Below are 57,207 nucleotides of genomic sequence, written 5' to 3'. Positions count from 1 at the left end.
TTGGTGGTGTCAATGGACACCAGGCGGGCGTGCGCTACCGGGGCCCGCAGAATGGCGCCGTGCAGCATCCCGGGCAGGACGATGTCGTCGAGGTAGTGGCCCTTGCCCCGGACGAAGCGCGGGTCTTCCTTCCGCTGGATGCGGCCGAAGCCGATCGGGCGGTCCTCGTCGCCGGCCCCCGGATTGCTCGGCCGCTCGTGGATGACGGTCATGCCTTCACCTCTGTGTCCTGTGTTTCTGCGCCGACAGTGGCTGTGTCTGCTGTGTCTGTGCTGTCGGTGACGCCAGCCGGGTGGGCGGCTGCCCACTGCACCGAGCGGACGATTGTTGCGTAGCCCGTGCACCGGCAGATTTGTCCGGAGATGGCCTGCCGGATCTCGGTATCGTTCGGATGCGGGTTTTTATCCAGCAGGGCGCGGGCCGTCAGCATCATTCCGGGGGTGCAGAATCCGCACTGCAGTCCGTGTTCCTCCATGAACCCTTGCTGGACGGGATCGAGTGTCCCTCCCGTGGCCAGTCCCTCGACGGTGCGGATGTCGTGCCCGGCGGCCATGGCCGCGAGGACGGTGCAGGATTTCACCGGCTGCCCGTCCATCAAGACCACGCATGTCCCGCAGTTGCTCGTGTCGCAGCCCCAGTGGGTGCCGGTCAGGCCCAAGACCTCGCGAATGTAGTGGACCAGGAGAACACGGGGTTCAATCTCGCTCGTGACTTCGTTTCCGTTCACGGTCATGCTGATCTGCATCTGCTTCAGCCTTCCTGTGTCTGGGCGGCGCGGGAGCAGGCAAGCCGCAAAACCCGCCGGGTGAGCTCGTCGGCCAGATGTCGTTTGTAGTCGATCGGCCCGCGTTGGTCCTGCACCGGATCGCAGGCAGCGGCGGCCAGCCGTCCGGCCTCAACGAACAGCTCCTCCTGGGGGAGCTGCCCCCGCAGCAGGGCCGCGGCCTCGGCAACGGTGTGGTCGAGGCCGAGCGCGGTGAGTCCGACGGAGGCGTCGTCGATGGTGCCGTCCTCGGCGAGAGAGACGGCCGCTCCGGCCGCGCCGACAGCCCAGTCGCCCACGCGGCGTTCAACCTTTTCATAGGCGCTGCCCGAGCGGGTACGGATGGGGAATCGGACTTCGCAGAGCAGCTCGTCCGGACCCACCGCGGTCTCGTAAGGGCCACGGTGGAAGTCGACCATGGAGAGGATGCGCTCGCCGCCGGGTCCGCGGATGACCGCTTCCGCACCCAGGACTTTGCAGACCGTGGACAGGTCCTCGGCCGGGTCGGCCTGGCAGAGCGAACCGCCGATGGTTCCGCGGTTGCGCACAATCGGGTCGGCGATCACAGATTCGGCGTCCCGGACAATGGGGAAATGTCCGGCGACCTCGGCGGACTCCAGGAGCGTCGTGTGGCGGGTCATGGCACCGATACGCAGCCGGTCACCGTCGCGGAGGATGAAATCGAGCTCGTAGAGGTCGTTGATGTCGATCAGCCACTCCGGCCGGGCCAGCCGCAGCTTCATCATTGGCAGGAGGCTGTGCCCCCCGGCAATTACCCGGGAATCGGGCCCATGGCGTGCGAGAAGTTCCAGGGCGTTGTCCACCGTCGTGGCCCGGACATAGTCAAATGGAGCCGGAATCTGCATAGTCCCTACCTCACTCCGAAGTGGCCGGGCGGCGTTGGGCAGCACCGGATTGAGGCAAGTGTTGCCCCGGCGGAAACGGGGTGTCAATATCGTCATAAGCGAAAGGTTATGAAGCCGTGTCGATGACGTTGAGCCAATTGCGGACCTTTGCGCTCGTGGCAAAGCTTGGCTCGCTTCATGCCGCCGCGGCTGCCCTCGGCGTCAGCGAGCCCGCCGTGTCCACGGCCATCGCTGCGCTTCGGCAGGACCTTGGCGACCCGCTCTTTGTGCGTGCCCATGGCGGCATCGCTCTGACGGCCGGCGGCCGGGCGCTTGCAAACTATGCCCAGGAAATCATCGGCCTGGCAGACCGGGCCCGGTGGGAGGTTTCCCACGCCTCGACGGACACGGGGCGGCTGAGGATCGTAGCGACGGCTCCTTTCGCGGAACATGCTGCGGGGAGGCTGCTGGACCTGTTCACAAAACGGGTTCCCGGGGTTTCGGTTGATGTGGTCGTGGAGTCTGCGGCCGATATTGCCTCTCTGCTGTTGGAGCGCGCCTACGACATCGCCCTTGGAGCCCGGCCAGCGGAGACCGTCGCCACTGTAGCCGGCCGGGAGCTGGAGATGATCCCCTTCCTCCGCTACCAGCGGGTCTTCGTAGTGGCGGCAACGAATCCCCTCGCGGGGCTGCACGGCCCGGTGGCGCTCGCGCAGTTGCTGGACCGTCCGTGGTTCGCCGGGCCCTCAGGGATCCAGGAGCACTCGGATGAAGGCCGGTGGCTTGCCTCGACGGGCGTGGCGCCGGAGATCATCCGGCTCAGCAGTGAAACCGACGCCCTCGCCGCCGTCAGGGCGGGCGAAGGCACCATGCTCGCAATCGGGCACATTGTCCGGGCGGAATTACAGAGCGGGGCCTTGGTCCGTGTGCCCGTCGTGGGAACTCCGGTGTCCGGTCTCTGGTGGGTGACTACCCTGGACCGCCGCCGGACAACCACCACGGCACGGACGCTACAGCGCTTCGTCACCACAGCGGATGCCACCGCCGCGATGATCGCCCCGGGCGGCTCACGTGGACTTGAGCGTCGTGGATCGAAGATCCACGTGGCCCTCTGGAGCTGATGCTGCCCCCGCGCTGCTGCTCAACGCGGGGCGAACGGCTCTACGCCTGGGCAAGGATCCGCATCAACGGCCCCGCCGAGACCGGTGAGCACTGGCTGCTGGCCCGCCGCTCCCTGAAAGACCCCACGGACCTTGCCTACTTCATCTGCCACACGCCGGAAAACGTCACCCTGATCGAACTGGCCCGGGTTGCCGGAGCCCGCTGGGCCATCGAGGAAACTTTCCAAACCTCCAAGGGCGAAACCGGGCTTGACCACTACCAGGTACGGCAGTACACCGGCTGGTACAGGCACATCACCCTGTCCATGTTCGCCCACGCCTTCCTCAGTGTCATCCGCTCAAAAAAGGGGGCCCAGATCCAAGCGCCGAGCACTTGGTAAGGCTCTCACTGCCCGAAATCAGGCACCTCATCACACGGATTGCCTGGCGCCGGGAACCAGACCACCGACACGTCATCCGCTGCTCACTCTGGCGACGAAAACACCAACACAGAGCCCAGCAATGCCACTACAAATCCCGCGGCCACACCCCACAAACGCGACTGTAGTACTAGGACCTCAGGTCCGTGACCGTGACGATTCCTACCTCCAACGAGGCGAGCACTTCCGGCCGTTCACGGTATCTGGTCTGAGAATCCTCAAGGGTTCGGCTGCGTTGGTCAGAGCCACTCATCACGGGAGCACCCGACGGCCGGAGCACCGTGATTCCGCAGGACACATCCCCGGAAAAACGCGATAGCTCGTCCGCGCAGAAGACCGCCAGGTTCTCTAGAAAGCCGGGCAGGGCCGTGGAATTCAACACGAGGTCCTGGATGTGCCGCGTGATGTCGGCGGTTTCATAGTTGAGGGGGCTCGCGCAGCCATTTGAACACCTCCGGGATGCTGGGGTGGTTCCACGCCCAGCTGGACGGGCACCGCACACCGCCTAACGGTCATCCCAGCGTACCCGTCCACCCAAACGGGACGAATGACCAGCTGGGTGGGGTCTGTAGCCTTGAGGCGTGGGACATTCAGCGGTCATCATCGGCGCGGGCATCAGCGGCCTGAGCACGGCACGGGCCCTGAAGCGTCACGGCTGGTCAGTGACAGTCTTGGAGCAGGCTGCGGCCCTGCCGACGTCGGGCACCATGCTGGGCATGTGGCCGGCCGCCATGAAGGCCCTCGATGGTATTGGTGTTGACGCCTCGCGCCGCACTGTCGGCTGGGCGCATATTGCTGCTGGCGCAGGAACCCGACTGTGGACGCCGGCGGGGCGGACCTTGCTGACAGCCCCCGGGGGCGCCGACGTGAACCTGGTCTCCCGGCCCGCGTTGCTCGCCGCGCTTGCCCGGGACATCGACGTCAGCTTCAACACGCATGTCATCGAGGCCGAACAGCTGGACGATGCGGAGCTGGTGGTCGGTGCAGACGGCACGTTCAGCCGCACCCGGCAGCGGATGTTCGGTGACCGGTTCCGCGCCCGTTCCCTTGGAGCCGTCGCATGGCGGGGCACCGTCAAGGGCGCCGTGGCCGAATACGGCGAGACCTGGGCCCCCGGGGCACTGTTCGGCATCACGCCGGCAGGTCCTGATGCGACGAACTGGTATGCATGCATCCGCGCCGATCGGACGTTTGATGGACCACATCTGCCCCACGTAGTGAACCATTTCGGCACCTGGCACCGCGGCGTGGGGGAGCTGATCGGCACGATCGAAGAAAACGCCATCCTGCATCATGGGCTCTTCGAGGCACCGAAGTTGCATTCGTTCGTCGCCGGAAAGACAGCGTTGGTGGGCGACGCCGCCCACGCAATGGCGCCTTTCCTTGGACGCGGGGCCTGCGAGGCCATCGTTGATGGGGCCACGCTGGGGCGGTCCGTGGCGCAGGCATCCTCTGTCGAGGCGGGTCTTGCCGTGTTCGACAAGGAGCGACGGGCGCGGACTCAGCGGCTCGTGTTGGCCTCGCGCCTGATGGGCAAATTCGCCATGTTGGATGCCGGCTCAGGAATCCGCAACGCCGCGGTTGGTGCCGTCGACCGGCTGGTGAAACCCAGGCCACGGCGGGATCCCACGCTCCCCCGCCACTAGGGGGCGTCAGTCACGCGGGCGCATGAGCGGTGGATTCAGCACGGCATGCGTGGGCTGGCCTGCTGTCGGGCGGGCCGTTTCGGCGAGCCTGAAGAGAGCCGCGGGGCGGCCGGCGTCGCCCGCCGTCATCCGTCCGGTGCTCTCCAGAAAACCAGGTGTTCCCGTGGCTTTCCGGTGGAAGTTCCTGGGGTCGAGGCGTGTACCCCAGACGGCCTCATAAACAGCACGGAGCTGTGCCACGGTAAATTCCTCACCGCAAAAGGCCGCCGCCAACGGCGAGTATTCGAGCTTTGATTTCGCCCGCTCCAGGGCATCGGCGAGGATCCGCTCATGGTCGAAGGCGAGCTGCACTTCGCCTCTCAGGACCTGGCTGACCGGATACCAGCCAGCATGCTCGGCGTCGCTCCCGGCGGACAGCACCGGGAAGTTGGGCGCGAGCAGCAAGTGAGCCACGGTAAGCACATCGCCGCGCGGATCGCGCCCCTTCGGGCCATAGCTCCCCAGCTGCTCCAGGTACCCGGGGACGTGCTCGACGCCGGTCTCTTCAGCAAGTTCGCGGGCCGCAGCAGACGGCAGGTCCTCGCCAGCCAGGACAAAACCGCCCGGGAGGGCGAGTGTGCCGCGAAAGGGCTCAATGAGCCGGGTGATGAGCAGGACGTTCAGGGTGTCGTCGGCCACGGTGAGGGCGACGACGTCGACCGTCACCGGGAAGCGCGCGGGTTCCGGGTGGGATTCAGGCATATCCCCATCCTAGGAACTTATCGTCATCTTGACAATAAGTTCCGGCGGCGCCTATCGTTCGATTATCGTCAAAGTGACGACATGAACCGTTGAGGAGAATCCCATGGCCAGCATCAAGAACTACCCCTGGATCAGCCACTTCCTGGGCAGCCCCACCGGCTACGTCGTCCACCTCCAGAAGGGTTCGGTCCGCCACGAAGGAGTAGGCCAGGCGTTCTGGTACCGCCCCGCGGTCTCCGTGCTCAGCGAGGTTCCCGTCGATGACCAGGAACTGCCTACCCTCTTCCACGCCATCACCCGGGACCACCAGGACGTAAGCATCCAGGCGAACGTGACCTACCGCTTCGTCGACCCCGTGGCCGTCTCCAGCCGGCTCGACTTCGGCCTCCAACCGGCCGGTGCGGGTCCCGCGACCGGCAGGGACCAGGTGGCCACTATCATCGGCCAGCTGTGCCAAAGCCACGCCATCGACCAGATCGCCACCACCACGCTGGCCGAGGCCCTGGAGCGCGCTGTCAGCCAGCTCCGCACGGTCCTTACCGACGCGCTGCGCTCGGACGCCCGGCTCCTGTCCACAGGCATCGAGATCCTTGGCGTGCAGGTCCTGGCCGTCCGGCCGGAGTCGGACGTCGAGAGAGCCCTCCAGACGCCGGTCCGCGAACAGCTCCACGCCGAAGCAGACCGCGCCGTCTACGAACGCCGGGCCGTCGCCGTCGAACGTGAACGGACCATTTCCGAGAACGAAATGGCGAGCCAGATCGAACTGGCCACCCGCCGCGAACACTTGGTGGCCCAGGAAGGCGCCAACGCACGGCGTGCGGCCGAGGAAAAAGCGGCCGCGGGACTGATCGACGCGCACGCTTCGGCCGAACGGCAAGGCATCAGCGCCGACGCCGAAGCGAACCAGATCCGGCTGCTGGGCGAGGCTTCTGCCGCACGCGAGGCCGCCACCATGGAGGTCTACCAGGACGTGGACCACGCCACCCTTCTGGGCTTGGCCCTCCGCGAGGCAGCCGGGTCGCTGCCGAACATCGGGAACCTCACCATCACCCCGGACCTGCTGAGCGGGGCGCTGGCCGGGCTGCTCCGGGAGCCGGTGGGCGGCACGGCCTTGGCTGATGCAGGCCGCGTAGCTGCAGGCACCACCGGCAACGCCGGGAAGTAGGATCCCGGCATGGCAAATCCACGCCTTGTCATCGTCCACCGACGGACCGAGCTCCAGGAACTGCTGGACCGGCACGCCACGCGCGGACAGGCCGAATTCTTCCTCCGCACGCGGGGACGCAACATCCAGGATGTCCAGGGGCGACATGACAGGATCACCGTCGCGCTGGAGACGGTCCGGGCCGCAGTTCCGGCCGAATGGCGTCACGCCGAGGTGGAGCGCACGGACCTCAGCCGCTTCCTGCTCACAGCGGAGGACATCGTGGCCGTGGTGGGCCAGGACGGGCTGGTGGCCAACGCGGCCAAGTACCTCAACGGCCAGCCGGTCATCGGGATCGATCCGGAGCCCGGAGCGAATCCCGGCGTCCTGGTCCGGCACACGCCCAACGGGGCAGCAGAGCTGCTCCGGGAGGCTGCCCTGGCCGGGCCGGAACGGCTGAACAGCCAGGAGCTCGCCACCGTGACAGCACGCCTCGACGACGGGCAGGAACTCTCGGCGCTCAACGAAATCTTCGTCGGGCATGCCTCGCACCAGTCGGCCCGGTACCAGCTCACCACCCCGGACGGCCGGACCGAACGGCAGTCCTCGTCCGGACTGATCATCTCCACCGGCACCGGGGCCACGGGCTGGTGCGCTTCCATCGCCCTCGAGCGCGGAGGACGCGCCCTGCCGGCGCCGGCCGACCCCCAGCTCGCGTGGTTCGTCCGCGAGGCCTGGCCCTCCCCCATCACCGGAGCCTCCCTGACGGAGGGGGTGCTGGAGGCGGTCGAGACACTCCGGATCACCGTGGCGTCCGACCAGCTGGTGGTGTTCGGCGACGGCATGGAATCAGACCGCCTGACCGCATCCTGGGGCCAGGAAATCACGGTGCGGTTGGGCGAAAGGCCGCTGCGGCTGGTGGTGTAAGCAAGTTGTCTGGTCAATCCGGCTCGCGTGTGTTGTGATTTTGACTAGTCGAGGAATAGCGCCGGAATTCCCCGGCTCGGCGGCCTCATCGTTACACCAAGATGGCAACGCGTCAGGAGGCGAGGCGATGGCATCCATGGACGGAACCGTGGCACTGGTGACAGGCGCGGCTGGCGGCTTGGGAGGCGCTGTGGCATCGGGGCTTGCACGTGAGGGTGCCTTGGTGGTCGTGGCGGGGCGATCAACAACCCGGGCGAGCGAGGCGATGGCGGGCATCCGCCGGCTGGTTCCGGGCGCCAAACTTGAACCACTGGTCTGTGACCTCTCAGACCAGTCCTCGATCCATGCGGCGGCGGCCGACTTCCTGTCCCGCCACGACCGGCTCGACGTGCTGGTCAACGCAGCGGGCGTGTTCCGCAAGGAGCGTCAGGTAACCCGCGATGGAATAGAACTGACCTTCGCCACTAATGTGATGGCGTACTTCCTCCTGACCAACCTGCTGCTGGACGCGCTCACGCACCGCGCTGCCGCACCACCCAGCAATTCCCGCATCGTCAACATCGCGTCCCGGTATGGCAATGTCAGGCTGAACTTCGACGACCTCCAGACTGCAGGCGGCAAGTACAGCTACCTTCGCTCGACGCCGCCCACAATGCTGGCCCGGGTTCTGCTCACGCAGGAGTTCGCTGAGCGTCTGCGCGGTTCAGGCGTGGTCGCCAATGCCGCCCATCCGGGACTGGTCAAGAACACGACGCTGCTGCAGGACGTCGGGGGCCCATTCCGCTGGATCACGAACACGTTCGGAGCACCGGCAGAAAAGGCGGCAGATACACCGCTCTGGCTCGCCACATCACGCGAAACAACGGGAGTCTCAGGAAAGCTATGGGCCAAGCGCAAGGAGCTCCCGACTCCCGGAATGGGATCGGACCCCGAAGCCCGGAAGCGCTTGTGGGACGCGTGCGCGCACCTGGCCGGGATGCCCTGACGTTGAGCCTGTTGGAGCAGGCTTCAGGATCAGACATACCGCCAGAGTCAATCAAGTAGCGAGTGCAACACCATCGAACGAGGGCAATGTGAAAGATGAAGACCTGCGGGCCAGGCTGCTGCGCCAGCCAGTACGTCCATCGGGATAGGCCCAGGTACGACCGCTCCTGGTACAACCGCTCCGGCGGGACCGCCGTCGGATAACTGGTGAAAGTGCCGCTTTCACAAGTGGCACCGATCCACGCAAGCCGGCCTCAATACAAGAAGATCGGCAGCCAGTCGCGGTTGTGCGCGTGCACGAGTGCGAGGAACAGCACAAAGTCGAAGACTAAGTGCACCGTCACAACATAGGTGAACGACTTGGTCAGCTTGAAGGTGTATCCCTGCAGCAGCGCGAACGGGAACGTAAGAAGCGGTCCCCAGGCCATGTATCCGATCTCCCAGAGAAAGGACGAGAAGACCACGGCCTGCAGGATGTTGGCGAGCCAGTCCGGGAAGTGCCGCCGCAGCAGCGTGAACGTGGTGCAGATGAAGAACAGCTCGTCCCAAATACCAACCGCATTCACGCCGAGAAAGAGGCGCCAGAAGATGGTGGGGTCGGAGGCGTCCGGCCAGTTCTGATACACCCCGGTGCGGATCAGGTAGACCGGCAGGATGAGGTAGCCGAGGGCCACAACAGCGATCAGGTACAGCTTTGCGCTCAACGGCCATTTGCGGCCCGTGTTCACCGGAAACTTGATGATCCTCTCGCGGTAGGCGAAACGGGACACCAGCCACGGCACCAGCACGGCCAACGCAAGGGCTCCACCCATCAAAGCAATGTGCGGGATGCTCAAATCAGCGTTCAGCGGAACCAGGCTGATGATCACCATTCCCGCCGCAATCAGCGCGAGGTGCCGTAGGAGTTCGCGGTCGATGACTGCGGCCGTGACGAGGCTCAAGGCAAGCACGCCGTAGCCCATGAGGTCATTCTCGACGCCGTATAGCAGCACTCCGGACACCGAGAGCAGGACCGCTGGCACCAGTTTCCAGGTGAGCGCGGTACGGGGTGGTTCGGTCAAGATCGAAGTCACCTTACCAGCATGTCAGCGACGGCGCCGTCTGGGAAAGATGGCCGCGGCGGTCAACGCCTGGGCGAGGCCCCCGAAGCACTGTTACCCCTGCCCACACGCGGTTTTCAGGAGTACGATGTGGGCGTCGGCAGGATTCCTGCGACTCCTTGCCGCAAGGCCGGCTCTCCACCTGAAGAGCCGGCAACCAGCGTGAAAGGGAGACAAAATGACTACCGCGTCACACCCTGCCCAACACCACATGATGGGGTTGACACTTCACAACACCGCCATCGGTATCGGTGCAGTTTTCCTGCTGGTTGGAGTCCTCGGGTTCATCCCGGGAATCACCACCAATTACGGCGCCATGACCTTCGCCGGACCCGAGTCCGGGGCCATGCTGCTTGGAGTCTTCCAAGTGTCCATCCTGCACAACATCGTGCATCTGCTGTTTGGCGCGGCCGGCATTGCAATGGCCCGGACAAACTCGATGGCCCGCTGGTTCCTCCTGGGCGGCGGCGCTGTGTACCTGCTGCTGTGGATCTACGGCCTGGTCATCGACATGAACGCGGCCGCCAACTTCGTCCCGTTCAACACTGCCGACAACTGGCTGCACCTGGTTCTGGGCGTCGGCATGGTGGGCCTGGGCCTCTGGCTCGGCCGGGATGCCATGGAGAAGAGGAAGGGAAGCCCTATGTAGCGCCTCGGTTCGTGGGAAACCGACGACGGCGGCCGTCCCCTGGAGTAGAAAATCCTCGGGACGGTCGCCGTCAGTCCCTCGGCGTCGGCTGCTGCTGACGCAGCCTTAATACAGCCGAGCAGTACCGGGTGATCCTGAGGTGACGCAGTGAATGACGCATCGAACAGTGGACGGCCGGAAGGTGAACCCCGCTCCCTCTGGGTCGCTACCGCCGGAGCCACCGATTATCCGGTCCTGCGCGGGGATCTGGAGGTGGACGTCGCGGTTATCGGGGCCGGCGTCGCGGGGCTGACCGCGGCGTTGGCACTCAAACGCACCGGCCGGACCGTCGCGGTCATCGAGACCGCCCGCGTCGGAACAGGCGTCACCGGCCACACCACCGGCAAGGTCACCTCCCTTCACCGCCTTGCCTACACGGAACTTGCGCGCCGACACGGCAACGACACCGCGCGTATCTACGGGGAGGCCAACCAGGCCGCAGTCGAACACGTCGCGCAACTCGTGGCCGCCGAAGCCATCGACTGTGACTTCCGCCGCGTGGCCAACTACACCTACGCCGAATCCGACGACGCGCTCAGCCTCGTGCGCGCCGAAGCCAACCTTGCCGCCCGCCTCGGCCTGCCCGCCGCTTTCACCACCGACGTGCCGCTGCCCTTCCCGGTCAGGGGTGCGGTCCGATTCGACGGACAGGCGCAAATACATGCCGTGAAATACCTCCGGGGTCTCGCCCGCGCGGTCAACGGTGAGGGCAGCTTCGTCTATGAGCAGACCCGGGCGCAGCAGGTCCACGATGGTTCCCCGGCCGTCGTCGATACCGAACACGGCACCGTCCGGGCCCGCGGCATCATCGTCGCTACAAATGTGCCGTGGGGCGGCCAGGGATTGTTCTACCTGCGGTCTCATCCGCACCGCTCCTACCTCGTCGCCGGACGCGTGGACACGCCACCGCTGGACGCCACGTTCATCAGCGCCGACGAACCGATGCGATCCATTCTGACCACCAGCGTCAACGGCACAAGCTACGTGCTCACCGGCGGTGAGGGCCACCGCGTATCCGAGCCCGGCGACACAGCCGCGCGGTACCGCAGACTCGCAGCCTTCGCCCACGACCGCCTCGGCGTGGACAAGGTCGCCTACCGCTGGTCAACTCAGGACGGCATGCCGCTCGACGGGCTGCCCTACGCCGGACTTATGTCCCCCACCGCCAAGCACGTGTTCGTCATCACTGGTCTGCGCAAATGGGGCCTGTCCAACGGAACCGCAGCCGCGCTCATTCTCGCTGACACCCTCAACGGCCGGGAGAACCCCTGGGCTTCGGTGTTCAACAGCAACCGCATTACCCCGGCAGCCAGCGCGAGACGGTTCATGAAGGAGAACGTCAAGACCGTGGCAGCTGTCCTTGGCGGCAAACTCCGCGGCCGGCCCGGCCACACGGAACTGTCGCCGGGTGAGGGGAAAGTCATGACCGTCAACGGCGAGAGCACCGCCGTGTACAAGGACGCAGACGGGCAGGCCCACGCCGTCTCCGCCACCTGCACCCACCTGGGCTGCACCGTCGGCTTCAACACCGCCGACGCCACCTGGGACTGCCCCTGCCACGGCTCCCGATTCACTACCGAAGGCACCGTCATCCAAGGGCCCGCCGCCAAGAACCTCCCACCGGCGCAGATGCCCTGATCGCCCACTATTTGCTGGCGGACGACCTCGGATCGGCGGCCCGCCGCTTGGGGGCGGTACGCACCAAGCCCACAGCGGCCAGGAGTGCCCCGGCTCCTTCAGCCACGGCGCTGAGCGACTTCTCAAAAAACCACACCGGCTCATACATGGCAGGGAAGGGTCCGAGGGCCGGGATATCCACATACCGGTACAACACCACGGCCACGAATGCGCTCAGGGCCACCACAAGGGCCAGGGCAAAGGAGGCTCTGCTTCCTCGGAACAGAACCCACAGCGCCGCCAGCACCGCCGCGGCCGATTCGAGATAGAACAAATTGCCTTGTCCGATTCCGCCAGGCGAAGCCGCCTGGTAGCCGGGGGCCAGATAAATATGTACCCCGGCATCGATGAACAATGCCAGTGCCGTCAGTACCCTCAGTGCCATGTTCATTTGACTATCAGCGTCCCGCGCATATTGGGGTGATAGGTGCAGTAGTAGGGGTAGGAGCCGGGTGCCGACGGCGCCGTGAACGTGGCCGTCCCGCCGCTTCCCCGGACATCCACGTCAAATGCCTGGCCCTGGTCCGCGGTGACGGTATGGCCGGCTGAATCCATGTTGGTGACCGAAACAATTGCGCCCGGCGCAACGGTCAGCGGCGCGCCGTACTCGAAGTCCTTGATGGTGATAAGTGGCGCTCCAGGGCTGACCGCTCCCGTCGTCGCTGTCCCCGGCCCGGGGGACGCCGCGGGACTTCCGGCGCCGGAGCCGCAACCGCCCAAAAGGAGCACCGCCACGAGCAACACTGTGGCCTTGGCCTGAATCGCTCTCACGGTGACCGTCCTCGACTCCGGAAACCAGGGCCCGCCAGGCCCTGCCTGTCCCTATTATTGTGCGCGCATCAGACGGAAATGGCGCCTGCGGTTCGGTGAAGGGCGGCCGACGGCGGTGAATGTCAGTGCCCGCAGATAGGTTCAGGGCAATGATGGCCACGAAAGGTACCGCTCCACATGTCGACACCAGCATCGTTTGAAACAACACCCACGGCGTCCACTTTGCCGGATTGGTACCCGGACTTGTTGGCGTCCGTCACGGGCAAAGTCAGTTCTGGCAGGTCCAAGGCGATCGCCGCTGCGAACCAGGAAATGCTGCGCAGTTATCTGGCGATCGGGCGGGATATTTTGGAACGCCAAAGTCTCGAAGGTTGGGGAGCCCGAATCGTCGACCGGCTCTCGGTGGATCTCAAACGGCAGTTTCCCGAAGCAACCGGATTCTCGCCGCGAAACCTGAAGTATATGCGGGCCTTCGCTGAAACCTGGCCAAGCGAGGCAATTGTGCAAGCGCCGCTTGCACAATTGCCCTGGTACCACCACCTCGCCCTGAGACAAAGGCTGAACGACCCCGAAACACGGCTCTGGTACGCAGCTGCCGCCGTCGAGAATGGCTGGTCTCGTAACGTAATGGCACACCATATCGAGACGAAACTCCACGAACGCTCCGGCAAGGCGATCACGAACTTCAAAACGACGTTGCCGCCGTCGGATTCGGATCTTGCCCAGCAATCATTCAAGGACCCGTACGTCTTCGACTTTGTGTCCATGACTGGCCAGCGGAATGAGCGTGAGCTCGAGGGACAGCTCGTGGTGCACGTCGAAAAGTTCCTGCTGGAACTCGGTCAAGGGTTTGCCTTCGTCGGCCGGCAAGTCCGGTTGACTATCGGCGACGACGAGTTTTTTGCCGATCTGCTCTTCTATAACTTCAAGCTCCGTTGCTTCGTCGTGGTGGAGTTGAAAGCCACCGCCTTCAGGCCGGAGTACCTCGGCCAAATCAACATGTACATGTCCGCTGTTGACGACCTCCTGGGTCATGCTGACGACGAGCCGACCATCGGACTGCTCCTGTGTAAAACGAAGAACAACGTCGTGGCTGAGTATTCCCTGCGGGGCTTCTCGAAACCGATCGGTATCGCCGAATGGGAATCCGCCGTTGTGGCGTCCTTGCCAGAGGAATTCGCCGCCACGCTACCCAGCATCAGCGAAATCGAAGCCGAGCTTTCGCAAGACTTTTCACCAGGAGATCCGGTGAATTAGCCGGAATCATCATGAAAGGCTCCATGTCAGCCCGGGGTGAGGACGCAGAACTCGTTGCCCTCCGGGTCGGCGAGGCACACCCACGGCACATCGCCCTGGCCGACGTCGGCGTCAGTGGCGCCCAGACCCCGCAGCCTGGCCACTTCTGCCGCTTGGTCATCACCCGGGTACGGCATCAGGTCGAGATGGACACGGTTCCACACCGTCTCCTCGCCAGAGGTGCGAAGTAATTCCAGATACGGCCCGACGCCCGTGGCCGAACGCAGCCTCGCATGATCGTCATTCACCTCGTGCAGGGTCCAGTCCGTAGCCTCGCCCCAGAACCGGGCCATGGCCCGCGGATCCGCGCAGTTGACCACCACCGTGGCAATCGGCCCGGTGTCCCGGTAGATCGGTCGCGGCTCCAGCACACAGAACACATTGCCCTCCGGGTCGGCTAGGACTGTCCACGGCACATCACCCTGGCCCACATCCGCGGGCGTCGCACCGAGCTCCAACAGGCGCGCGACCAGCTCCGCGTGATGGGCCGCAGAGGTGGTGGCTAGATCGAGGTGCGCGCGGTACCTCACCGTCTCGGGGTCCGGGACGGTGACGACATCGATGCAGACGGCCACGGGGTCCGGCCAGACGAAGTCCACAGGTTCAACATTCGTCACACCGGGTCCCTCGCTGGAAACACCCCAGCCGAGCGCCTCCGCCCAAAACCGGCCCAGCGTTGAGTCATCCCGAGCCTTGAAATTCACCTGAACAAGTCGCAGCGCCATACCGCCCGACCCTATACCCAGGTAATACCCAATATGGGAGGCACGCCCTAATTCGGGCCATTATCGCGGAGTCTTTACTCCAATGCGTCGTCGAGTCAACAATGGCTCTTACTACGGCCTCCGCTGGCTTGGCAGCGCGCCGCCCATCCGACTGCCGCCCCACCGGGCTGCCCTACACAGGAGCGTTGACATGAACGATCCGACAGCCACATCCCAGACAACCTCGGCGGTATCTGATCGCGCTGCACGGCTGGCGTCGATCCCCTCCTTTCAGCGGGTTAACGCCTACATCCGGGAGTACAGTGCCCGCGGGCACGGGCAGGTGCCGGGCTGCGACTTCACCTTCGGCAATCCGCACCAGATGCCGGCCGACCGCTACGTGAATACGCTGCGGGACGCGCTGGCTCCTCAGAATGATCAGTGGTTCGCCTACCAGACCAACGGCGAGGCCGGCCGGGAAGCAGCCGCTCAATCCCTTCACAGGCTTCTGAATGTGCCCTTCCGGACGGAGGATATTTACCTCACCACCGGTGGCTTCGCCGCCATTGCCCTTGCGCTGAAGACCGTCGCCGATCCCGGCGACGAGATCATTTACAGCCTGCCGCCCTGGTTCCTATACGAGCCGCTGATCCTTGAAGCCGGGCTCGTACCGATAAAGGTGAAAATCAACACAACCACGTTCGACCTGGACCTCGACGCGATCGAGGCCGCCATCACGGAACGCACCCGGGTAGTGATCGTCAACTCGCCCAACAATCCCACGGGGCGGATTTATCCCCCCGAATTGCTGGTCCGGCTGGCCGAATTGATGGAGGCGGCCTCGGCGAGGATTGGACGGCGGATTTACCTCATCTCGGACGAAGCCTACAACCGGATCGTTTTCGACGGCTTGCGATTCCACAGCCCTGTGGAGTTCTACCCGCACACGCTCCTGGCCTACTCCTACGGCAAGACCCATCTCTCCCCAGGCGAGCGCGTCGGCTACCTGGCGTTGCCGCCCACCATGCCGCAGCGGGATGAGATGGAGCCGGCTATCACCGGCCTGCAGGTGGCGATGGGCTGGGTGTATCCGAACGCCCTGCTGCAGCACGCGCTTCCCGAACTGGAGAAGTTCACCATCGACGTCGGCCAGTTGCAGCGGCGCCGGGACCGTCTCGTCGATGTGCTCGGCGGCATGGGGTACCTCGTCCGGCGGCCGGAGGGCACGTTCTACCTGTACGTCACGTCCCCCATTTCGGACGACGAGGCGTTCGCCACCTCACTTGCCCGCCGGGATGTCTTCGTGTTGCCGGGCGGGCTGTTCGAGACGCCTGGCTTCTTCCGGATCTCCCTGACAGCCAACGAGGACATGATCGAACGCAGCTTGCCGGCATTCGAAGCGGCGATGAAGGAAAGCCGCCCGTGATTCATGCTGAAGGAGTCCTGCCGGCTGTAGCCGACAGGACTCCCTCCGCGTCCCGCTGAAGTTCCGGTTACCCCGGGATCTGGATCCGCGCCGCTTCCTGCATCAGCGGATCGGTGATCATCACGGTTGCTGCGCCCGGCGCCATATCGAACGCGATGAAGCCGCGGGACTTATCACCCGGCAGGACGTCACCGGAACCCAGCTGGTTATCGGCAAACATGCTGAGGTCAGCCTTCCGGCCGCTTTCATCCTTGGCTGAGAAGTAGAAGGGGTTCGAGCTCGTCTTCCCCGCTTCGGTCTCCCACAGCACGTCCAGGAGCAGGTAGGTTCCGTTCTTCGGCGGCGACGCAAACGCCGTGGTGGTCACCGTGTCGGTCCGCACAGCGGAAACGATCGTGATCCTGGCGACGTCGCCGTTGCGCATTTTCACGGTGAAGGGTGTCCCTACCGCCGGTCCCGTGGGAGCCGCAGGTGCAGGGGCGGCCGACGGCGGTGCTGCCGCGGGCTGCGCCGCGGCCTCCGCCGGAGCCGAGGAGGCATCGGCAGACGCGATGGGACTGGAATCCGCCACAGGCTTGCTGCCGTTGGAGCAGGAGCCCATGACGAGACCGAGCAGCAAGACGCCAGCCGGAATCACAAAGCGCTTCTTCTTGTAAAACGGGCGCTTGGCCGGGGCCGCAGCAACCGGCACGGACGGGAGTGAATCAAAGTTCTGGTGAGACATGGTGGTGCCTTTCGAGAGTGCGTTTGGTGATGCTGCGGGTTTGTTACTGCTTTTCCCATTTGCCGCAGCGGGTGGAGTTGAAGTCCTGACCCGGAGAGAGGGTGACCACGGGTCGACCACCGCCGGGGATGTCGTTTTCGATGATGTCGCCGCCGTTGCTGCCGCTGCGGTAAATCCCCCAGAGGTGGATCCCACCGCCGCGACGGCCCGGTAGGTTCCGGGCTCAATGTCGGACCCCACAGTCCAGGTGCCGTCGCTGACGGTGTTGGCGGCCTTCGCCTTCTCGGCTCCGGTCACTGCCTCTTCCCTGGCCTTGACGGCGGCTTCGGCCGTCTTGACTGCAGCGTCGGCCTTGCCCACTTCGGTCTCTCGTGTGGAAACCTTGGATTCCCGGGCTGTGATGCCGCCCTGGAGGCTGTCGTACTTGCCCTTCACGGACGAGTAACTCGACAGTGCGGCGTCGCGCTCAATTTCGACCGTTGCCTTCTCGTCAGCCAGCGCCGTGTAGGCATCGCTGGTCTTCGGGTCAGGAAGCACGGTGCCGAAGGCCACGCCCCCGGCAAGAAGTACGACGGCGGCTGTCGCCACTAGGGTGCGCTTCTTGCGACTGGACTTCGCAGCCGGAGCGGGTTGCTCCTCGGCTGCCTCAGGAGCAGTCTGGCCGTCAGGCATTTGCGCCTGGCCGGCGTCAGTGTTCAACATGTTCTCTTCCTTTGTTTGTGGATGACCGCTAAACGGCGGCGGGATACTGATCCCCCAATACGCGGTTCCCCGCCGCCGTCGCAGCTCCGGAAGATTGCTTCGTGGCTGCAGAATGAACCTACGATCGAATCAGTGAACGCTCGCATGATCGGACTGATAACCCGGGTTATCACTTGAAAACTTAGAATGTCTGCCGCCGCTACTAAGCTGATGGGACGATCACGACTGAAGGGGGCAGCCATGGAGACATTCACGGAAACATTGCGTATGACGCTCTCCGATGTCGCCGCGCTCGCCCAGGTTAAGCGTCCGGTGGTTTCCATGTGGCGCAAGCGCAGCAGCGGAGGCCCGCTGCCGTTCCCGACGGCAGCCGCCCACATGAACGGCGTGGAGCTGTTCGACGCAGACCACATCACCGCCTGGCTGCAGGCCACCGGCCGGGGGAACAACCCGGAGGCTCGGAACGACGTCGCGGTTTTCGCGAGGCTGGCCGGCCCACCTGGCGAACTGCCGCGTGACAGTCGGCAGACCTTCGAAGGCCTGACCGCGCTCCTCGCGCTCAAGGTCATTACGGGACAAGCCGTGGGTGGAAGTACCGCAACTGATTTGTTGGACGCAGCAGACGAAGCGGACCCTGACGATCTGTTCCTCTACTCCGAGCTGGAGGCCCTCGGTTCCGCACTCTCGGGATTGGCCAGCTTCGCGGACAGGCTCGCGGACAGTGCGTTCAGCGCGCCGGCGGCCTTTGAAAAACTACTGGCTCACCGGTTCAAGGAGGGGCTGCGCGAGCAATCGGACACCGCGCTGACAGACGAGGCGCTGAAGCTCGTGGGCGCAACGGCCATGGAGCTGGCATCCACCCTGGACAGCAGGCTCCTCTTCGTCGACTCGACGCCCGGCGGGAGCGACGTGATGCTGAGCATCGTCGAGCAATTCGGAGAGTCGCGGCCCATCACTCTCCTGGCAGCCGACCACCATGGCAGCGCGTCGCGAGTGGCCCGCCGTCGTCTGGCAGTGCATGGCACGGACAGCAGCCCCGTGAAGATCGATGCCAAGGGAGCCTTTGCGGTCAGCGGCCCTGCGGTGCACGTGGCGCAATACCCCGCTCCGGGCAATCCAGCTTTGGACACGACTGGCATCCTGAACAGCATCGAGAACATCGTCCTGCAAATGGACGACAGTCAGCGAGCCGTTGTCATCGCGCCTGCCCGGGTATTGTGCGACGCTCTCGCTGGAGAAGCCGGCAACCTGCGCTCAGATCTGTTGCGCTCGGGCAGAGTTCGTGCCATCGTCCGGCTCCAGCCAGGACTTCTCCGTGCCAAGCCCCGGGAGCCGCAGGCCCTCTGGGTGCTGGGACCGTCCTTCGCTGATGTGCCGATTGCGGAACGCTGGACGAGCGTGGCAGACCTGAGCACCACCCCGCTCACCCTGGATGTCAGCCAGGACCTGATCAGCGACGTCGTCGCCTCGATGGGCAATCGTGCCACCATCCGCGCGCACTCCTTCAGGTTCACCCGGCTGGTCCAGGCCCGCGTCCTTCTCGCCGGTAAGGGTTCCCTCGTGAACGTTCCTCCTGCTGGAAGTTCGACGACGGCTGGCGGCGCCGAGTCTGCGCTTCGGGTCGAAGAACTCGTGCGCCTCCTGTCGTTCCGAACCTCCGCGCCGTCGGGGCTGCCCGGAGTTCAGCCGGCCGTGCCCGGCACGGGGCCTCGGCCCACATCAACTCAGGAACTGCTGACGGCCGGAAACCTCAAGTACGTCAAAGGCATCAGGATTGAAGAGACTGACCTCAACCGAAAGGCCGGAAGCAGGATACTGGGCCGCGAGGAACTGATGGATCCCCACAACACCGAACCGCGATTCATCACGCTCCTCGACTTCGCGGCCAAATACCCGGCCGGGCGCCTCACCGAACCTGGTGACGTCGTCTTCTGCACCAGCCCGCGGCCCGCAGCGATGGTCGATGCGGAGGGCGGCGCCGTCGTCGTCTTCCCTGCCCGGATCCTGCGGATCGACCGCGGCGATCCCGGCGGCCTGGTGCCGGACGTTGTTGCCACTGACATCAGCAGCCGACCGCCAGCGGATAAGACATGGCGGAACTGGCGGTTCCGCCGCGCACCGGAAGTTCAACGCCAGCCGCTATCCAACGCGTTAGCCAGGCTGCAACACGAGCAGGCAGAAGCCCGTCAACGCCTCAACCGACTGGAAGAACTCGCTACCCTGATTACGGACGGCGTAGCGGGCGGAAGCCTTACCCTGACAGACCCCATCTCCATCGCCGCACCAGCAGAAGGAACCTCATAATGCCTCCGAAATTGAAGGTGGACCTCGCCCCGTCCACCATGAAGGAACTTAAGGACACCCTCTGGAAGGCGGCTGACAAGCTCCGCGGCTCGATGGATGCCTCGCAGTACAAGGACGTGATTTTGGGGCTGGTCTTCCTGAAGTACGTTTCGGACGCGTTCGAGGAGCGGCGCGGGCAGATCCAGGCTGAGCTGGAGGCCGACGGGCTCAATGAAGAGCAGATCGCCCAGCTCATCGATGACGTGGACGAGTACACCGGCCGTGGCGTGTTCTGGGTGTCGCCCCGGGCCCGCTGGACCTACCTGGCAGAGAATGCCAAGGGCCTGGACGCCATCGACGGCGCCGAGCCCAAGTCCATCGGGCTGCTCATCGATGAAGCCATGGAACTCATCATGCAGGACAACAAGTCCTTGGCAGCCACCCTCCCCCGCATCTACAACCGGGACAACGTGGACCAGCGCCGGCTGGGCGAGCTGCTGGACCTGTTCAACTCCGCTCGCTTCACCGGCCAAGGCGCCAGCAAGGCACGCGACCTGCTGGGTGAGGTGTACGAGTACTTCCTGGAGAAGTTCGCGAAGGCTGAAGGCAAGCGCGGCGGCGAGTTCTACACCCCTGCAGGCGTGGTCCGTGTACTCGTTGAGGTGCTGGAACCCCACAGCGGCCGGGTCTACGATCCGTGCTGCGGCTCCGGCGGCATGTTCGTCCAGGCCGAAAAGTTCCTGGCCGCACACAACATGGAAGGTTCGGACATCTCCGTCTATGGCCAGGAGCTCAACGAGCGCACTTGGCGGATGGCCAAGATGAACCTGGCGATCCACGGCCTGAACGCCAACCTTGCCTCGCGCTGGGGCGACACGTTCGCCCGCGATCAGCACCCGGAACTGAGCGGCACCAACGGCGCGGATTTCATTATGGCCAACCCGCCCTTCAACATCAAGGACTGGGCCCGTTCCGAATCGGATCCGCGCTGGAGATACGGCGTCCCGCCAGCCGGCAACGCCAACTACGCCTGGATCCAGCACATCATTTCGAAGCTGGCACCGGGTGGCAGCGCCGGCGTGGTCATGGCCAACGGCTCCATGTCCTCCAACTCTGGCGGCGAAGGCGAGATCCGCGCCCAGCTGGTGGAGGCCGATCTCGTCTCCTGCATGGTTGCGCTGCCTACCCAACTGTTCCGCAGCACCGGCATCCCGGTGTGCACGTGGTTCTTCGCCAAGGATAAGACCGCCGGTGCGCACGGCTCTGTGGACCGTACCGGCCAGGTGTTGTTCATCGATGCCCGGAACCTCGGCGACATGGTGGACCGCGCCGAGCGCGCACTGTCGGACGAGGACATCGCCAAGATCGCCAATGCCTACCATGCCTGGCGCGGCTCGGCTTCCGCTGTTGAGGCAGGGCTGGCGTACGACGACGAAGCGGGCTTCTGCTATTCGGCCACCCTCGCGGAAATCAAGGCAGCCGACTACGCGCTGACCCCGGGACGCTACGTCGGGGCTGCCGAGGTGGCGGACGACGGCGAGCCGATCGAAGAGAAGATCGCACGGCTATCGAAGGAGCTTTTCGCGCAGTTCGAAGAGTCCGAGCGGCTGGCCGCTGTGGTTCATGAGCAGTTGGGGAGGGTCGATGTCTGAATTGACTGTTAGTGACCTCGGCACACTCTACGACGGGCCGCACGCGACGCCCACACGTATCGAAGCTGGCCCCTACTTCCTAAACATTTCCAGCCTGAACGAGGGCCGTCTGGACCTGCAGCAGTCCGACCATGTATCCGAGACCGATTTTGTGAAATGGACCAAACGAGTCGAACCAGCCGAGAGCGACCTCCTCTTTTCCTATGAGACACGACTCGGTGAAGCCGCCCTGATGCCTGCGGGAATCCGGGCCTGCCTAGGCAGACGCATGGCGCTGATCCGGCCCGACCGTGCCGTGATTGACCCGAATTTCCTTCTATATTTCTATCTCAGCCCCGATTTCCAGCGGATCATTGAACAACACACGATTCACGGAGCTACCGTGAACCGAATTAGTCTCTCCACGATGGGATCCTGGCCCGTTCGGATACCGGGGCTGCCTGAGCAACGGGCAATCGCGGAAATCCTAGGCGCTCTCGACGACAAGATCGCCGCCAACACCAAGCTCGCTGCCACAGCGAGTGAGTTAGCGGGTCTAGTTTTCGATCAAACAACGACTAGTCTCGACATGCGGCCAATGAGTGAAGTTCTCAGTCCCCTTCTGGGCGGGACACCACAACGGTCACGAGCAGAATATTGGGACGGAAATCAACTCTGGGCCTCGGCCAAAGACATCACCGGAGCGGAATTCGGTGTCATCACAGACACGGATGAAAAGATCACGCAGCTGGCAGTCTCGAGTACTAAGGCGAAACCGCTACCGTCAGGGAGCGTCATTCTCACAGCTCGGGGAACCGTAGGCGCAGTTGCCAGGCTGGCAGCACCTTCCTCGTTTAACCAGTCCTGTTACGGGTTTGTCCCCGGCAAGGTTCCACCCGGGGTCCTTTACTTCGCTGTGCTGCGTGCTACGCAGCGGGCCAAGGAAATAGCCCATGGCTCTGTTTTTGACACCATAACGATGAAGACATTCGACCACCTCCCATTTCCGAAATTCGACGACGCTGCACTTTCTTCTGTAGAGAGCCGTATTGGCCCGCTGCTGCAGGCAGTCGCAGGGTCCGTCATTGAGAACGCCAAGCTCGCCACCACCCGCGATGCCCTCCTCCCCCAGCTCATGTCCGGCAAGCTCCGGGTCAAGGACGCGGAAACAGTCATGGAGAAGGCCGGGGTATGACCGTTCAATGCGTTGCACTATTGCCAAGGATGGAGGATTCAATTGGGCAAGCGCCGCTTGCCCAATTGGCACCCTGCCGCCCGGCAATGATGGCAACGCGTTGCACAATTGGGACTGGAACCGTTCGAAATCTTGCAAGCGCCATTTGCAAAATTGAACAGGGCCGAGACCGTCCAGTGTTGCAACGGTTGTTGCAACACTTCACGATGATCCGCGATCTCTGCACGTCCGGGAGCGGGCACAAGATTGCACGGGATAGGGCAACCAAACGCTGGCGGCCAAAACAAATTTGTGCAGCAGCCGGCTGCAGAAACGCCAATGACTCGAGTGCCAAGGTTGCAGATACCGTCTGCAACATCAATTTCAAGCCATATACCCCAGCGTGTGAAGGCATACGGGCAGCCATGGCGAATAAAGCTGGCCGGCCCGGCGTCTGAGTAAGCTGAACAACAAAAGACTTTGGGGGAAATCACCGTGACAGCACCAGCAGTAGCCTTTTCCGAAGCCGACTGGGAGGGCGCCGCGAAGGAGCGGCTCGGCGAGCTCGATTGGAAGCCCGTAGAGGGGCAAGCCATCGCTCCCGGCACAGGTGAACGCGATTCCTGGGCCGAACTGTTTATCCGGCCGCGGCTCCTCGCGGCGCTCCAGCGATTCAACCCGACGGTCCCGGCTCAATACCTGCAGCAGGCACTGTCGGAAATCGCGGCACCCAAGTCGAACGACGCGTTGGCTGAGAACCACCGCATCCATAGCTATTTGGTTGACGGATACCGGCACTCGTACATCGACTCCGATGGCAACGAGGCCAACCCCACCATCAGGCTCATCAGCCAAGAGCCGGACCAGAACGACTGGCTGGCCGTCAACCAGGTCACACTCGTGGAGGGCGACTACAAGCGTCGCTTCGACGTCGTGCTCTATTGCAACGGCATGCCCGTGGGCATCATCGAGCTAAAAAAGGCGGGCAGCGCGCACGCAGACCTCCCGGGCGCCCACGCACAGCTACAAACCTATCTCCGCGAATTCCCCATGGCTTTCCGCTTCTGCGTGTTTACGCTCGCCACGGATGGGATCCAGGCCAAGTACGGAACACCGTTCACCCCCTTTAACCACTTCTCACCCTGGAACGTGGACGATGACGGCGTGCCCGTTCCCCAGGGCTTCATGCTCGACGGGGACGCCGTCACCGCACTGGATACCGCACTGGATGGCCTCTACAACCAGGAGCGATTCCTCCAGCTGACCCGCAACTTCACAGCCTTTGACCAGGGCTCGGGCGGGCTGGCCAAACGCATCGCCAAGCCGCACCAGTACTACGCCGTGACCAAGGCAGTGGCCAGCACTATCCAGGCTGTGGAAAGCAACGGCAAGGCCGGCGTTGTCTGGCACACCCAGGGTTCGGGCAAGTCCATGGAGATGGAACTGTACGCGAACATGGTGGCCCGTCAGCCAAAGTTGAAGAACCCGACCGTCGTTGTCATCACCGACCGGAACGAACTGGACGGTCAGCTGTTCGAAGGCTTTGACCGCAGCCTGCTTCTGGCAGAGTCTCCCAAAAAGATCAAACGGCGCTCGGAACTGCGGGACGAGCTGAGCAACAGGACTACCGGCGGCATTTACTTCACTACGCTGCAGAAGTTCGGCCGCAGCAAGTCCGAAAAGGACGCCGGCGCCGACCACCCGCTCCTGTCCGACCGGCGCAACATCATTGTCGTGGTCGACGAGGCCCACCGCTCTCACTACGACGACCTGGACGGCTATGCCCGTCACCTCCGCGATGCGCTCCCCCATGCCACTTTGATCGCCTTCACCGGTACGCCAATCTCCTTTGATGACCGCAACACCCAGGATGTCTTCGGCGACTACATCGACGTCTACGATCTGTCACGGGCGGTGGAAGACGGAGCCACGGTTCCCGTCTACTTTGAGCCGCGGCTGATCAAAGTGGGGCTGTCTTCGGATGTCACCGAGGATGACTTGGACAAGTCCGCCGATGAAGTGACACTCGGCCTGGACGATACCGAGCGGGCACGCATCGAGGCGAGCGTCGCCGTCGTCAACGCTGTTTATGGTGCGCCGCAGCGCATTGCGGCGCTGGCCGCTGACCTGGTGGCGCACTGGGAGAACCGGCGTAACCGGATGGGCAAGTTCATTGAGGCGCCGGGCAAAGCGATGATCGTGGGCGGGACGCGCGAGATCTGCGCGAAGCTGTACTCAGCGATTGTGGAGCTGCGGCCGGACTGGCATTCGGACGACCTCTCCAAGGGCAAGATCAAGGTGGTGTACTCGGGCGACGCGACTGATGTGCCGCCCGTTTCCGACCACGTGCGGCGGGACTCGTTGAATGCTCAGGTGAAAGAGCGGCTCAAAAACGCGGACGACGAGCTGGAGCTGGTGATCGTCAAGGACATGATGCTCACCGGCTACGATTCCCCGCCTCTGCACACGCTTTACCTGGACCGTCCGCTCAAGGGCGCGTTGCTGATGCAGACGCTGGCACGCGTGAACCGCACGTTCCGCGGCAAGGAGGACGGGCTGCTGGTGGCGTACGCGCCCCTGGCCGAGAACCTGGCCAAGGCGCTGGGCGAGTACACGCAGTCGGACCGGGCGAATAAGCCGGTGGGCAAAAACATTGATGAGGCTGTTGGCCTGACGTTGTCCTTGGTGGAGTCGCTGCGTTCCTTGCTGGCGGGCTACGACTGGAAGTCCGTGCTGATGAAAGGTGGGCCCAAGGCATTCCTGAACGCCGTCACCGGTGCGGTCAGTTACTTGCGCAGCCCGGGTTCGCCCGGTAACCAGCCGGCTGAGGGGGAAGAGTCGCTTGCCGCGAAGTACCGCAAGTTCTCCAGCCAGCTATCCCGTGCGTGGGCGCTGTGCTCGGGCTCCGAGACACTGGCTGAGCTGCGTCCCGAGATCCAGGTGTACGAGGAGATCCGCGTCTGGATGGCGAAGTACGACGCCGCCGACCGGCAGGCCAGCGGCGAGCCAGTTCCTGAAGAAATTCAGCGCCTGCTGGGGAACCTGATCGCTTCGGCGACGTCCTCGGGCGAGGTGCTCGACATCTACGAGGCAGCCGGCATGCCCAAGCCGTCGCTGGACGACCTGACTCCGGAATTCATCGCCAAGACGCAGAAGGCACGGAACCCGCAGCTGGCCATCGAAGCGCTGCGGAAGCTCATTGCCGACGAGTCGGCAGCGTCTACGCGGAACAACGTGATCCGGCAACGGGCATTTTCGGAGCGGATCACGGAACTGATGAAAAAGTACACGAACCAGCAGCTGACGTCAGCTGAGGTCATCGCCGAGCTGGTGGAGTTGGCGCGTGAGGTGGCCGCGGAAGGTAAACGCGGTCAGCAGTTCACTCCCCCGCTGAATTCCGATGAGCTGGCGTTCTACGACGCCGTGGCTCAAAACGAGTCGGCGGTGGAGGTACAAGGCGAAGGTGTCCTGGCTGATATCGCACGCGAGCTCGTGTCTGTGATGCGCCGCGACGTGCGGACGGACTGGACCGTCCGCGATGACGTGCGGGCAAAGCTGCGGTCGTCGATCAAGCGGCTACTGGTGCGGTTTGGATACCCGCCGGACAAGCAGCCGGAGGCAATCAAGCTGGTCATGGAACAGATGGAATCGATGGCGCCGCGGTTTGCCGAGGCACGGGCGTAGCTCAAGAGATTTCCGCCAACAGGCGGTTGCAATAACACTATGAAAATGGGGAAATGACTACTTTCGAAACTACCAGTGGAAACGCGTTGCCGGAGGTACCGCCGACACCGGACCACGCACCGCCGCTGAAAGCCAAGCGGCTGAAGCTAACGAAGCTCCGTTCGGCCAACGGCGCCCGGATCATTCTGGGCTCGGTGCTGGGCCTGCTGCTGATCATCACATGGATCGTCAACAACCCCGCCTTTCAGAGCGGCAGCAGCCCTTCCGATTGGAAGTCGGAGCTCAGCGCGGCTGACTTAAAGAACACCATGAACAACGGCGAGACCAAGGGCGCCCCGCAGCAAACAGTTGTCAACGGCTGGTACGCCAATGACATCGCCGCTGTCACTGCTGCCCAGAACACGTACATTGCCGCGAGTTCTGCCCGGAACGGGAATTTTTTGATGCTGCTAGGCCTTGGGGTCGCCGGCGAATTGATTATCCGTGGGGCGGAGCGCGCACGTATCAACCGCCGAGCTATCGCCTAATGCTTTGCACACCGGGCCGACCTCACTTCTGGTAAACATCCCGCCGATGCCCCAGGTTGAGGACCAGAACCAGGAGAACATCGTCCTGGATCGTGTAGATGATCCGATAGTCACCAATACGGACCCGATAACCGGGACGGCCGCTCAAGGCGATTGCCTTGGGCGGCCGCGGGTCTTGACCTAGGAGCGCGATCGCACCCTGAATCCGTTCGCGGTCCTCGGGATGGACCTTTCTTAAGGCACGGACGGCCGCAGGTCTCAGCTCGATCCGGTATTGGCTCATGTCCAGCCGAGGTCCGCCTTCACTTGAGCCCAAGGGATGTTCTCGCCTTCTTCCGCCATTGCCGCGTCGAACGCTGCAATGTCTTCGATTTCCTCCAATGCATCAAGCATCTTCTCGTAGCGCTCTGGCGATACTAATACGGCTGCCCGATGTCCGCGGCGCTCAATAAATACCGGCTCAGATTCAGCCCTCTCGATGAGCTCCGGCAAGTGTGATCGCGCGTCCGTGATGTTGATGGTCGACATGCAGTAAATGTACATCTCTGATGTTTCAGATGTACATATACCCCAAGAGAAACCGGAAGTTCCAGTTCTCAATCTCCTACTTGCGCCCCTCAGACAGGCCTTCGAAGCCCTTCTGGAACTTTAAGCCGATGTAATGGCCGTGGACGGCCTGACCGACTGGGCGGTACGCGACGATGTACGACGAAGCTGCACTCCTCGATTTATGTCCTGAAAATGATTGGCTCGTCATCGGGCCCAGCAGCGAGATTACACTCACGCAAAAATGTCAGACCCCCTTTCCATAATGAGTACATGGCAAGCGAAGCGGTGGCAAAGGCGTTTGAGGCGATAGACGCCGCCGTTGCCATGCTTCGCCACGAGGTGGCTGAATCCGGTTGCGGGTCGCCCTCGGACTCCGACCCTCTGGCTGTCGTTGCTGACGGATGCTTGGACATCCTTGCGGGGATCGCACGGGCCGAGGCTCGGATTGCGGCGTTGAAGGCGGAGGCAGCCGCTACATATGCGGACTCGGCGCGGTCGGCGGCACCTCTGTACATTCCGGTCCAGGCGCAGGAAATGGCAATAGCGGCCGAGGTAGGCTGCGTACTGGCCATCGGCGACCGGGCCGCAGGTGCGCTGCTGGAGCAGTCCTACGCTCTGTCAACGTCTCTGCCACGCACCCTTGCAGCCCTTCAGGCGGGAACGGTTTCGTGGCAGCACGCCAGGGTGATGGTGAACGAGACCGCCACCCTTGACCGCGACGCAGCAAAGGCACTGGAAGCCCACTTCCTCGATGCTGACGCGCCCAATCCTGCCTGCGGTTGCCCGGCCGGCGAGATGCCCGCCTACAGGTTCCGGCGGAAAGCCCGGACCTGGCGGGAACGCCACCACCCGGACAGCATCGAAAAACGCCACGCTAAGGGCGTCGAGGACAGGTGCCTGGAATTTACCCCGGAGCAGGACGGCATGGCGCGGATGTCCGCCTACCTGCCTGCGGACCAGGCGGCCGCGATCTGGAACCGCATTACCGCCATCGCGCGGGGCCTGCAGGATCCCCAGGAGGACCGGACGCTCACGCAGTTGAGGGCAGACGTCTTCGCCGCGGCAGCCCTTCGAAGCGACAGCGGCTGCACGCGCTGCCGCAACAGCATCGGAAGCAGCGGGACTGGGGCTAGGGCGGGGGCACCCGGTCTTGCCGATATCCCCACGCCCCGGGCGGAGGTCCTGATCACCGTTCCCATCTTCTCCCTGCTCGGGGTGACCGAGGAGCCGGCGATGCTCGACGGGTACGGACCCATCCCAGCCTCCATGGCACGGGATCTGGTGGCCAACGGAGCTGACTCGTTCCACAGGGTGCTCGTCGATCCGCGGGATGGGGCACCCTTGGAAATCGGCCGCACGAGTTACCGGCTCACGAAGGCCATGCGGAACTGGCTACGGATGCGCGACGGCAAATGCCCGTTCCCCGGCTGCAGCAACCATTCCCTGGACAACGAGGCAGACCACCTCTTGGCCTGGCATCACGGCGGAACCACCGGGATCAGCAACCTGGGACAGCCATGTCGCCGGCACCACAGCCTCAAACACGCCAGCGGCTGGAAACCGACGCCGGCAACAAAGAATGAGCCGCCCGGCTGGGTCTCACCATCAGGGCGCAAATACAAAAGCGAACACCAGGACTGGGAACCACCCCACTGGCCGCCTTCACTGGGGCCGCGAGCCGGCGAGGGGCACCGTCCTGGACCCTATCCACCTACGTCCACCGGCTCGCGCGGGACCGTGGACTATGTTCAGATGCCGCCATCGGCGGGAGAAGACTGCCTTCGCGCGTACCTCGGTGCAAGATGAGCTGCCGGATGAACGTGCCGGGCCTCGACCGTCCCGTGGGCTCCGCTGCGCCATCGCCTGTCCCGGGCGCCGGATCCACATGACCTGCCCCCAACGCACAAGGGACACCGCACAAAGCGTGCGGAGTCCCTTGTTGACAGGTCCTGGAAGTTGTCGGGTCTGTAGATGGACAGGCTACTTGGTCCTGAGGACCATTCCCCTTTCCATTATTTCCCCGGCGGCATTGGCCTGGTCCCGGATCCTCAAGGACAGGCAAGATGGTCCTTTTCTACACCCGCAGGAAAGACCGGAAGGTCAGTCCAAGTGGGGCTCGACAAGTCTTCACCTTCACCTGCCGCCGGCAATTCGGTGCCGCGCGAACAAAGGCCACTGAGCAGGCTTCGGCGCCTGGAAAACCGCATGTTTCTAGGCGATGTCCAAGATCAGCGGCATGTGGTCGCTATGCGCCAACCAGTCTACGGAACCCCCTACTCGGAGGTCGGCCGGGATGCCGTCGCTCAGGAATGCGTAGTCAATGTGATGCCCGAATCGGAGGTTCCGGGTGTGAAAGTACGTTTTCGTCGGCTCCGCCCCTTGTTCGTTCACCGCGTCGCGGTGGTACACGCTGCTGAGTCCAAGCCCAGCAAGCTTTTCGACGAGCATGCTGTGGTTCCTCTTGGGATGCGCCCTGTCCCAGACCGTGTTGCTGTTGAAGTCCCCCATCAGCAACGCCCCGCCGCCAGCGAGGAAGCCAGCGTGGCGGTCGACTATCTCATGGGTCACGCGAACATACCTTAGCTCGCGATTCAACTGATGCGCCCATAGGGCAACGACGTTGAGGCCGTCGATCGAAAAGGGAAGATGCCAGGGCAAATTGGGATCCGCGTGTTCTGACATTTTGTAGCGAGCGTTGGCGAATCCAATAACTCCGAGACCTTTGTTCAGATTGCTGCCGGTCCATGCCGCGAAGGGTTGCTCTGCCGCGAAAATGTCTTTCTTGGCGACCTCTTGGAGGATGACGACGTCGGGCTGCAGCGCCTCGATCAGGTGGCGTTTCTTGTAGTACGCCATGGAACAGTTCCACGAGACGATTCGCACTGGGTTCCTTTGTTCTCGGCTAAAGTGCTCTTGGCATTTTACTGCCTCCGCTTACAACAGGCCCAGGTCCACCGAACAACGACGGGCCACGGCTGCTGGTTGATAGCCCAACCTTCAGCGGGAAACGCCGCTTCATGTGTCCGCGGCCAAAGGGACGCTCTTTACGGAACAGAAGATTCTCTCGCTCCGTACGAATGAGGCTTTGCTCGCGCCACCGCCTTAAACGAACGAGCCTGAACGCCAGCAACGTGTTTAACTGATGCTCCCTACTGGGCGCGGTCTATTGTTCGGTCTGCGCCGGTTTCGCGCTGCGACTGCCCTTGTAGCCGAGTTCGCGGCCGTGGCACCAAAGGATGGCGTCCATGATGCGGAGTTCGGAGAGGCCTTGGGTGACCTCGGATTGCTCGTGGATGCTGCGGAGGCGGTCGGGAAGGGGTGTGCCGGGTTGGAGGAGGTCATGCCAGTTGAGCCATTCGTTGCGGGGAGCGCGTATGGCGATGACCTGGCCGATGATGTCGTCCCAGATCGGGATGAGGTTTGGGTGTTTGCGGGCCTTGATTTTGCTGGCGATTGTTGGGCCCAGGGAGGCAGGCGCATCCCTGATCGAAGGCTGCGGGTGAACCGCGACCGCTGACTGCCTAGTCGCGCCACGACTTTTCCATTACTTCTCACTAGCTGTGAGCTTGGCGGCCAAGGAAAATTGGATAGGTGTTGCCTAGCAGGCTACTGAATCCAAACGTATGGCTCCGAGAAGGCCTCGGACGGAAGGGACAGCGTCAATTTGCTATGCGGGCCCTCCACCAAAGTCAGCTCGTCCCCCTTCCGAACGACTGCAAAATCAAATCCTGCGGGCGCACTCGGGTGAGAGTACACGTGCTGAATCGGTGTAATAAGCCGATACTCATCTTGTCCTAAGGTGAACGCCGTCGGGAGCCCGGCGATAACCAAATGACCGCGTCCCGTGAAGCGCTGGAACTCCTCTGGCTTATCCCTTTCGGCCGTAAGCGTCAGGTTGGACCACGGCACTTCTTGCGGCTCCCCGCGGACGACAGCCGCAAGATGTGCGATATATGTTCTCTGGTCTGGGTGGATCTCTCGAAGCGTGGGGAAGACAATCTCCTTTTCCAGGACGAACGCTTGGAGAGTTGCGAGATCCTGCGCGAGCGAGTGCAGAGCACGCATCCATTCGACGTCGTCCAGGGATACAACAGACAGGACCTGCCCCTCGGCGCGAAACACGTATCGGGTGGGCATCTCACCACCGACAAGCAAACGAAGCTGCGGTTCCACCTCGGTCGGTAGTTTGCCTGCTATCCCGGTCAGGTCAATACTCTGAGTTGATCCTGCTCCGCTGGAACTGAGCCGAAGCTCAATTTGCAGGATCTTGGAGGCGCTTTCTGCTACGACCCGGATTCCCTCCCCCACGATCCCTCGCGTCACGGTCGTGACGTCGAAGTCGATGTGATCGTCGCGCACGCCGTCGCGTTCCAGATTCATGGGAGGCCAGCTCTGGTCAGAACGAGCCTCCGGAATCATCTGCAGAGTCCCAGTCATCGGTGTCTCATCGCTGAGCGGTCCCCCTGATTGAAACGTCTCTGCTGTCACGCTCTGGAACGGCACCCCCCAAGTCCGCCATTCGAACAGCTCGGTTTCTTCCGACGTTCCTGGTACAGGCTGAAAATTGATGTGGATCGTAATTGGGTCGATCTCCGTGGCCTGCGAGTGTTTCGGCACTATGCTAATGACGCGGTAGCGACGGTCGTCAATAGCCTCGAACCGATGCACAACACCTGGTTCCCCAGTTGGGAACGGAATCCCACCGTCAGCGTTCGCCATCCGAATGGACGGATTCACAAAGTAATGGGGGCTCGTGACATCCAGTAGGTCCTGCAATACCGCATGCCGATCAGTAACGGAATCAACGAAACTCATGGATTCGGCTTCTGAAGGTGGCACGCTTGCCAGCATGGCCTTCTGGGTGACGAGTCGCTCTAACGGATTGGGGCCATCAAAGAAGTGAGCGAACGTACCAGGAAAGTCACCCGCTAGACCGTTGAGAAACGCGGTCCCTTCCCACTGACGTTCGAAGAGCGCCGCGGATGTCACGTCTCCGATGAACCACTCCCGAGCCTTGTCAGTGGGGGTCCAGGCTGTCACAAGATGGTATCGAGCAATTTTCTTACCTTTGTCGACGTATTTCTTGTTGAACCGTGCCCATGAGTTCTTCACCTGTGTCTCCTGGGACGTGGTGAGGGGACCAGCGAACTTCTTGACTTGGTAGATGACGTACCCATTCGGGGTGGGGTGCAAGAAGTCAACGCCTCCGTCTCCTCTTCCCGGCTTCGTATGCCATCCCTTTGGGAATCGCTGAAGGAGACAGGCCGCCACGAAGTCTTCGAAGTACTCCCCGCCATAAGCCGCTAGATGGGCCCAATCAGTTGCCACAACAAACCTTCTCCTCCGACTCGGGATGATCCTGACCAGAGTATGCCGAACTGCTCGTCCTTGGCGTCATACCAGCGCGTCTGTCAAACGTGTTCAACGCGGCAGCCCTACCAAGCGCACGGGTGACCGAAACGTGGCGGGAACTCCACTCCCTCGAAGACCTGGACCTGGACTTCGACCTCGACGACTGACGAGATGTCGGCAGCCCTTGCCCAGTCACGGGATGGCTCATGAAGAACAGCGGCGAGCTCTACGCCCGGTGGCTGCAACGCCGCTGATCAATCTGGCGGCTCAGTCGCGGACGTTTTCCTCAAGGTAGCCGGCGACCCATTCATGGAGCCGGTCGGTGCTCCAGTCCGTTGTGGCGACGAGGAGCACTTCATGGTCCTCGCGGATGACGCGGGTAATGCCGTCCTCTTGCTTGAGGGCCTTGATCATGCGGCCCACCACCCGGTTGTGCTCGTGGACGATGTCCTCTCGCAAGGACACTTCAAGCTCGCGGCCGCGGAGCTCGTCATCGGCCAGGTCTTCAACCTCAACGATCGGTTCGTCCTCGGCGACCATGTCCTCATTGCCGCCGTTCAGTGCCTCGATCAGCGCCGCGGCCGTGCGAGCCAGCTTGTCATCAGCGGAGGGCACACTCCCGCTGACCTGACCGCGCGCAGTCCCGGGAACCATCTGGGCCAGCGCTACTTCCTCACCGTCACTGGCTAGCACCGGGTGGTTCTGCCACATATACGACTTGATGCGATGGTGCCCTACACGCCAGCGGGCCCGCGGGGCGCCCCGCTCCACAACGCGACAGAGGTATGAAATCACTGCGTCGACAATAGCCACTGACTCCGGGGACAGCGTCGGCTCCGTGCCGATACCATAGCGGAGCCACGACGGTGCATCAGACTCCGGCAGAGTGGCGCCTGCCTCTTGCTCAGTGAGCACTGACTTTACCCAGCGCCAGAGCGGTACGAGGCTGTCCACTGACTCATCGAGGGTAACGGCCTCCCCGCCGCGCTCAGACAGGAACTCCGTGAGTGCTTCCAGCGCCCGCGGCCGCTCGTCAAGAAACTCTTGCAGCGCTGCAGCCGCCTCGCGCTTGCCCATCTTCTCGTAACGCGTCATGGCATCCCCCCTGTTTTTAGGCCCCAGCAGGCCTAGCTGATGACTCGCCTGATAAGTGCAGCTGCATCCTGAACGGCATCGTGGGCCATGGTCAGTGGCTCAGGATCGCCGGCTACCGTGAGGCCGGTAATGTCCCACAGTCCGAAGCTGGCCCAGCGGGGCTCGTAATAGGACCACCAGGAGAGGCCGGCGTAGTCTCCGGTTTCATACATGGACCGTGCCCACTGCTGGGTGGAGGTCCGGTCGCGGGAGACAACGTTGCTGGGGCGCAGCGACCATTCCTGCAGCGCCTCCGGGTCGTCCAGGTCCAGGATCGGCGGATCCCCCTCGTACTTCACGAGCGCCTTCCGGGTGCCGTATGGTGTCCCCGGCGGCGGGGCCAGGATGTCGGAGGTCCACACCGGGTACCGGCCGAACGCTTCCGCCGACGCGCCTTCAGCCGAGTCACCCACGTAGAGCACTGTGTATTCCCGGTCCGGGTCGTCCACCCTGCCGGCTCCCTGCCGCGGCCAGATGAAGAGCGGGTGCCCGTTCTCCGCCGGGTTTGAAGCGTCGGGGTGCCAGTTGAGGACGCGCCAGAACTCCACCTAGGCGAACGCTCCCTGTTCGAAGGCCCGGATCGCCTCGATCACCGGGGCGGCGCCTTCGAGCCGGTACACATCGATGGGGCGGGCACCCAGATGCGGGTCCTGGCCTTCGAGCCACAGCCTGGCCTGGGCCGGGGTGAACGCACTGTGCAGGTGGCCCACCAGGGCATCCAGGTCCGCGAGCTGTGCACGGTTTTCTTCGTTCGGTGCATCCTGACCGGATACCCACCGGCCGGGCCTGTCCTTGTTGACACCGAGCAGGGCCGCCACGGCGTTGTTGCCGAGCGCATTTACCAGGCGCTGCGTGATAGCCCGCGGGCCGTAGTCCGGGGCGTCCTTCAGGCCGGCCAGGTTGACCGTGACCGTTTTGGCGGGGGCCTTGCCCCGGCGAACGGCACGGCGGGGCGTCACTTTGAACCCCTTCGGGAGAAGGATGACACCGTTCCGCATTTTGACCGTGGTCTCCCGGCCATCGCCCTTCAGGATCACGGTCTGCTCTATGGCCTTCCGCTGCTTTTCCATAACCCAACAGTATCTGTTGGGCGGTTCGCACGGAAGGCTCGGCTTACGCCACCGCGCACAGCGCCCTCTGCCTGCTAGCCCCTGAGTCTGAAGAAGGCCTTTGGATCGTCGGCGCCCAGCAGGTCGTGGTGGAACACCATGGCATCCACCGGCCGGGTTTCCACGAACAGGACCGCGACCGCCGGGAGTGGACCACCGTGTACCGCGTGAGGTCTTCCACCCAGGAATGGATTTCGGTGTACTCCTGAACTTCCAGCCCGTCACCGAGCAGGCCCCGCTCCTCGAGCAGGTCGTACGTGCTCAACCCCAAGCAACTTAGGCTCTTCCTTACCCGTCCGACTTTCGGGGACCAGTTCACTGAAACCCGGGAAGGGTCTCTTTTTTGGGGGGCTGCTTACACCGCCGCCAGCGCAGTGTCCGGCGGCCGGATATTTCCTAGTAGTTGCTGTAGGTCAGCTTCACTTTGCCGCCCTCCAGAGTGACACCGGCGCTCATGGAAACCGAGATTGTATCCGTTGTGGGCTTCCAGCCAGCTATTCCAAACCCATATGAGTTATCCCTTTCGTAGCTGACTGTGGCTTTCCCGGGAGTCTGCGTACGAAGACGCCAGGGGGAAGAGCCATAGGGATCCTTGCTCAGGCTGAATTTGGGCTTCGTCGTGAGTGCCCAGTGAAAGTTTCGTGAATAGCGCGATGAACTGTAGTTATTGAGCGGGCAATTGGCTGGCTGTGCCTCGGTCGACTTAACGCAGTCGGCAAGATGGGCGTCGACCTGTGCCATGACTTCAGACTTGAGGGCCTCAGAGGCCTCCACCTTGAGGCTGGCGGCGGGTGGGGCCTGCGCGCCCCCAATGACCACTAACGTGGTTGACTTCGGTGCCGTCAGATACTTTTCCGAGGACGGCAATTCCACCGTGTACTCTCCAGGTAAAGCTGGGAAACTCACGCTGGTAGCACCAGTAATGCTGCCTGAAAGGCCGACGTTAAGTTCCTGGCCGTTGACCAGTACGGTCTGCACCGGGGTGTCCGAGGTGACGGTCAGGCTCCCCAGCGGTGAGGACTCCATCTTCCAGTGATCGTCCAAGAGCCCGGGGTTCGCCTTGCGAAGGTTGAAGTTCGTCTGCTGCTTACGGCCATCTTGATGCAGGTCCGCGACCACCGTGGCGTGGTCTTCAGAAACTGTCGTCGAAACAATTTCAAAGGCGTCAATGCGCTTTCTAGCTTTGCCGTAAACCTGGTCTGTAAGCAGGACCCTTTGATCGTTGGCCACGCCGGGATCGGACAAAGCCATCGCTTTCGAAGCCTCACCGTTCTGTAGCGCCTGAAGGTAGCTGTTGACCGCCTTATCAGGCCCGTTGCCGCCCCTGACGATGGTGACCGTGATGACTGCACCCACCACCAGGTGGATGAGATGGTCTCCCAAGACCTGGTGGCCTGCCCGTCAGCCTCAGATCGCCTCGAAGCTAAAGCAGCTGTCTTGCCGCCCAAAGGCACCATCTCAGCGCTGCCCTAATGCTGCCACCATGTCTGCCAAGTCGATGTAGCTTCGTTCGCCGAGTTCGTGCAGCAGCGCCGCCGCGTTGGCGGCGGTCGTGGTGTCACCGATGTCAAGAGCAACGGCGATTACTTGTGGCACGGGGTGCTCAACAAACATGTATTGGTCACCTCGATTCTCGTCTGCGCCTTCAACCAGGCCCTTGGTTATCGCAAGAACAAGCCCCGGAAGGTGCTTTAAAGCCTCCACAAGTTGTTCGTGAATCATTCCGTGTGGGCTGTGCTGAGATACTTGGTCGTCTTCTTCCAGGACAGGCGCTGCAGGGTCACCCATTTCCCGAGCCGCAGCTCCTGGGGCCGCCCAGGGAGTGGTTTCTGCAAATCCCGGCACGGACGATCCTCTGCAATTTTGGTGCCAAAGCTGTGCGACGGTCGGCTCTCATCTGAGTCAGTCGAAGGCGCAGTATGCGGTAGCTCCTTGGCCAGCTCGTCGGGATGATTTCCTCACGGGTTTACGGGAGGGGGCACGGTGACCACCGCATCGCAGCAGGTAAGGACCATCCGCGGATTCTCCGGCATCCACCAGAGCACCAGACCCCACGCCACGAAGGCGAAAAACAGGGAGAGAGTTGTCCGCTCCAAGAGGCCAAGCTGGAGTGCTTCAAGAACTATCCAGGAGATCCAAGAGATCAAGGTCCCGGCCGCTGAGGCCACAAGGGCTGCCATCAGGGTTCCCGCCACCGTCAGCCAACCGATGGTGAGCGCCAGTGCCACCACCAGTAGGGCGCCCGCGAGCACAATCAGGCTTAACCAGTTGTGTGGGAGGGACCAATTTGTGAGCTCGGTGACTAGTGGCACGCCGACGGCCATCACCAGTCCGGCCGCCGCCAGCACTTGATCAAGCCGCGGATTCTTCTGGTGGTTCAATGCTGGCACGGAATTTGCCCACTGTTGGGTCATGAGAAAGAGCGCGAGCATGAAGACTAGGCATACGATTGTCATCCGCGGTCTGGCCTGGTTTACGGCCAGTACAAAGGGCACCAGCAGGAGCACTGTAGCCCATTGACCCAGCCAGGCCTTCTTTGCCGCTGTATTACTGTAACCCCGGCACTCCGCCAGGAGAGTCGAATTTTCGGGAAGTTCGCCAAGGACGGCACGCCAACGGCGCTTCCCGCGGGTGAGCGTGGCTGCCCCCATAATCACTAGAAGGACAGCAAGGGGCAGTAGCCACAAAAGTATCAGCTGTATTCCAGAACCTACATTTTCCGGTCGAGCAAGAACCCAGAGACTCGCGTAAGTGAAACCCAGGATGAAGGCCATTCGGGCGGGGTGAACGATGGCTGGTAAGAGTACGAAGACGGGAACGAACAGTATGTGCAGGAGCCAGCCCAGTGCAGTGGTCACAGTACCGCCTGGCCGGGCCCGCCAGAGCACCCGCAGGCCCCGGGACATCAGGAGGAGTCGGTACGAGGCGCTGAGGTCGGATGGCCCGTCGACGCCGGCGCGGACGGACTGCCGCGCCGTCCTCCTGCTCTCCGAGGACGGGTCTTTAATCTTGAACTGCTGTTCTACCAGCCGGTCTTGCAGCCAAGACACGCGGTTTTGTGAGCCGCGGGGGGCCTTGCCCGCACTCTCGTCAAACTGTTCCTTGTCGCCGTCCAATTCCGGAATGCGAGGGGCCTCGTCCGTGGACAGCGTTTCTAGGAAGCGGGAAATACCGGAGGCTGCGTCCAGCCGTCCCCACCACCAGTCGTTCTCTCGCCACTCTTTAGACAGGAAGCCGCTGAAGTTAGCCATGGAGTTGCCGGCCAGCTTGAAGCGCGACGGCACGTTGGCCGGGTCGGGTTCCAAGAGGTGTGCCGGGACCTGATGCCCGGGCTGGATGTTCTTCAGGGCTAACCCGACTATGCTACGGTTCTCCCCGGCCTTCAACAACCTGTAATCAACAGCAGACCCCGGCTGTTCATCGCTGGCTATCCGCCAGTAGCGGATTCTTGTGACCACTGGCGGAATGCCAGCCGCAGCAAGGGTTGGAGCCAAATCCCGGACTCCGAAAACGCTGCCGTCGGGCCTGCGGGTCAACGCCATCTGGGTGAGGTCCCGCCAGGGTGTTTCAAGCCATCCACGAAGTTCAGGCTCCGCCCGATTAGTATCTTCTGCCCGGATTGTCAGGTTCTGGCTGTATTCGAGGAGTGCTATGAAATGGGTTTCCAGGTCGGTCCAGGAGCGTGTAAGTTCCAAACGCCCTGTTTCCGCAGTTGATAGCCATGCCGAAATGATTTTGTCGTGAAGAATGTCGCCACCAGAGGAGCCTTCGAGCACTGCCCAGTAGGCCTTGTCGCGTGCCGTGATAGCTCTGTTGATGACGTCGTACACGCCCTTGCGCAGTTTGTCGAAGGGCGTCAGCGTGTTGGTCAGGTTCTCCGGAAAGGACTCCACTTCCATACGGCGAAGCCAGGCGAAGGAGCACTGCGCAGCATCGAGTAAGGCTTGCGCGTCGTTGGTGATCAGCTGGAACGGGGCGGCATGTTCGTCCTGCCGGGAAATAGCCAGGTATTCCTGCATTACTTTGGCATCGAATCCGCTGAGTTCTTCGCTGCCAAATGCCCGGAAGTTGCGGCGGCCATTCACCGTAGAGGCAACCTGCCACTCGCCAGGCCGCGTTAGGAGTTGCGTTAGCCGGTCCACGTCCGATGTGGCTCGATAGCGAACGTAGGCGCGACGCCTTTCTACACCAATCTCCTTCGACCAGCCGTCGGACAGCACGGCAGCCAAAACCTCCGAGCGCCCAAGGTTTAGAGAAAGGACATTTACGTACTCAACGTAATCGTTGACCTCGGAGTCCAGCGATTCGCGGCGCTTCAGCCGGAGCACGGAGGCAGTGACGGCGTCCATGAACTGCGACAGATCCTCACCGCGGCTGACTGTCGTCGAATCTCTGACGGTATCGGGATCAAGGTAGAGGAGCGCCCTATGCGCAGGACGCTCAGAGAGCCGCCCACGCGCGGCCGTCAGCGCCCTGCCAATGGGGATGTTGTCGAAAACTCCACCGTCCACCACGTGGAACATGGCCTTATCCGCCGGGCAGGAGGCCGCACGGTGCGAGCCGAAGGCATGCCGCATGTCCGGCAGCTCCGGGCGAGGGAGCAGGCGCTGTCCGCCTTTGTCTTCCCGCGAGTAGATAGTGGCTGGCTCAAACGCTCCCGGGAACGACGACGTCGCCCGGGCTGCATAGGCAAGACGGGCCAGATCTTCGGTGACGCCAGGAGGAAGTACCGTCGCATCGTAGGCGTCGTCACCTGTGCCGGGTCCGCGTCCTCCATTGCTGGCGCCGTTCCTAGTCGGGATCCGGTTGCCCATCAATGACGCTTTTGCCATTTCCGCGTTGGTGCTTTGCCGCCCTTCAAAGTGGAAGCTTCCCCGTCCCTCATCTACCTCAGGGTTCCGGGAGGGCTCGCTGTCCAGGACAGTGGCGGCGAGGTCGATGGTTAGATGCTCGGGAATCAGGGCTTGGTGCCGGTGATCATCACGGTAAATTTGACTCAGCGCCCTGTAGATGCTGGGGAAAAAGTACTCGTTACCCTGGAGGATGGACTTTACCCGGCCCCGCCCCGGCGGGCGCATCAGTTCCTGAAGCCCACCGTCACTCCGCCAGGTTTCCAAGATGGTTTCGTCAGGCGCAGCGCCCACCATTTGTGCCACGGAGTAAAGGATGCAGTTGAGGCCGCCTGCACTCGCTCCAGCCAAGATGTCAAACTCCACCTTGTCGTAGCGGGCGTCCGCCAGCAACGAAGCATAGGCCTGGGCACGCCGCAGCACCGGTGCCGCAAGGGGATCGTCCGCCAGTCCCTCCTTCCCGCTGAGGTAGAAAGCAACCAGTGCTTCTCCGGCCCGATCCGTGTCGACATCGGACTTGTAAATCCGGAGGCGTCGGAGAATGTCCAGTTCCGCCACACAACCGCCAATCCACACCGCAAGACTGACGCCGCCGCGCATAGCCAGCGCGATCCGTAGGGTGCGGTTGAAAGCGGCCTGGAGTTTGAAAGCGTCAGGATCCTGATCGGGACCGAGCACCTGGAGGTGGAGCGGCGAAGGACGCTGCCGTTCTCTGACGAAATCGTAGAGCCCCTCCCGGAGCCTTAGATTGACGCCTGCCTCTGAATCGATGGCTGTGGCGAGGTTGGACAGAATCTGCGGATCTCCGGGGTTGTCCTGCAGACAGGTGTACAGTTCCGCAATCCTAGGCGGAACAGCGACAATCAGCCCATCTCTCCGCAAGTGAAATGCTGCAGCTTGGCCCAAAGTTGAATATGCCACGGCACTCTCCGGAACTAAACGATTTTCGTCCAGTATGCGCCGCCTTACCTCCGACGGCCATACCTAATACCCGATGTCTTTGACGATAGTCAGTCCCAGACTTTCGGCACCATTCAGTGTGAAGACGCCTGCGCCATAGTCCTGAAGCAAGAAGGATAGAACGCGAGAATCTCTCTCATCAAATGGCCGGAAAAACTCTGTTCATTCGCTCAATAAGACCCAAACGTGGCCACTGCGCGATACCGCCGACCCTGAAAATTTCGACTGGTGCACAAACTGAAACTATATTTTTGTCGTCGTTTGCAGAGCCAGACTGTCAACGTTGAAATCGTCCACAACTCTAACCTGTTTCGTTACAAGCTTGGTCTTAACCCCGGCTCAGAGTCGACGGAAGCCAGCCGAGGGCTGGCCGTGCCAGGCTAGGCATTTCGCTTTTGCCCTGCGATCGATACCTTTGCTATAGGACGAGGAGGATCAGGGCATAATGCGGACAAACTTTCTCAAATGGATCCGTGGGGGCTCCGTCGAGGGCATCGACGAGAGTCGCAAGCAACTTATGCGTGCGATAAGTCAATATTGTGATGCTGAGGCCCAGGAACTCGGCCAAGCTGACCCTCCCGACACTGCTGACACTGCCGATCTGACCAACGCTAGGACTGAACGAGACGAGAAGCTTAGCCGCTTCTTGGGTTCCGGTAGGTCCTTCGAACATGTCATCGGCATTCTCCAGGCGCACGACATGAAAGTCATCGATAATGTCCTGCCGCAGTCTGATCGCGACTCCAGGCGGCTCTCATTGGCTGAACTACATCAGGCCCTTAAAGCACGATTGGACGCGTACTTGCGTTCCCTCACTGAGTTGGCCGATGTTCTCGACCTGCCGCGGCGCAGGCAAGCGGCGAGTCACGACCCGTTTAGGAGCGGCGGTTGGAGCTCAACATATGTCGACGAGGTTGCCACATATGTGGACGAGGTTGCTGAACTATTTACGGCGGGAACCTCGGCTTCACTGATGCAGCCCGTGATGGCGCTTCGCATCAAGAGGGACCTCGCCCTCGGCATCCTTGAGACGCCGAAGCCACAGGACAAACAAACGGGCATTCGTGGTCATCTCGCCGACTATGACCGCACAATCGATGCTTTACTAGCGGCCACCGCTATCGACCCAGAGAGTGTCGACTCCCAAACTCTCGCTCTGGTCCGAGGGCTCTTCATAGAGCGACTGAAGAATGGTGCAAAGGCTAGAAGATTTTGGTTCGGGGTGTGGGTTGTGGGCTCGGCATTAGGGCTAGCGGCGATTGTCGCCGCGTTTTGGTTCTCCTTGTTCGACCCACGTGGCTGGTGGTGGATCACGTTTGGCATAGCTGGCCTCGGCGCCCTTGTAGCTGTTCTGTATACCTTAAAGGCGACTAGGGGACTATCCATACGTGCAAATTGGATCCTAGTTGCGCTACCGGCTCTAGTGCTGGTGGTAGCTCTTACCTTGCCCCGTCAAACCGAACAAGCTCTCGCCATAACCACCCTTTTCGCCGTTATAGCCTTGGCCGTCATAGGAGGCGTGTCACTCTGGGTCGTCCGACATGAGCCCAGCCAGCCCCGACTGCGTTCGGGTCTCTCATCGCCCCTGTTGGTGCCCAGCACTTCCCCAGGGAGTGAGGAGAACAGGCAAAATTGGAATCGCTACTTAGTGGCCGAGGAACTCGCAATGCTGCGAGATCGAATACTGCGGGAGGCTGGCAAACAGCACAAGGCGAGCATCGCATGGGCGACGACCTTTGTCGTCCTCGGTTTCCTCGCTGCTGCGCTGTCAGGGGCAGCCGGGGTAACGGCCGCTGGGCAGCAGGCCGGCCTGCCGGTTTATTTCGCAATCGCAGGTGCCGGGCTCACGGCCTTGACGACAGCGTTGAACCCAGGGCGCCGATGGGAGCAGGCGCATGCCCTACAACTCGCCTGTCAGAGCCTTGAGCAGGAGGTCAGCGTCCTTATCAGGCTGGACTTGAATGGAGCTGACGAGAACCGCCAAAAGATCGAACAAATTTCCACGCTGTATGACACACTTCTCGGCCTGCCGGAACGGCCACGACTCTGGCGCCCCAACACTGACGACCAACCACAAGTAGCGGCCGTCAACACCGCTGGCAAACCATAAGTAGATTGAGGGCAAGATGTTGCCGCAACCGGGCGTATGGCGGAGAAACCGACACACCGTAATAATCGTCGTCGTGAACGTCCTGGCACTGCTACTGCTGCTTCTCGGTATCTTCGTTGTAAACCGGCTGTCCCCCTTACCACCATCGTTGAGCGTACCAACCGCGTCTGGCCAGAGCGCCCCCAGCACCAACAACCCGACCAGCGCCCCCAGCAACCCGACGGGCTCCCCCGGCCCCCAAAAGCCCAACGACAACGACCCCAAGGACCCCACGAGCGCCCCCAGCACCAACAACCCGACCAGCGCCCCCAGCAACCCGACGGGCTCCCCCGGCCCCCAAAAGCCCAACGACAACGACCCCAAGGACCCCACGAGCGCCCCCAGCACCAACAACCCGACCAGCGCCCCCAGCAACCCGACGGGCTCCCCCGACCCCCAAAAGCCCAACGACAACGACCCCAAGGACCCCACGAGCGCCCCCAGCACCAACAACCCGACCAGCGCCCCCAGCAACCCGACGGGCTCCCCCGACCCCCAGAAGCCGAACGACTCCAACGACCCGAAGGAGTCGACCCCGCCGAGCGGGTCAGGTTCGCCGCGTGATGAAAGTGACTCCGGCCGATCTAACACTGAAGGCTTCGAGAAGGTGGTTGTGGAACCTGGAGATACCCTTTGGGATTTGGCACGAATGCGTCTGCAAGACCCGTTTCGTTGGACCGATATTTTTTACGCGAGCCGCTGTGAACGTCAGCTGTACGGGCAGCTTTCCGATCCGGACCGCATATTCCCCGGATGGGTGATGCTGGTCCCAGCTCCGGAGACGAAATCCCCGATCAGGACTTGTCCGTCTTAAGTCTCTATAAGTCGATTGAGGTCCCAGGACCTAAGGAGCGCGGGGAAATGCTGTGTGGAAGCTTCCGAAGACGGGGAAGACTGGCGAGGCTTTTCGCTCCAACGGGCGAAGCTGAAGGGCATAAGTCAGTGCTCCTCCGCACGCCTATAGGCCCTCATTTCAGGGCTGAGGTCTTCAATGCCGGGCCCAGCCACAGCTGCAAGCAGCTACACAACCCCTCATGAGATCAACGCTCCATTTTCTACTCCTCTTTCAAATGCTACTATTCCGCCATTCCCTTAGGAGCGGAGACCTATTATGGGAGCCCTAGAGTCGTTCAAGAAATCGTTGCTGGGTGACAAAGCGAACCAAACGATCAAGTCTGGAACCCTAGTGACAACGCGCGGTACAGGAATTATTGCCGTCGGCCTCATCGGCACATTCCTTCTTATGGATTGGTTGAAAGCTTCCCTTGGGAAGGGCTGGAAGCCGATCAAAAACTAAGTTTTATTCTGGCGACGGGCGCCACTGGGCTGTAGTCGCTGCCGCTGATTCAATAGCTCGTGGCCTAGCCACAAGATCCTCCCTGCCAGCTATCGTCACACTTCCAGCCGGCCTGGTTGCCACCCGGACAACTGGCAGAGATAGCACAGGGTGGTCAGTACTGGCTGTCGAACTTACTTCGAGCGGCAAAAACAAAGCGACGCAGTTTCTGGTTGCCAACGGTTCAGAAACAGCATGGGTAGGCAGCGACGACCTGGAGTTTCGAAAAAGAATGACCAAGGTTCCGCCAAACGGAGTCCTCAGTCTCCAGTCGGCTCGACTCCCGGTCTTCTCATATATGTCCCAAGCATGACTCTGGACCGCCTGGGCAGAAGGTATAAGCGATTTCTGAACAGGCTTAGGTCCCAACCGGACTTACAGGGCTGGGCCTCCGCACCTTCGACCATGGGACTAGAGGGTGGGTCTGAAAACTGTCTGGCGCTGGGCCGGTGAGGATTTAGCACAAAACTTGGGGGACTGTGGGTGACCTGGGTGTGGTTGTGGTGGTTGAAGATGACCTGGATCTGCGCAACCTCGTGGAAGGTGTCTTAGTCCAATCCGCTTTTCTTGTCACACCGCCGTGGACGGCCACAGCGGTGTAGACATGGTGCGGGATATGAGACCTGACGTGGTGACCGTGGATGTAGGGCTGCCGGATACTGACGGGTTCGAGGTTCTGCGCAGGATCCGCCAGTTCAGCAACGCCTACGTCGTGATGCTCACGGGAAGGTCCGAGGAACCGGATCTGCTGGCCGCGCTCCAGGGCGGAGCTGATGACTACATCACCAAATTGTTCCGTCCTCGGGAAATGCGGGCGCGTGTGTGGCGGCGATGATGCGCAGGCCCAGGAGCCCAGGAGGTACAGCCGCAGGAGGTAGCGGAGGCCCTGCCGCCGGATCCGTTGGCTGTAATCGGCGGTTCGGTCCTCCGCGTAAATCTTGGGGCTGCCTTGAGTGCACCGGCAACGCCAAAACGAACTAAATAGGCAGCATATCGTGCGCCGCTGCCCTGATGCAGTGGGCTCCGGCCTCTCGGCAACGCCTGAACGAGGAAGTGAGGCTCGCTGGCTACTCCGGCCCAGACTCCCCGTCGCCCTTGAGCTCGCCGGCGGCGATCCTTTCGGCGGTGCGCCGGTAGGTCTCGGCGATGAAGTCTTCGATGTCGTTGGCCCCGATGCGCCACAGCCCTCGTCCGCCGACCTGGATCCCGCGAAGCTCTCCGCTGCTGAGCAGCGCCCGGATCTGGTTCTGGTTCACGTTCAGCTCTTCAGCCGTCTGCGAGATTGTCAGAAAACGGTGCTTCTTCGGTTCATCGGTCACCGGCTCATCCTATGTGGACGGATCCGGTGGCGTTGACTCTTGGGCTACTTTCGTAAGGGTCCAGGCCACGACTAAGCGGGCAGGTTGTCCTGTTCTGGCGCCGTTACCAGCATTACGGCCGGGTGCAAAAAACGGCACCGAAACGGTTAAGACGGCCGTCAAATAGCCCCGAAATTTACTGGCGCGTGACCCGGATGCGGTGTTCCTTACGGTTACGCCCCGAAGCGGCTACAGCTCTCGTTTCATGCACGGGGCACCCCTAATCTTGAGCTATCCAACCGCACCACCTCTCTGAATGGCACCCCAATGAAAAAACTCCTCCTCTGGCTCACGGCGCTCCTCGCGGCCGTCGGGCTGGGCATCGTGGCACCGGGGCCCGCCTCGGCAGCCACCTCCTATTGCGGGCTTGCATGGGGATCTCAGGATAAGGCCGCCCCCGAGATGAGCTCAGCATCCGTCACCAACGTCCGGACAGGGCAGCAACCCTGCTTCGACCGCATGGTGGTCGACCTGAACGGCCCCGTCAAGGGCTACACGGTCCGGTACGTCCCGGAGATCATCCAGGACGGCACCGGGTTCACGATCCCGGTCTACGGCAACGCACGCCTGCAGGTCGTCGTGAACGCACCCTCCTATGACAGCAATGGCGTCACCTACAACCCGGCTGCGAAGGCCGAGCTGTCCAACGTGGCCGGCTACCAGACCTTCCGGCAAGTGGTCTATGCGAATAGCTTCGAAGGTTCCACCAGCATCGGCCTGGGTGTCCGCGCCCGACTGCCCTTCCGGGTCTTCACCCTCGAGGGGCCAGGGTCCGGTTCCCGGCTGATCGTGGACGTAGCCCACTTCTGGTGATGGAACACAAAGGTGCCGCACGCCGCTCATCCGGCGTGCGGCACCTTTTCTGTATTCTGACCGAGTCGTACGAGGCGGCGACCCTCACTCACCTGGGCCGCAACGGAAGCCCCGAAGACATCGCCAAAGTCGTCGCCTTCCTTCTGAGCTCTGACGCCGCCTTCATCACCGGAGCATCGATCGTGGCAGACGGCGGATACACCGGCGTCGACTACTACGTGAAGAAGGAGAACGAACCCTTGGGCTGAAATTCCGGACGTGGAAGCGCTCTGCTCAAGATCCGCACAAGAGATACCGAGGATTGACCGAACCGCTTCCCCCTCGTCCTTTTGGCTTCTTAGAGTGTCACTAAGGGCAGCAACGACGACGTCTGGGGGGACGTATGAACACAAGTAGCATCCCTTTTGCGGAGGAAGCACAAGCCCCGCCGTCACCAGTCCCTTCTCCGCCGAGTCGACCATTGGCACGGCCGCGGCCAGTGCCTCAACTTCCATCGCGCAGGGGACGGGAGCATGAGGTGCGCCGGTTGATCCGCGACCTCGCCGCACTGGCCGCCACTCGTCAAGGGAGAACCGCATGACCGCCGGCGTCGATCCATCCTTCGACTACTTCTCGGGCACGCCTCCCGGGAAAGATCCGGACACACACAGTCCGACCCTCCGCCGGCATCACCAGTTGCTGTGGAACAAGGAGTTACCCACTGGCGGACGCTTCAACCTGGCACCAGAGCCCGGCGCGCACCTTGTGTACAGATCCGCATCGGGTGTCTTCTTCCTCGCCAGTGACGCAATCACGACCAGGATGCGAGGCAAGGCGTCGCGCGTAAGACGAGAAATTCCAAACGATGACATGCCCGTCTACCGCGGCTACACCGCCGGAAGCACCCTCGTGTTCCCCGGCAACAGTATCGGCCGGAAGATGACGATCAACCGTGCACGGGGATTGCATCCTCGAATCGCCGACCGTTTCGACCTGACCTTGGAGTGCATCCGTCGCCACTATCTCGGAGAGCTGCCGAATCCCCTCGGCGATGTCATGAACCGGTACGCAGACTTCTTTGCCCTGTTCGAAAACTTCGCCGGGTACGTCAAATTCTTCCTCCTGAAGGACCTCGTCGAGGAGGATGGCAAGACCGTACGCTTCTTCCACACGTTCGACGACTTCCGAACCCCGGCGGTCCCGAAAACCAAAGATGAATACCTCGAGTATCTACGGAGTAGCGAAGACTTCATCACCGCTCGTAGCAGCACAATCGACGCCGAGCCCTAGGACCTTACCGAAACCGACCTTTTCTTAGTAGTCGATGGCCTTCCGGTCGATGGACTTGAGCGCGGCGAGCCGTGCTTCCACTTCGGTTTGCTCACCGAGGTCTTCCAGGGAGGCGAACTGGGCATCCAAGGATGAGGCGGCGAGTTCCTGCTGGCCACGGACGGTGGCCTCCTGGCGGCGGATGTTCTCCTCGTACCGGCCGATCGCCGAGGTCGGGTCTCCGACGTCGAGGGATTTGAGCGCATCGTTGACCTGGGACTGGGCAGCGGCGACGCGGGCCCGGTTGACGAGCTGGTTGCGCTTGACTGTCAGCTCCCCGAGTTTGCCCTTCATCTGGTCCAGGCCGTTCTTGAGCTTGTCGACGACCTCGTTCTGCGCGGCCAGGTCCGGCTCCTGGGCCTTGGCGGTGGATTCGGCGGTCATCTGCCGCTGAAGAGCGAGCCTGGCGAGGGCATCAAACTTGTCGGCGTCCACACTGTTCCCGGCAGCCCGGAACTCGTCGGCTTTCCGGGAGGCGGCGATGGCCTTGTTGCCCCAGGTGTGGGCGTCGTTCACGGCCCGCCTGTAGTCCTCTTCGGCCATGCGGACATTGCCGATGGTCTGGGCGACGGCGGCCTCGGCTTCGCGGATGTTGGCCGAGTAGTCCCGGACCATCTGGTCCAGCATCTTCTGCGGGTCTTCGGCGGAGTCCAGGAGGGCGTTGATGTTGGCCTTGGCGAGCTGGGCAACGCGGGCGAAAATACTCTGCTTCACGGGGGTCTCTCTATCGGACAGTTGATTCGCATTTTATGTGTGCGGCAGTGCCGGGTGCCAGCACCCGGAATCCATCGGGCAGGTCCGTCTATCCTGCTGCCCGCGGTTGCTCACCCGCGACTCAATGGAAGCAGCTCGGCGGGGTACGGAGCATAGCCTTTGGTGATGTTCTGCGCCGCGGCCAGAGCGTTACCAGTACGCTGAAGATCATGAACCGGTAACGGCCGTATCGCTGCAGTCACGTGTCCGTAACCCTTGGTCAAGGGGAGGAGCGGACGCCTCGTCCCACACCTATACTGAGCCATGAGCACGGCCGCATCGTTGATCCTGATTTTCTGTGTTGCCACTGCCTGGATCGGGTTGACGGTATTCGTGCTCTTACGGTTGCGCCGCCGCCGGCGCGGGTCATCACTGGTAGCTTCCGCTCCACCAACGGCTGTCCACGGCGCGAGCCTCTCCTACAGACCCTGGCACGACGTTGGTGCAGTACGGGCAAGATCCCCACACGGCGGCGGCACAGGCTGAGAATCAGGAAAGTTCACGGCTGAAGGGGTATTTTCAAGGCCGCCGCCTTGCAGTCCAATCAATACTGCCCCTGCACTACAGCCCCCGCTGCCGGCGGCCCCGTACCCTGATGACCTCGACGACCCCGGCCAGGGCCAGAGGGAACGCCACGACGGCGGCCAGGTGACGCAGCAGGCTATAGGGGTCCTCCAGCGTCCCCCAGCCAACGAGAACCCCGGGCAGCCCCACGCAGATCGATACCCAGACGGTGTTTTCGCGGAGGTGCGACCAGGCGGCGGCCGCAAGGGACAGCGCGCACCCGGCGAAGATGTAGCGGTTACCGATCCAGACCTCTTCCTGCTCGGCTGGAGCCGGCAGCCAGATGTGCCAGTTTGCGCGTGTGATCCCGTAGCCGATCAGGATCATCGAGGCGAGCACGAGCAGGATCCAGGCGATGGTTCCGGTCTGCCGCCTGACCTCAGCCGACTGTGGCTTGGTCCAAGGCACTGAGCAGCCCGTCGGTGTCCGGGACGTCGTAGAAGGCCACGGTTTGCCCGAGCCCTAGGCTGAAGAAGTCCATCCCTGTGTTTTGGTACATTCCCATGCCGAAAAGTCCGATGCCCTGAGACCCGAAAGTCACGCTCACATGGCGTCCGTCTTTGGTCCGATCGATCTTGGTAGGCACGCCGTTGACGGGCGAATCGGAAACGGACCTGTCGCCTGTGCAGACGATTGCCCGGCGATCGGTGAGCGCGTACACCGTCCGTAGCTTCCGCCGCTTCTTGTAGATGAACCTGCCGAAGATGAAGTAGAGGCCGATCAGGACGAAGGGGATGCCCCAGAGCACAAAGAAGGGCTGCTTGGCCGTGGTGGCAGCCATGAACTCCCAAAAGATCGCGAAGCCGCCCCAGAGAATGCTGAATGGCACCAGGAATGCATCCGCACCGGTAAAGCGAACCTTTGGGTTCGGCTGACCCACCCACAGAAGCCTTTCACCCTGGCGAAGGAGTGGCAGGATCCGGCTTCTGGGATCGTTCATGCCACGAAGTGTTACACAGTAGTTCCGGTCTGAACAGGGCAAACTCCGATGGCCAGGTGCCACCGATGCCTTGTACCGGCCTGTCAAGCAGGAAACGCCGGGGCTGTCAGGGGCCAACTGCAACCATCAATCGTTGATCCCCGCACAAGAGCTGCAGCTCCCCGTCGGCACTGTCCAGCTGGCAGTCCTGGTCTTTCACCCGCGGCCCTCTGGAGATCTCGGGGGCGTCGCGGACCCGCTTGTAGTGGAACTCGTCGTGCTCGGTGTAGATGACGACACTGTCGCCGTCGAACCAATCCTGGGAGACAAGGACCGACGTTCCGTCCGCGGCCACGATCTTCACCGTGTCACCAATTCCGAACGCGCCCAGGGCTGCGAAGAGAAACATGAGGCCGAAGTACGGCGCGGCGGCTGCGGCCGCCATGCCCGTGATCCACCCGACGATGCGCCGTGGGATCTTCCTGGGAATGCGGCCGATCAACGCGGGGAGCAGGAGCGACAGCCCGGCGGCGCCGGACAGGAAGGCCACAACCAGGAACCAGGAGGCGATGGAGTGCCCAGGAATGCCCACGTAGAGGAGCAGGCCCTCCCGGGCGGCTGACCGGTATGCCCCATTGATGAAGTGGTAGGCCCAAGCGCAGAGGGCCGCCGTGACCAGGAGGGCGATCCCCCAGATCTCTCGGCGCTTCACGGATACAGGACTTCCGCCTCGGATGAGTGCGCGTCTTTGCGGATGGACCAGCGCCCAACCGCCGCGGCCGCACCGACGGTCGCCCATAGTCCCAGCCAGCCGGGGTGCCAGCCGAAGCCGAGCAGCCCGGCCACTGCCCAGAATGCCAGTGTCGGCACGGCGAAGAATGCCGTGATGTGGATCCACTGCTGCCGTACCGGGCGCAGCAGGTAGGCCAGCACCCATGCCAGGGGCGCCGCGAAGACCAGTGCAATCCCGTAGCCGTAGAAGGCCAGGGCGAGCCCGGCACCCCAGAGGTGCACGGCATCTTCCCCGGAGAGCACCGTCGGGACACCATATGCGAGGAGGGCAACAATGAGCATGACGCCCACCCAGAGCGTGGTGGCGATCAGCCAGGCCTTGATGAACGATGAGGCGTCGAGGACGACCCGGTGCTGTCCTGTCACGGCTAGCCACTTGCTCGGCTGACGCGGAAGAAGGCGATTTCTTTTCCCATGCTGTACCCGAGCGCGGATACGGGGACGCACACCAAGGCGAGGCCTGACCAGGGGGCAGGTGCTAGGAGCAGGGCAGCCACTCCGGCAAAGATGAGGCCGTAGATCACCCAGTGCGGTCCACGAATGCCTGCTAGAAGGCCAATGGCGCCGCCGGCGAGAAGACCGACTGCTGTGACCAGGATGGCCGGCATGAAGGCTGGGGGCGGTACGTTTGCCGCGAGCCAGATCAGCAGCAGGGCCAGGAGTCCCGAGGGGATATGCATGCGCAGACAAAAATCACGGAGCTGTCCGGCGCGTGGCCCTGCTGTTTTGTGGTTGCCGTGCCCTTTCACTTGGCGGCGAGTTCTTTGCGGCGGAACGTCCCGGCGATGGAAAGTTTCTTGCCGTATTCGATGGACCCGTACCGGAACAGGTGGACTGCCAGACGCAGGATCAAGATGCCGACGATGAACAGCTCGGCGATCACGATGGTGGCCTCCATGCCAGAGAGGGTGCCGAAGCCGTTGCGGAGCATGGCGGTGACCGGGGCGGTCAGCGGGAAGTACGTGAACACCTGCACGATCAGGGACTCCGGGTCGGAGATGATCAGGCTGTAGGCGTAGAAGGGGATGAACATTGCGGCCATGAGCGGGCCGAAGATGGTGCCGGCCTCCTTGGCGGTGGGCATGATCGCGCCGATGGCGACGAGGACCCCGGTGAACAGGGTGAACCCGCTCAACAGCAGCAGTGCGCCGATGATGATGGGCCCTGGCTCGAACACCAGGATGGACAGGTCCATGTCCGGCAGTGCCAGGGAGTCGCGCAGGAACAGACCTCCTCGCCAGTGCGAAGGACGTGTACCCTGTCCGTCCTGTTGCGACGGCCAGCTGCAAGCAGGCTCCTCATTTCTCGTTTGGACCAGCTGGATGACGTGGGAAGCCCGACCTGAAAAAACAACTGGCCAATTTGGAAGGTCACAAGGTGCCTGTTCGTATCGGACATAGGAGCCATCGCATGGGAGCCGATGTAGGGCTCCATTCCGGTTCAGTTGTGCACTGTGTCTGAAACATGTCCGGGCTTCCCGGGATGTGCACCGTCCACGCAAATTCGGCCCACGAAGGCGTATGTCTTAAAAAGCGTGCACCCCCAGCCAGCAGCCAGACCGCTCCGTTGGTTGCCGGTCGGACCGGACCATTGGCGCGGGCAGAGGGTATCCGGGCTTTACTAAAAATCAATAAACCCTCAATACTCTTGCAAACCGATCGCCGCGCAGCAGGTAGAGCTAGAGCTCTCGCATCTTCGACAGCTGCCCGTCATCAAAGTGTTCGGCTGCGTCGAGAAGGAACTCCGCGTTGCCGAGAGCAGTTGCGATCCGCGCTTCAAGTTGGTCGTAGCTTCTGATGGATAGGGTCCTGACGGCCGAAGCGTCGAGCACGAACACAGGCGGCGCAGTGTCCGGAATATGGAGGATTCTTGCCCAGCCGAGGGACCGGGCAGCCTGGCCAATTTCGGCTGCGCTTTCATCACTGATCTGCACACGCTCAAGCAGTGGCAGTATCTCCACGACTTGAGATGTATCTCTAGCCGTGACTGTTCCACCTCCGACGATGTCTAGCGCCAAAAAGCCTCGCTGGCCGACTGTGAGGGTAACGATCTGCAGGAGGGGAATGGCCTCAGCGTCTTGTCTGAGGTGGGCTACCTGGACGTCCGCATAGTCAGGAGCCGGCTGTGATTCGCCAGGAAGCCTGACGATGTGACGTGGGGCATCAAGGCATATCAAATACTGGGTGCCGGACCGTGTGCTCACCCTGAAAGACCCGGTCATTCCGTCGTGTAGTTCCTGCATTCTGGAATCTTGCCACACAGCAAAATGCGTTTGCGCAAATGGTACCAATACGGAAATGCTTCCATTTGACCAACTCAGCTACCGGCCAGGCCGGTAGCTCCAAAGCGCATATGGAACCATTTGCGCTTGGAGCACACGAGGCGCGAGATGACGCTCCGGCCAAGTCTCGGAAAGAGGAGCGTGTCGGGTGTGCTCTGCCTTCAGGAGGAGCGCATGGATTCCTCTGCGCCTCGATAGGAAGGGTCGGGCTTGGCGCAATAGGAGGCATTTTCGCCAAGGAAGCCCTTTGCGCAATCAGTACCATTTGAGCGACCGGTCCCAAAGCGGAATTAGTACCCTTTGCGCAATGGTGGTATTTGCGCAGGGACACCCGAGACGTCGCTTGGCTTCGATATGCCGGGCCACGCGCGGGACGTCCGTCCGGAATCTACATTCGGTGGCCCTCAAGCACGTCTCTGGTCCATTTACTTCCTGTCCATTCCAGGCGGCATGTGAACCTGTACGCCTCTGACATACCAGCGACGGCGATGGTGGCCTTGTAAGTTGTTCCTGCGAGAACGCTGCCCTGGACGGTGGTGCTCCCGTTTCCTCCGTCCTGTTTAGCCACTAGCTCTTTGCACGTAGCAAGCCCGCTTTCCTCGTTGAACTTTGGATTGTTGGACGCCTGGAATGGGGTTGAGATCCAGGAAATGAGAGCCGCGACAACCACGAGCCCTACGAGGACGAGCAGGCACCCGGCGCCGGCGCCTATTTCGATTTTCTGCTTAACAGGTTTGGCTCGACCACCACCAGAGGAACTCCGCGGCGCCACGTGACGCGGCTCGGCGGCAGGGTCAACGTGAATGACAACCCCTGGGCCGAATTCCTTTCGTGCACGGGGCGTGACCAGACCTTGCCATCCCAGTGCCGAGCATCATGACTATTGCGGCTAATTCCGTACCAGCCTTCAGGTCGGTCCTCGTCTGCCATGGTTCCCCCCAATGTATTTGCGCAGGTCGAACACCTGCTTCTGGTCGTAGACTAGCCGCAATTTCGCGGAGTTCAAGGACATGCTGTTTGAGAAATGGTTCCAAATGCGCAAATACCACCATTTGCGCATGTGGTGTTATTTGCGCAGGGACCTCCCGTTCGAGCGGCGGACGCCCGGATTCGCGTTGCACGGGCAGTCTCATGAACTAGAGGTTGGCGGTCATCGAAACGGACAAAGGCGAACCTGCGGGATTCCGGGGATTTGGAATGTCTCATAAGTAGTCTCCTTGAGGGCTGCGTGGGACACACTTCCCTATCAAGGGCGCAACGGAAGTGTGATTACCGATAGGTACCGGCACCGGTAAGAATATGAAATGCACTAATGCTGCTTCGAGACAGCATTAGCATCAACATCCGGGAACGACAAAACGGGCCCCGGTGTCAGTTTCAGAAGTCGTCTGCACCAGTCGACGCGGTCCCAAGATAGATGTTGAAGCGGTGGGCAAGATGCTGGACGACTTGCTGGCGCCCGTGGAGTGGTACACATTTGAAGACGTTGAACCGGATCACGAGTGCATGCCGGCGCCGTGGTGCGGTTGCCGCTGCCATTAGGGCCTTCCTTGCAGCACGGAACCGCCCTAGTCTGTGTCGAGGGGTACCGGGCCCCGGCGTAACCAGGGGGAATCATGGCAGTGAATTGGACTTGTGACGAATGCGGGTCAAGGACGACGACGCGCAAGATTGACGCCACGCCACTTGGCGTCGCCGTGAAGCAGTACGTAACGGTGCCGCACTTGTGCAGCAACTCGAAGTGCACCAACCGAGACAAGAACAACCAGACCTCGGAATGGTGCACTGAGGCATAGTGCGCTTGGTGCGTACCTTCAAGCGATAGGGTCGATCCATGACGAACCTGGATCTCTCTGAAGCGCCGCGCACTGAGGATGGGCCCGACCAACTCGCCTGGCAGATGTGTACGGACCTCGAAACCGCTTGCGAGTTGACGGCGGAATGGCTGGAAGGCAAGCGCCACTATCAGCCGGGGTACATGGCAGCGCAGCCGGCATCCGAGACTGGCCCTATTAGCCTGCAGTTGGCTGCGATCAACAGGCTTGGCTTGCTGACGTCGGATTCTCAGCCAGGGGAGGCGCTCACGGAAGGAAGCGGGCAGCGGGCATACGTGACAGGCTACTGCAGCGAAAACACAGCGGCGCTCGTGTCTGCCGTCCTCACCGTGACGGATATTGTGGCCCTTTGGGGCCCACCCGGGGCGCCCGGATCGATGCAGGTTTGCGTGAGCCTGGACGGGTATGAAGAGTTTTCACATCTGGGCCGCAGGGGTTCCCGTGAGGATACCTTTGAGGAATACCGGTATGAGGCCAATGAGACTTTGGCGGCTATCATCGCGGACGCCTGGGAGTTACACATTTTTGACCCAGTATGGGGCAGGAGCGACTATCTCCTACCTCGCCTCAAGTTGGCCCTAGAAGCGGCGGCAGAGGCATAGCCCCTGCCCTTTACTGCAACGGAAAGGGCCCCTACTGATCAGTAAGGGCCCTTTGTCGTACCCGGATGCTATGGGCGGTACGCTTCCCACCACCAACCATGCTCGAGGAAGTAGACAAGGAAAGGCGCGACGACCGCGGCGAATGAAAGCGCTATAGCTACTACCGTCATTCGCTTGTTGAACATCGATTGTTGATTACGATCATGCTCGGTCCGTTTCCGGTCCTCTTCTGCGTTCTGAATCGTCCGGTTCAAAGCGGCGAGAAGAACTTTCGTCTCTTCCAAGTGCTGTAGCTGTTCCGCTGCCTGGTCACGTGTCGGAGCAGGTGGCGGCGGCGCAATCTTAGCGGAGGCTTCTGCTATTGCCCGATAGTCGGGTAGGGCATCGGACACCCCGTATTTGTATATGGGCGTGGGCTTGGCTATCTCCTTGGCAAAGTCGCTGACCCTGTTCCCTGCGCCGGCAGAGCGGAGGGCCTCGTTGAAGCTGTCAGTGAAGCCTTTGAAGAGGTTGCTAGGTTCCATACCTAGAAGTGCAGGCTCTCGGCAAGCTCGGTGACCTTTGCCGGCGTTGACCCTGCCTTGTAGCAGAGGCCCCATACATCAGTAGCCGGTGAGGTTTCGGTCAGGGTAGCCAGCTTTGGATCAAGGCCGGTCGTGACAAGAGCCTTGTTCAGGTTGGCAGCAGTAAAGAAGTGGTTCACGGTGGGACCCCCAGGTAAGTAGTTGTGCATTGAATTTACCGCTTCGGCTGACAGGTGTCGGCCTTTGCTGATTCAGTCACCGGCCCAGCGCCGGAGTACGCACAACAATGCACGAGTGTGATTCCTTTGGTCTTTGGCGTCCTTCCCTTAACAGTCGTGTTCGCGGTGTTCCCCGGCATCGCGGCCATCAGCCTTGGACTGTAAACATGACTGTCGCTCAGCTGAAAGGTCGCCACCGACCTGCAACCCCTGACCACCCGCATCACTCACTGAATGGGACCGAAATGAAAAACATGGGAATTTCGAGCAGGGTGCTGCTCCTCGCTTTGCTGGCTGGCATGTGGATCGGGGTCTCGACGCCAAGAACGAATAGCCGTTGCCAGAGTAGAGACTATGCGTGTCGAGACAAGATCCCAGTCGATGTCGCTCCGGATGCTATGCCCTTCTTTGGCTAGTTCGAGTATCAGGGCGTGGGCGACTTCGCTGAAGTCTTGGCCGGGACCCCAGACTTGCTCAGATTGTTCAATCGCTGCAGCCTGGTTCGAATGCGCCATCAGAACTAGCGAATAACCCGTTCCGATCGGATGGTGATCGTATGTCTTTTCGTACTCTCTGAGAGCAAATGTGAGGGCCAGTTCCTCGGGAGGGTCTGTGGCGTGGGTGACGATGAGGTCATCATGAAGAGCACGGATCTTGGAAGCTTCACGCATAAGGGCGAGCATCGTAGGATATGTGAGGTTTTCCGTGGCTGCCTTTATTGCATTGTCCTGCGACTCAATGTCGCTTTCGACTGCCGCCGCGACCTGCTGCTCAAGCGATGACAGCCGTTTCTTCAGACCCTGCTCGACCGGACCTATGGCCTC

54 protein-coding genes and 2 pseudogenes (2 of these 56 cut by a window edge) are annotated in these 57,207 nt (G+C 62.1%); 24 read left to right on the top strand and 32 right to left on the bottom strand.

Annotated features, from left to right (window positions below; genetic code table 11):
* The 3 genes in view from AU252_RS20570 to AU252_RS20560 are tightly spaced (at most 5 nt apart) and all read right to left on the bottom strand, a layout consistent with a single transcriptional unit that may run on beyond the window.
* Window positions 1-212, bottom strand: the start of a protein-coding gene (locus AU252_RS20570) for an aerobic carbon-monoxide dehydrogenase large subunit (protein ID WP_058932302.1). It extends 2,182 nt beyond the left edge of the window; only the first 212 of its 2,394 coding nucleotides appear in the window; it begins with the start codon at window positions 210-212; its stop codon lies beyond the left edge, outside the window.
* Window positions 209-745, bottom strand: a complete 537-nt coding sequence (locus tag AU252_RS20565; RefSeq protein ID WP_058932301.1) for a (2Fe-2S)-binding protein — start codon at window positions 743-745, stop codon at window positions 209-211. Before AU252_RS20565 ends, AU252_RS20570 begins: the two co-directional genes overlap by 4 nt.
* Before the next feature lie 5 nt (window positions 746-750).
* Window positions 751-1,629: an FAD binding domain-containing protein gene (locus AU252_RS20560; RefSeq protein WP_058932300.1), complete on the bottom strand. Its 879-nt coding sequence runs from the start codon at window positions 1,627-1,629 to the stop codon at window positions 751-753.
* A 122-nt stretch (window positions 1,630-1,751) separates the two neighbouring features.
* Here AU252_RS20560 and AU252_RS20555 point away from each other — a divergent pair, with 122 nt between their 5' ends.
* The 3 genes and pseudogenes from AU252_RS20555 (at window position 1,752) to AU252_RS20540 (ending at window position 4,794) form a co-directional block, all read left to right on the top strand.
* Complete coding sequence (locus AU252_RS20555) at window positions 1,752-2,729, top strand: LysR family transcriptional regulator (protein ID WP_058932299.1); 978 nt, start codon at window positions 1,752-1,754, stop codon at window positions 2,727-2,729.
* A 29-nt stretch (window positions 2,730-2,758) separates the two neighbouring features.
* Window positions 2,759-3,109, top strand: a pseudogene (locus AU252_RS20550) (IS701 family transposase); the annotation flags it as partial.
* 620 nt (window positions 3,110-3,729) lie between these two features.
* On the top strand, window positions 3,730-4,794 hold the full coding sequence (locus AU252_RS20540) for an FAD-dependent oxidoreductase (RefSeq protein WP_058932296.1): 1,065 nt from the start codon (window positions 3,730-3,732) through the stop codon (window positions 4,792-4,794).
* Window positions 4,795-4,800: 6 nt separating this feature from the next.
* Here the strand turns inward: AU252_RS20540 and AU252_RS20535 are convergent, their stop codons facing one another.
* Window positions 4,801-5,535 carry an NUDIX hydrolase gene (locus AU252_RS20535; protein WP_058932295.1) on the bottom strand — a complete coding sequence of 245 codons (735 nt, stop codon included), beginning with the start codon at window positions 5,533-5,535 and terminating at the stop codon, window positions 4,801-4,803.
* 103 nt (window positions 5,536-5,638) lie between these two features.
* Here AU252_RS20535 and AU252_RS20530 point away from each other — a divergent pair, with 103 nt between their 5' ends.
* The 3 genes from AU252_RS20530 (at window position 5,639) to AU252_RS20520 (ending at window position 8,591) form a co-directional block, all read left to right on the top strand.
* Window positions 5,639-6,700: an SPFH domain-containing protein gene (locus AU252_RS20530; RefSeq protein WP_058932294.1), complete on the top strand. Its 1,062-nt coding sequence runs from the start codon at window positions 5,639-5,641 to the stop codon at window positions 6,698-6,700.
* A 9-nt stretch (window positions 6,701-6,709) separates the two neighbouring features.
* Window positions 6,710-7,606 carry an NAD(+)/NADH kinase gene (locus AU252_RS20525; RefSeq protein WP_058932293.1) on the top strand — a complete coding sequence of 299 codons (897 nt, stop codon included), beginning with the start codon at window positions 6,710-6,712 and terminating at the stop codon, window positions 7,604-7,606.
* Window positions 7,607-7,733: 127 nt separating this feature from the next.
* Window positions 7,734-8,591, top strand: coding sequence for an SDR family NAD(P)-dependent oxidoreductase (locus AU252_RS20520; RefSeq protein ID WP_240484242.1), 858 nt, complete (start codon window positions 7,734-7,736; stop codon window positions 8,589-8,591).
* Between the two features lie 253 nt (window positions 8,592-8,844).
* On the opposite strand, the gene AU252_RS20515 is transcribed toward AU252_RS20520, so the two are convergent.
* Window positions 8,845-9,663, bottom strand: coding sequence for a CPBP family intramembrane glutamic endopeptidase (locus AU252_RS20515; RefSeq protein WP_058932292.1), 819 nt, complete (start codon window positions 9,661-9,663; stop codon window positions 8,845-8,847).
* 205 nt (window positions 9,664-9,868) lie between these two features.
* Between AU252_RS20515 and AU252_RS20510 the strand changes: the two genes are divergently transcribed.
* Both AU252_RS20510 and AU252_RS20505 read left to right on the top strand, forming a co-directional pair.
* The gene (locus AU252_RS20510) at window positions 9,869-10,339 is read left to right on the top strand and encodes a DUF4383 domain-containing protein (protein ID WP_058932291.1); all 471 of its coding nucleotides are present in this window, start codon (window positions 9,869-9,871) and stop codon (window positions 10,337-10,339) included.
* A gap of 147 nt (window positions 10,340-10,486) precedes the next feature.
* Window positions 10,487-12,016, top strand: a complete 1,530-nt coding sequence (locus AU252_RS20505) for an FAD-dependent oxidoreductase (RefSeq protein WP_058932290.1) — start codon at window positions 10,487-10,489, stop codon at window positions 12,014-12,016.
* 7 nt (window positions 12,017-12,023) lie between these two features.
* Here AU252_RS20505 and AU252_RS20500 read toward each other — a convergent pair whose 3' ends face one another.
* Window positions 12,024-12,440 (bottom strand): hypothetical protein, encoded by a 417-nt coding sequence (locus AU252_RS20500; RefSeq protein ID WP_240484241.1) that lies wholly within the window; start codon window positions 12,438-12,440, stop codon window positions 12,024-12,026.
* A gap of 2 nt (window positions 12,441-12,442) precedes the next feature.
* Entirely contained in the window at window positions 12,443-12,826 is a 384-nt protein-coding gene (locus tag AU252_RS20495; protein ID WP_058932288.1) for a cupredoxin domain-containing protein, read from the bottom strand.
* A 177-nt stretch (window positions 12,827-13,003) separates the two neighbouring features.
* Here AU252_RS20495 and AU252_RS20490 point away from each other — a divergent pair, with 177 nt between their 5' ends.
* The gene (locus AU252_RS20490; RefSeq protein WP_058932287.1) at window positions 13,004-14,083 is read left to right on the top strand and encodes a PDDEXK nuclease domain-containing protein; all 1,080 of its coding nucleotides are present in this window, start codon (window positions 13,004-13,006) and stop codon (window positions 14,081-14,083) included.
* A 26-nt stretch (window positions 14,084-14,109) separates the two neighbouring features.
* On the opposite strand, the gene AU252_RS20485 is transcribed toward AU252_RS20490, so the two are convergent.
* Window positions 14,110-14,847 (bottom strand): VOC family protein, encoded by a 738-nt coding sequence (locus AU252_RS20485; protein ID WP_058932286.1) that lies wholly within the window; start codon window positions 14,845-14,847, stop codon window positions 14,110-14,112.
* 190 nt (window positions 14,848-15,037) lie between these two features.
* Between AU252_RS20485 and AU252_RS20480 the strand changes: the two genes are divergently transcribed.
* Window positions 15,038-16,252, top strand: a complete 1,215-nt coding sequence (locus AU252_RS20480) for an aminotransferase class I/II-fold pyridoxal phosphate-dependent enzyme (RefSeq protein WP_058932285.1) — start codon at window positions 15,038-15,040, stop codon at window positions 16,250-16,252.
* Between the two features lie 67 nt (window positions 16,253-16,319).
* Here the strand turns inward: AU252_RS20480 and AU252_RS24675 are convergent, their stop codons facing one another.
* A complete protein-coding gene (locus AU252_RS24675) occupies window positions 16,320-17,678 on the bottom strand; it encodes a DUF4352 domain-containing protein (RefSeq protein ID WP_240484240.1) in 1,359 nt (452 codons plus the stop codon).
* A gap of 240 nt (window positions 17,679-17,918) precedes the next feature.
* On the opposite strand from AU252_RS24675, the gene AU252_RS20465 reads away from it, so the two are divergent.
* The 5 genes from AU252_RS20465 (at window position 17,919) to AU252_RS20445 (ending at window position 26,977) form a co-directional block, all read left to right on the top strand.
* Complete coding sequence (locus AU252_RS20465) at window positions 17,919-19,982, top strand: hypothetical protein (RefSeq protein WP_058932283.1); 2,064 nt, start codon at window positions 17,919-17,921, stop codon at window positions 19,980-19,982.
* Entirely contained in the window at window positions 19,982-21,613 is a 1,632-nt protein-coding gene (locus AU252_RS20460) for a type I restriction-modification system subunit M (protein WP_058932282.1), read from the top strand. Before AU252_RS20465 ends, AU252_RS20460 begins: the two co-directional genes overlap by 1 nt.
* Complete coding sequence (locus AU252_RS20455) at window positions 21,606-22,787, top strand: restriction endonuclease subunit S (protein WP_058932281.1); 1,182 nt, start codon at window positions 21,606-21,608, stop codon at window positions 22,785-22,787. Before AU252_RS20460 ends, AU252_RS20455 begins: the two co-directional genes overlap by 8 nt.
* 474 nt (window positions 22,788-23,261) lie before the next feature.
* Window positions 23,262-26,450 (top strand): type I restriction endonuclease subunit R, encoded by a 3,189-nt coding sequence (locus tag AU252_RS20450; RefSeq protein WP_058933082.1) that lies wholly within the window; start codon window positions 23,262-23,264, stop codon window positions 26,448-26,450.
* A gap of 53 nt (window positions 26,451-26,503) precedes the next feature.
* Complete coding sequence (locus AU252_RS20445; RefSeq protein WP_157769036.1) at window positions 26,504-26,977, top strand: hypothetical protein; 474 nt, start codon at window positions 26,504-26,506, stop codon at window positions 26,975-26,977.
* Between the two features lie 22 nt (window positions 26,978-26,999).
* Here the strand turns inward: AU252_RS20445 and AU252_RS20440 are convergent, their stop codons facing one another.
* Window positions 27,000-27,260: a type II toxin-antitoxin system RelE family toxin gene (locus tag AU252_RS20440; RefSeq protein ID WP_058932279.1), complete on the bottom strand. Its 261-nt coding sequence runs from the start codon at window positions 27,258-27,260 to the stop codon at window positions 27,000-27,002.
* Window positions 27,257-27,505: a type II toxin-antitoxin system Phd/YefM family antitoxin gene (locus AU252_RS20435; protein WP_058933081.1), complete on the bottom strand. Its 249-nt coding sequence runs from the start codon at window positions 27,503-27,505 to the stop codon at window positions 27,257-27,259. The genes AU252_RS20440 and AU252_RS20435 overlap by 4 nt, the downstream gene beginning before the upstream one ends.
* Before the next feature lie 291 nt (window positions 27,506-27,796).
* Here AU252_RS20435 and AU252_RS20430 point away from each other — a divergent pair, with 291 nt between their 5' ends.
* On the top strand, window positions 27,797-29,332 hold the full coding sequence (locus AU252_RS20430; RefSeq protein WP_058932278.1) for an HNH endonuclease signature motif containing protein: 1,536 nt from the start codon (window positions 27,797-27,799) through the stop codon (window positions 29,330-29,332).
* Between the two features lie 405 nt (window positions 29,333-29,737).
* Here the strand turns inward: AU252_RS20430 and AU252_RS20425 are convergent, their stop codons facing one another.
* The 6 genes from AU252_RS20425 to AU252_RS20400 form a co-directional block, all read right to left on the bottom strand.
* Complete coding sequence (locus tag AU252_RS20425) at window positions 29,738-30,409, bottom strand: endonuclease/exonuclease/phosphatase family protein (protein WP_276203724.1); 672 nt, start codon at window positions 30,407-30,409, stop codon at window positions 29,738-29,740.
* Between the two features lie 280 nt (window positions 30,410-30,689).
* Window positions 30,690-30,992, bottom strand: a complete 303-nt coding sequence (locus AU252_RS25060; RefSeq protein WP_430929488.1) for a DUF6308 family protein — start codon at window positions 30,990-30,992, stop codon at window positions 30,690-30,692.
* A gap of 140 nt (window positions 30,993-31,132) precedes the next feature.
* Complete coding sequence (locus tag AU252_RS20415; RefSeq protein WP_157769035.1) at window positions 31,133-32,638, bottom strand: hypothetical protein; 1,506 nt, start codon at window positions 32,636-32,638, stop codon at window positions 31,133-31,135.
* Window positions 32,639-33,145: 507 nt separating this feature from the next.
* Window positions 33,146-33,973: a hypothetical protein gene (locus AU252_RS20410; protein WP_058932274.1), complete on the bottom strand. Its 828-nt coding sequence runs from the start codon at window positions 33,971-33,973 to the stop codon at window positions 33,146-33,148.
* 32 nt (window positions 33,974-34,005) lie between these two features.
* On the bottom strand, window positions 34,006-34,560 hold the full coding sequence (locus AU252_RS20405) for an RES domain-containing protein (protein ID WP_058932273.1): 555 nt from the start codon (window positions 34,558-34,560) through the stop codon (window positions 34,006-34,008).
* A complete protein-coding gene (locus AU252_RS20400) occupies window positions 34,561-35,082 on the bottom strand; it encodes a hypothetical protein (RefSeq protein WP_058932272.1) in 522 nt (173 codons plus the stop codon). It abuts the gene before it with no gap.
* A gap of 125 nt (window positions 35,083-35,207) precedes the next feature.
* Here AU252_RS20400 and AU252_RS24830 point away from each other — a divergent pair, with 125 nt between their 5' ends.
* Entirely contained in the window at window positions 35,208-35,330 is a 123-nt protein-coding gene (locus AU252_RS24830) for a hypothetical protein (protein WP_276203723.1), read from the top strand.
* 187 nt (window positions 35,331-35,517) lie between these two features.
* Here the strand turns inward: AU252_RS24830 and AU252_RS20395 are convergent, their stop codons facing one another.
* The 3 genes from AU252_RS20395 to AU252_RS24320 form a co-directional block, all read right to left on the bottom strand.
* Window positions 35,518-36,504, bottom strand: coding sequence for a hypothetical protein (locus AU252_RS20395; protein ID WP_058932271.1), 987 nt, complete (start codon window positions 36,502-36,504; stop codon window positions 35,518-35,520).
* A gap of 75 nt (window positions 36,505-36,579) precedes the next feature.
* A complete protein-coding gene (locus tag AU252_RS20390; RefSeq protein ID WP_157769034.1) occupies window positions 36,580-36,909 on the bottom strand; it encodes a hypothetical protein in 330 nt (109 codons plus the stop codon).
* Between the two features lie 170 nt (window positions 36,910-37,079).
* Window positions 37,080-40,853, bottom strand: coding sequence for a DUF3376 domain-containing protein (locus AU252_RS24320; protein ID WP_157769033.1), 3,774 nt, complete (start codon window positions 40,851-40,853; stop codon window positions 37,080-37,082).
* A 523-nt stretch (window positions 40,854-41,376) separates the two neighbouring features.
* On the opposite strand from AU252_RS24320, the gene AU252_RS23985 reads away from it, so the two are divergent.
* The 3 genes and pseudogenes from AU252_RS23985 to AU252_RS20365 all read left to right on the top strand — a co-directional run.
* On the top strand, window positions 41,377-43,041 hold the full coding sequence (locus tag AU252_RS23985) for a hypothetical protein (protein ID WP_157769032.1): 1,665 nt from the start codon (window positions 41,377-41,379) through the stop codon (window positions 43,039-43,041).
* Between the two features lie 73 nt (window positions 43,042-43,114).
* On the top strand, window positions 43,115-43,894 hold the full coding sequence (locus AU252_RS23980; RefSeq protein ID WP_157769031.1) for a LysM peptidoglycan-binding domain-containing protein: 780 nt from the start codon (window positions 43,115-43,117) through the stop codon (window positions 43,892-43,894).
* Between the two features lie 1,001 nt (window positions 43,895-44,895).
* Window positions 44,896-45,310, top strand: a pseudogene (locus AU252_RS20365) (response regulator transcription factor); the annotation flags it as partial.
* A gap of 173 nt (window positions 45,311-45,483) precedes the next feature.
* On the opposite strand, the gene AU252_RS20360 reads toward AU252_RS20365, so the two are convergent.
* Window positions 45,484-45,735, bottom strand: coding sequence for a helix-turn-helix domain-containing protein (locus AU252_RS20360; RefSeq protein WP_058932265.1), 252 nt, complete (start codon window positions 45,733-45,735; stop codon window positions 45,484-45,486).
* Between the two features lie 306 nt (window positions 45,736-46,041).
* Here AU252_RS20360 and AU252_RS20355 point away from each other — a divergent pair, with 306 nt between their 5' ends.
* From AU252_RS20355 to AU252_RS20345, 3 genes are all read left to right on the top strand, one after another.
* Window positions 46,042-46,587 (top strand): AMIN-like domain-containing (lipo)protein, encoded by a 546-nt coding sequence (locus AU252_RS20355; RefSeq protein WP_058932264.1) that lies wholly within the window; start codon window positions 46,042-46,044, stop codon window positions 46,585-46,587.
* Window positions 46,587-46,835 carry an SDR family oxidoreductase gene (locus AU252_RS20350; RefSeq protein ID WP_058932263.1) on the top strand — a complete coding sequence of 83 codons (249 nt, stop codon included), beginning with the start codon at window positions 46,587-46,589 and terminating at the stop codon, window positions 46,833-46,835. Before AU252_RS20355 ends, AU252_RS20350 begins: the two co-directional genes overlap by 1 nt.
* A 328-nt stretch (window positions 46,836-47,163) precedes the next feature.
* The gene (locus tag AU252_RS20345) at window positions 47,164-47,856 is read left to right on the top strand and encodes a DUF6994 family protein (protein WP_058932262.1); all 693 of its coding nucleotides are present in this window, start codon (window positions 47,164-47,166) and stop codon (window positions 47,854-47,856) included.
* A 24-nt stretch (window positions 47,857-47,880) separates the two neighbouring features.
* Here the strand turns inward: AU252_RS20345 and AU252_RS20340 are convergent, their stop codons facing one another.
* The 8 genes from AU252_RS20340 to AU252_RS20305 all read right to left on the bottom strand — a co-directional run bounded on the left by AU252_RS20340 (window position 47,881) and on the right by AU252_RS20305 (window position 53,165).
* Window positions 47,881-48,609, bottom strand: coding sequence for a PspA/IM30 family protein (locus AU252_RS20340; RefSeq protein WP_058932261.1), 729 nt, complete (start codon window positions 48,607-48,609; stop codon window positions 47,881-47,883).
* A gap of 600 nt (window positions 48,610-49,209) precedes the next feature.
* Window positions 49,210-49,620, bottom strand: coding sequence for a hypothetical protein (locus AU252_RS20335; protein WP_240484239.1), 411 nt, complete (start codon window positions 49,618-49,620; stop codon window positions 49,210-49,212).
* Complete coding sequence (locus tag AU252_RS20330; protein ID WP_058932260.1) at window positions 49,592-50,152, bottom strand: hypothetical protein; 561 nt, start codon at window positions 50,150-50,152, stop codon at window positions 49,592-49,594. The genes AU252_RS20335 and AU252_RS20330 overlap by 29 nt, the downstream gene beginning before the upstream one ends.
* Before the next feature lie 106 nt (window positions 50,153-50,258).
* Window positions 50,259-50,843 (bottom strand): hypothetical protein, encoded by a 585-nt coding sequence (locus AU252_RS20325; RefSeq protein WP_058932259.1) that lies wholly within the window; start codon window positions 50,841-50,843, stop codon window positions 50,259-50,261.
* Window positions 50,840-51,289, bottom strand: coding sequence for a hypothetical protein (locus tag AU252_RS20320; RefSeq protein WP_058932258.1), 450 nt, complete (start codon window positions 51,287-51,289; stop codon window positions 50,840-50,842). Before AU252_RS20320 ends, AU252_RS20325 begins: the two co-directional genes overlap by 4 nt.
* 2 nt (window positions 51,290-51,291) lie before the next feature.
* A complete protein-coding gene (locus tag AU252_RS20315) occupies window positions 51,292-51,603 on the bottom strand; it encodes a hypothetical protein (protein WP_058932257.1) in 312 nt (103 codons plus the stop codon).
* Window positions 51,604-51,668: 65 nt separating this feature from the next.
* Window positions 51,669-52,118 carry an ABC transporter permease gene (locus AU252_RS20310; protein WP_240484238.1) on the bottom strand — a complete coding sequence of 150 codons (450 nt, stop codon included), beginning with the start codon at window positions 52,116-52,118 and terminating at the stop codon, window positions 51,669-51,671.
* Window positions 52,119-52,601: 483 nt separating this feature from the next.
* Window positions 52,602-53,165, bottom strand: a complete 564-nt coding sequence (locus tag AU252_RS20305) for a hypothetical protein (RefSeq protein WP_157769030.1) — start codon at window positions 53,163-53,165, stop codon at window positions 52,602-52,604.
* Window positions 53,166-55,038: 1,873 nt separating this feature from the next.
* Here AU252_RS20305 and AU252_RS20300 point away from each other — a divergent pair.
* Complete coding sequence (locus tag AU252_RS20300) at window positions 55,039-55,641, top strand: DUF6919 domain-containing protein (RefSeq protein WP_058932255.1); 603 nt, start codon at window positions 55,039-55,041, stop codon at window positions 55,639-55,641.
* A 68-nt stretch (window positions 55,642-55,709) separates the two neighbouring features.
* Here the strand turns inward: AU252_RS20300 and AU252_RS20295 are convergent, their stop codons facing one another.
* The 3 genes from AU252_RS20295 to AU252_RS20290 form a co-directional block, all read right to left on the bottom strand.
* The gene (locus AU252_RS20295) at window positions 55,710-56,165 is read right to left on the bottom strand and encodes a hypothetical protein (protein WP_058932254.1); all 456 of its coding nucleotides are present in this window, start codon (window positions 56,163-56,165) and stop codon (window positions 55,710-55,712) included.
* Between the two features lie 2 nt (window positions 56,166-56,167).
* On the bottom strand, window positions 56,168-56,344 hold the full coding sequence (locus AU252_RS23975; protein ID WP_157769029.1) for a hypothetical protein: 177 nt from the start codon (window positions 56,342-56,344) through the stop codon (window positions 56,168-56,170).
* Between the two features lie 266 nt (window positions 56,345-56,610).
* Window positions 56,611-57,207, bottom strand: partial view of a hypothetical protein gene (locus AU252_RS20290; protein WP_157769028.1) — the 3' portion only. 318 nt of this gene lie beyond the right edge of the window; the window shows 597 of its 915 coding nt (coding positions 319-915); its start codon lies beyond the right edge, outside the window; its stop codon occupies window positions 56,611-56,613.

This window comes from Pseudarthrobacter sulfonivorans (assembly GCF_001484605.1).
In the GTDB taxonomy this organism is placed as follows: domain Bacteria; phylum Actinomycetota; class Actinomycetes; order Actinomycetales; family Micrococcaceae; genus Arthrobacter; species Arthrobacter sulfonivorans_A.
This window is presented reverse-complemented; position numbering and strand designations above follow the sequence as displayed.

What these genes read in the sequence shown, in the direction of transcription:
- AU252_RS20565 (WP_058932301.1), bottom strand. Translation starts at nt 745, where the DNA reads ATGCAGATCAGCATGACCGTGAACGGAAACGAAGTCACGAGCGAGATT.
- AU252_RS20560 (WP_058932300.1), bottom strand. Translation starts at nt 1,629, where the DNA reads ATGCAGATTCCGGCTCCATTTGACTATGTCCGGGCCACGACGGTGGAC.
- AU252_RS20555 (WP_058932299.1), top strand. Translation starts at nt 1,752, where the DNA reads ATGACGTTGAGCCAATTGCGGACCTTTGCGCTCGTGGCAAAGCTTGGC.
- AU252_RS20535 (WP_058932295.1), bottom strand. Translation starts at nt 5,535, where the DNA reads ATGCCTGAATCCCACCCGGAACCCGCGCGCTTCCCGGTGACGGTCGAC.
- AU252_RS20530 (WP_058932294.1), top strand. Translation starts at nt 5,639, where the DNA reads ATGGCCAGCATCAAGAACTACCCCTGGATCAGCCACTTCCTGGGCAGC.
- AU252_RS20525 (WP_058932293.1), top strand. Translation starts at nt 6,710, where the DNA reads ATGGCAAATCCACGCCTTGTCATCGTCCACCGACGGACCGAGCTCCAG.
- AU252_RS20520 (WP_240484242.1), top strand. Translation starts at nt 7,734, where the DNA reads ATGGCATCCATGGACGGAACCGTGGCACTGGTGACAGGCGCGGCTGGC.
- AU252_RS20510 (WP_058932291.1), top strand. Translation starts at nt 9,869, where the DNA reads ATGACTACCGCGTCACACCCTGCCCAACACCACATGATGGGGTTGACA.
- AU252_RS20500 (WP_240484241.1), bottom strand. Translation starts at nt 12,440, where the DNA reads ATGGCACTGAGGGTACTGACGGCACTGGCATTGTTCATCGATGCCGGG.
- AU252_RS20490 (WP_058932287.1), top strand. Translation starts at nt 13,004, where the DNA reads ATGTCGACACCAGCATCGTTTGAAACAACACCCACGGCGTCCACTTTG.
- AU252_RS20485 (WP_058932286.1), bottom strand. Translation starts at nt 14,847, where the DNA reads ATGGCGCTGCGACTTGTTCAGGTGAATTTCAAGGCTCGGGATGACTCA.
- AU252_RS20480 (WP_058932285.1), top strand. Translation starts at nt 15,038, where the DNA reads ATGAACGATCCGACAGCCACATCCCAGACAACCTCGGCGGTATCTGAT.
- AU252_RS24675 (WP_240484240.1), bottom strand. Translation starts at nt 17,678, where the DNA reads ATGTTGAACACTGACGCCGGCCAGGCGCAAATGCCTGACGGCCAGACT.
- AU252_RS20465 (WP_058932283.1), top strand. Translation starts at nt 17,919, where the DNA reads ATGGAGACATTCACGGAAACATTGCGTATGACGCTCTCCGATGTCGCC.
- AU252_RS20460 (WP_058932282.1), top strand. Translation starts at nt 19,982, where the DNA reads ATGCCTCCGAAATTGAAGGTGGACCTCGCCCCGTCCACCATGAAGGAA.
- AU252_RS20455 (WP_058932281.1), top strand. Translation starts at nt 21,606, where the DNA reads ATGTCTGAATTGACTGTTAGTGACCTCGGCACACTCTACGACGGGCCG.
- AU252_RS20445 (WP_157769036.1), top strand. Translation starts at nt 26,504, where the DNA reads ATGACTACTTTCGAAACTACCAGTGGAAACGCGTTGCCGGAGGTACCG.
- AU252_RS20440 (WP_058932279.1), bottom strand. Translation starts at nt 27,260, where the DNA reads ATGAGCCAATACCGGATCGAGCTGAGACCTGCGGCCGTCCGTGCCTTA.
- AU252_RS20435 (WP_058933081.1), bottom strand. Translation starts at nt 27,505, where the DNA reads ATGTCGACCATCAACATCACGGACGCGCGATCACACTTGCCGGAGCTC.
- AU252_RS20430 (WP_058932278.1), top strand. Translation starts at nt 27,797, where the DNA reads ATGGCAAGCGAAGCGGTGGCAAAGGCGTTTGAGGCGATAGACGCCGCC.
- AU252_RS20410 (WP_058932274.1), bottom strand. Translation starts at nt 33,973, where the DNA reads ATGACGCGTTACGAGAAGATGGGCAAGCGCGAGGCGGCTGCAGCGCTG.
- AU252_RS20400 (WP_058932272.1), bottom strand. Translation starts at nt 35,082, where the DNA reads ATGGAAAAGCAGCGGAAGGCCATAGAGCAGACCGTGATCCTGAAGGGC.
- AU252_RS20390 (WP_157769034.1), bottom strand. Translation starts at nt 36,909, where the DNA reads ATGGGTGACCCTGCAGCGCCTGTCCTGGAAGAAGACGACCAAGTATCT.
- AU252_RS23985 (WP_157769032.1), top strand. Translation starts at nt 41,377, where the DNA reads ATGCGGACAAACTTTCTCAAATGGATCCGTGGGGGCTCCGTCGAGGGC.
- AU252_RS20355 (WP_058932264.1), top strand. Translation starts at nt 46,042, where the DNA reads ATGAAAAAACTCCTCCTCTGGCTCACGGCGCTCCTCGCGGCCGTCGGG.
- AU252_RS20350 (WP_058932263.1), top strand. Translation starts at nt 46,587, where the DNA reads ATGGAACACAAAGGTGCCGCACGCCGCTCATCCGGCGTGCGGCACCTT.
- AU252_RS20345 (WP_058932262.1), top strand. Translation starts at nt 47,164, where the DNA reads ATGACCGCCGGCGTCGATCCATCCTTCGACTACTTCTCGGGCACGCCT.
- AU252_RS20330 (WP_058932260.1), bottom strand. Translation starts at nt 50,152, where the DNA reads ATGAACGATCCCAGAAGCCGGATCCTGCCACTCCTTCGCCAGGGTGAA.
- AU252_RS20315 (WP_058932257.1), bottom strand. Translation starts at nt 51,603, where the DNA reads ATGCATATCCCCTCGGGACTCCTGGCCCTGCTGCTGATCTGGCTCGCG.
- AU252_RS20310 (WP_240484238.1), bottom strand. Translation starts at nt 52,118, where the DNA reads ATGGACCTGTCCATCCTGGTGTTCGAGCCAGGGCCCATCATCATCGGC.
- AU252_RS20305 (WP_157769030.1), bottom strand. Translation starts at nt 53,165, where the DNA reads ATGCAGGAACTACACGACGGAATGACCGGGTCTTTCAGGGTGAGCACA.
- AU252_RS20300 (WP_058932255.1), top strand. Translation starts at nt 55,039, where the DNA reads ATGACGAACCTGGATCTCTCTGAAGCGCCGCGCACTGAGGATGGGCCC.
- AU252_RS20295 (WP_058932254.1), bottom strand. Translation starts at nt 56,165, where the DNA reads ATGGAACCTAGCAACCTCTTCAAAGGCTTCACTGACAGCTTCAACGAG.